This is a genomic window from Bradyrhizobium sp. SZCCHNR1015 (assembly GCF_032489875.1).
In the GTDB taxonomy this organism is placed as follows: Bacteria; Pseudomonadota; Alphaproteobacteria; order Rhizobiales; family Xanthobacteraceae; genus Bradyrhizobium.
Genome location: NZ_JAUEYW010000012.1, coordinates 1 through 55,968 on the forward strand (window position 1 = coordinate 1; position 55,968 = coordinate 55,968).

53 protein-coding genes and 1 riboswitch (1 of these 54 only partly in view) are annotated in these 55,968 nt (G+C 65.9%); of the genes, 22 read left to right on the forward strand and 31 right to left on the reverse strand.

From position 1 onward, the window contains the following. Positions 1-390 precede the first annotated feature (390 nt). Positions 391-1,983, reverse strand: coding sequence for an ATP-binding protein (locus QX128_RS20485; protein ID WP_316177810.1), 1,593 nt, complete (start codon positions 1,981-1,983; stop codon positions 391-393). 271 nt (positions 1,984-2,254) lie between these two features. Between QX128_RS20485 and QX128_RS20490 the strand changes: the two genes are divergently transcribed. Next, positions 2,255-4,384 (forward strand): phosphocholine-specific phospholipase C, encoded by a 2,130-nt coding sequence (locus QX128_RS20490; protein WP_316177812.1) that lies wholly within the window; start codon positions 2,255-2,257, stop codon positions 4,382-4,384. Between the two features lie 44 nt (positions 4,385-4,428). On the opposite strand, the gene QX128_RS20495 is transcribed toward QX128_RS20490, so the two are convergent. After that, a complete protein-coding gene (locus tag QX128_RS20495) occupies positions 4,429-5,943 on the reverse strand; it encodes an ATP-binding protein (protein ID WP_316177814.1) in 1,515 nt (504 codons plus the stop codon). Positions 5,944-6,264: 321 nt separating this feature from the next. On the opposite strand from QX128_RS20495, the gene QX128_RS20500 reads away from it, so the two are divergent. Both QX128_RS20500 and QX128_RS20505 read left to right on the forward strand, forming a co-directional pair. After that, positions 6,265-9,858: a PAS domain-containing protein gene (locus QX128_RS20500; RefSeq protein ID WP_316238352.1), complete on the forward strand. Its 3,594-nt coding sequence runs from the start codon at positions 6,265-6,267 to the stop codon at positions 9,856-9,858. Continuing rightward, positions 9,851-10,234 carry a response regulator gene (locus QX128_RS20505; RefSeq protein ID WP_315804509.1) on the forward strand — a complete coding sequence of 128 codons (384 nt, stop codon included), beginning with the start codon at positions 9,851-9,853 and terminating at the stop codon, positions 10,232-10,234. Before QX128_RS20500 ends, QX128_RS20505 begins: the two co-directional genes overlap by 8 nt. Positions 10,235-10,262: 28 nt before the next feature. Here QX128_RS20505 and QX128_RS20510 read toward each other — a convergent pair whose 3' ends face one another. Both QX128_RS20510 and QX128_RS20515 read right to left on the reverse strand, forming a co-directional pair. Next, positions 10,263-11,105, reverse strand: coding sequence for a MoxR family ATPase (locus QX128_RS20510; RefSeq protein ID WP_315717852.1), 843 nt, complete (start codon positions 11,103-11,105; stop codon positions 10,263-10,265). Positions 11,106-11,202: 97 nt separating this feature from the next. After that, positions 11,203-11,448: a GlsB/YeaQ/YmgE family stress response membrane protein gene (locus QX128_RS20515; protein ID WP_315717851.1), complete on the reverse strand. Its 246-nt coding sequence runs from the start codon at positions 11,446-11,448 to the stop codon at positions 11,203-11,205. Between the two features lie 115 nt (positions 11,449-11,563). Here QX128_RS20515 and QX128_RS20520 point away from each other — a divergent pair, with 115 nt between their 5' ends. The 3 genes from QX128_RS20520 to sseA all read left to right on the forward strand — a co-directional run bounded on the left by QX128_RS20520 (position 11,564) and on the right by sseA (position 14,305). Next, positions 11,564-12,739, forward strand: a complete 1,176-nt coding sequence (locus QX128_RS20520) for a VWA domain-containing protein (RefSeq protein ID WP_316238353.1) — start codon at positions 11,564-11,566, stop codon at positions 12,737-12,739. Between the two features lie 183 nt (positions 12,740-12,922). Next, positions 12,923-13,336, forward strand: a complete 414-nt coding sequence (locus tag QX128_RS20525) for a rhodanese-like domain-containing protein (RefSeq protein ID WP_315804511.1) — start codon at positions 12,923-12,925, stop codon at positions 13,334-13,336. 111 nt (positions 13,337-13,447) lie between these two features. Then, positions 13,448-14,305, forward strand: a complete 858-nt coding sequence (gene sseA / locus QX128_RS20530; RefSeq protein WP_316238354.1) for a 3-mercaptopyruvate sulfurtransferase — start codon at positions 13,448-13,450, stop codon at positions 14,303-14,305. 13 nt (positions 14,306-14,318) lie between these two features. On the opposite strand, the gene QX128_RS20535 is transcribed toward sseA, so the two are convergent. Next, positions 14,319-15,392 (reverse strand): hypothetical protein, encoded by a 1,074-nt coding sequence (locus tag QX128_RS20535; protein ID WP_315804513.1) that lies wholly within the window; start codon positions 15,390-15,392, stop codon positions 14,319-14,321. Positions 15,393-15,685: 293 nt separating this feature from the next. On the opposite strand from QX128_RS20535, the gene QX128_RS20540 reads away from it, so the two are divergent. Beyond that, positions 15,686-16,912, forward strand: a complete 1,227-nt coding sequence (locus QX128_RS20540) for a L,D-transpeptidase (protein WP_316238355.1) — start codon at positions 15,686-15,688, stop codon at positions 16,910-16,912. Between the two features lie 80 nt (positions 16,913-16,992). On the opposite strand, the gene QX128_RS20545 is transcribed toward QX128_RS20540, so the two are convergent. Then, positions 16,993-17,955, reverse strand: coding sequence for a D-2-hydroxyacid dehydrogenase family protein (locus tag QX128_RS20545; RefSeq protein ID WP_316238356.1), 963 nt, complete (start codon positions 17,953-17,955; stop codon positions 16,993-16,995). Between the two features lie 124 nt (positions 17,956-18,079). Further along, positions 18,080-18,298 (reverse strand): hypothetical protein, encoded by a 219-nt coding sequence (locus QX128_RS20550; protein ID WP_316238357.1) that lies wholly within the window; start codon positions 18,296-18,298, stop codon positions 18,080-18,082. Positions 18,299-18,602: 304 nt separating this feature from the next. Here QX128_RS20550 and ettA point away from each other — a divergent pair, with 304 nt between their 5' ends. From ettA to QX128_RS20565, 3 genes are all read left to right on the forward strand, one after another. Next, positions 18,603-20,252: an energy-dependent translational throttle protein EttA gene (gene ettA / locus QX128_RS20555; protein ID WP_315804535.1), complete on the forward strand. Its 1,650-nt coding sequence runs from the start codon at positions 18,603-18,605 to the stop codon at positions 20,250-20,252. A 145-nt stretch (positions 20,253-20,397) separates the two neighbouring features. Further along, complete coding sequence (locus tag QX128_RS20560; RefSeq protein WP_316238358.1) at positions 20,398-20,979, forward strand: TIGR00645 family protein; 582 nt, start codon at positions 20,398-20,400, stop codon at positions 20,977-20,979. A 72-nt stretch (positions 20,980-21,051) separates the two neighbouring features. Then, entirely contained in the window at positions 21,052-22,299 is a 1,248-nt protein-coding gene (locus QX128_RS20565; protein ID WP_316238359.1) for a lytic murein transglycosylase, read from the forward strand. A gap of 82 nt (positions 22,300-22,381) precedes the next feature. On the opposite strand, the gene QX128_RS20570 is transcribed toward QX128_RS20565, so the two are convergent. Together QX128_RS20570 and QX128_RS20575 are read right to left on the reverse strand one after the other, a co-directional pair. Next, positions 22,382-22,663 carry a hypothetical protein gene (locus tag QX128_RS20570; protein WP_315804519.1) on the reverse strand — a complete coding sequence of 94 codons (282 nt, stop codon included), beginning with the start codon at positions 22,661-22,663 and terminating at the stop codon, positions 22,382-22,384. Between the two features lie 214 nt (positions 22,664-22,877). After that, a complete protein-coding gene (locus tag QX128_RS20575; protein ID WP_315804520.1) occupies positions 22,878-23,198 on the reverse strand; it encodes a hypothetical protein in 321 nt (106 codons plus the stop codon). Positions 23,199-23,367: 169 nt separating this feature from the next. Here QX128_RS20575 and QX128_RS20580 point away from each other — a divergent pair, with 169 nt between their 5' ends. From QX128_RS20580 to bfr, 3 genes are all read left to right on the forward strand, one after another. Continuing rightward, complete coding sequence (locus QX128_RS20580) at positions 23,368-23,637, forward strand: hypothetical protein (RefSeq protein ID WP_316238360.1); 270 nt, start codon at positions 23,368-23,370, stop codon at positions 23,635-23,637. Positions 23,638-23,824: 187 nt separating this feature from the next. Further along, positions 23,825-24,109: a bacterioferritin-associated ferredoxin gene (locus QX128_RS20585; protein ID WP_315804522.1), complete on the forward strand. Its 285-nt coding sequence runs from the start codon at positions 23,825-23,827 to the stop codon at positions 24,107-24,109. 120 nt (positions 24,110-24,229) lie between these two features. Next, entirely contained in the window at positions 24,230-24,715 is a 486-nt protein-coding gene (gene bfr / locus QX128_RS20590; protein ID WP_315717837.1) for a bacterioferritin, read from the forward strand. 93 nt (positions 24,716-24,808) lie between these two features. On the opposite strand, the gene QX128_RS20595 is transcribed toward bfr, so the two are convergent. From QX128_RS20595 to QX128_RS20615, 5 genes are all read right to left on the reverse strand, one after another. Continuing rightward, the gene (locus tag QX128_RS20595) at positions 24,809-25,120 is read right to left on the reverse strand and encodes a DUF3240 family protein (RefSeq protein WP_315804523.1); all 312 of its coding nucleotides are present in this window, start codon (positions 25,118-25,120) and stop codon (positions 24,809-24,811) included. After that, complete coding sequence (locus tag QX128_RS20600; protein ID WP_316238361.1) at positions 25,117-28,191, reverse strand: CusA/CzcA family heavy metal efflux RND transporter; 3,075 nt, start codon at positions 28,189-28,191, stop codon at positions 25,117-25,119. Before QX128_RS20600 ends, QX128_RS20595 begins: the two co-directional genes overlap by 4 nt. Further along, complete coding sequence (locus tag QX128_RS20605) at positions 28,192-29,313, reverse strand: efflux RND transporter periplasmic adaptor subunit (RefSeq protein ID WP_315804357.1); 1,122 nt, start codon at positions 29,311-29,313, stop codon at positions 28,192-28,194. It lies immediately after the preceding gene. Between the two features lie 163 nt (positions 29,314-29,476). Further along, positions 29,477-29,830: a hypothetical protein gene (locus QX128_RS20610; protein ID WP_316238362.1), complete on the reverse strand. Its 354-nt coding sequence runs from the start codon at positions 29,828-29,830 to the stop codon at positions 29,477-29,479. A 20-nt stretch (positions 29,831-29,850) separates the two neighbouring features. Then, a complete protein-coding gene (locus QX128_RS20615) occupies positions 29,851-30,912 on the reverse strand; it encodes an alpha/beta fold hydrolase (protein ID WP_316238363.1) in 1,062 nt (353 codons plus the stop codon). A 96-nt stretch (positions 30,913-31,008) separates the two neighbouring features. Here QX128_RS20615 and QX128_RS20620 point away from each other — a divergent pair, with 96 nt between their 5' ends. Further along, a complete protein-coding gene (locus QX128_RS20620; RefSeq protein WP_315717862.1) occupies positions 31,009-31,281 on the forward strand; it encodes a DUF2277 domain-containing protein in 273 nt (90 codons plus the stop codon). Positions 31,282-31,311: 30 nt separating this feature from the next. On the opposite strand, the gene QX128_RS20625 is transcribed toward QX128_RS20620, so the two are convergent. Further along, positions 31,312-31,839 (reverse strand): collagen-like protein, encoded by a 528-nt coding sequence (locus tag QX128_RS20625; protein ID WP_316238364.1) that lies wholly within the window; start codon positions 31,837-31,839, stop codon positions 31,312-31,314. Positions 31,840-32,000: 161 nt separating this feature from the next. Then, positions 32,001-32,270 (reverse strand): helix-turn-helix domain-containing protein, encoded by a 270-nt coding sequence (locus QX128_RS20630; RefSeq protein WP_316217617.1) that lies wholly within the window; start codon positions 32,268-32,270, stop codon positions 32,001-32,003. A 426-nt stretch (positions 32,271-32,696) separates the two neighbouring features. Between QX128_RS20630 and QX128_RS20635 the strand changes: the two genes are divergently transcribed. Beyond that, the gene (locus QX128_RS20635) at positions 32,697-33,137 is read left to right on the forward strand and encodes a hypothetical protein (RefSeq protein ID WP_316177832.1); all 441 of its coding nucleotides are present in this window, start codon (positions 32,697-32,699) and stop codon (positions 33,135-33,137) included. 860 nt (positions 33,138-33,997) lie between these two features. Here the strand turns inward: QX128_RS20635 and QX128_RS20640 are convergent. Beyond that, the gene (locus QX128_RS20640; protein ID WP_316217616.1) at positions 33,998-34,540 is read right to left on the reverse strand and encodes a mismatch-specific DNA-glycosylase; all 543 of its coding nucleotides are present in this window, start codon (positions 34,538-34,540) and stop codon (positions 33,998-34,000) included. 108 nt (positions 34,541-34,648) lie between these two features. Here QX128_RS20640 and QX128_RS20645 point away from each other — a divergent pair, with 108 nt between their 5' ends. Next, positions 34,649-35,269, forward strand: coding sequence for a glutathione S-transferase (locus tag QX128_RS20645; protein ID WP_316217615.1), 621 nt, complete (start codon positions 34,649-34,651; stop codon positions 35,267-35,269). A 162-nt stretch (positions 35,270-35,431) separates the two neighbouring features. Here QX128_RS20645 and QX128_RS20650 read toward each other — a convergent pair whose 3' ends face one another. The 3 genes from QX128_RS20650 to QX128_RS20660 form a co-directional block, all read right to left on the reverse strand. Further along, complete coding sequence (locus tag QX128_RS20650; RefSeq protein ID WP_315827115.1) at positions 35,432-35,701, reverse strand: hypothetical protein; 270 nt, start codon at positions 35,699-35,701, stop codon at positions 35,432-35,434. Between the two features lie 194 nt (positions 35,702-35,895). Then, a complete protein-coding gene (locus QX128_RS20655) occupies positions 35,896-36,153 on the reverse strand; it encodes a hypothetical protein (RefSeq protein WP_316217614.1) in 258 nt (85 codons plus the stop codon). Between the two features lie 226 nt (positions 36,154-36,379). Next, on the reverse strand, positions 36,380-37,639 hold the full coding sequence (locus QX128_RS20660; protein WP_316238365.1) for an acyltransferase: 1,260 nt from the start codon (positions 37,637-37,639) through the stop codon (positions 36,380-36,382). 670 nt (positions 37,640-38,309) lie between these two features. Between QX128_RS20660 and QX128_RS20665 the strand changes: the two genes are divergently transcribed. Then, a complete protein-coding gene (locus tag QX128_RS20665; protein WP_316238366.1) occupies positions 38,310-38,654 on the forward strand; it encodes a hypothetical protein in 345 nt (114 codons plus the stop codon). A 159-nt stretch (positions 38,655-38,813) separates the two neighbouring features. Here QX128_RS20665 and QX128_RS20670 read toward each other — a convergent pair whose 3' ends face one another. Then, positions 38,814-39,209: a RidA family protein gene (locus QX128_RS20670; protein ID WP_316238367.1), complete on the reverse strand. Its 396-nt coding sequence runs from the start codon at positions 39,207-39,209 to the stop codon at positions 38,814-38,816. A 288-nt stretch (positions 39,210-39,497) separates the two neighbouring features. Here QX128_RS20670 and QX128_RS20675 point away from each other — a divergent pair, with 288 nt between their 5' ends. Continuing rightward, positions 39,498-40,568 (forward strand): hypothetical protein, encoded by a 1,071-nt coding sequence (locus QX128_RS20675; RefSeq protein WP_316238368.1) that lies wholly within the window; start codon positions 39,498-39,500, stop codon positions 40,566-40,568. A 132-nt stretch (positions 40,569-40,700) separates the two neighbouring features. On the opposite strand, the gene thiC is transcribed toward QX128_RS20675, so the two are convergent. From thiC to QX128_RS20705, 6 genes are all read right to left on the reverse strand, one after another. After that, entirely contained in the window at positions 40,701-42,599 is a 1,899-nt protein-coding gene (gene thiC, locus QX128_RS20680; protein WP_316238369.1) for a phosphomethylpyrimidine synthase ThiC, read from the reverse strand. A 380-nt stretch (positions 42,600-42,979) separates the two neighbouring features. Beyond that, complete coding sequence (locus tag QX128_RS20685) at positions 42,980-43,588, reverse strand: thiamine phosphate synthase (protein WP_316238370.1); 609 nt, start codon at positions 43,586-43,588, stop codon at positions 42,980-42,982. Beyond that, positions 43,575-44,357, reverse strand: coding sequence for a thiazole synthase (locus QX128_RS20690; protein WP_316238371.1), 783 nt, complete (start codon positions 44,355-44,357; stop codon positions 43,575-43,577). The genes QX128_RS20685 and QX128_RS20690 overlap by 14 nt, the downstream gene beginning before the upstream one ends. Positions 44,358-44,551: 194 nt before the next feature. After that, positions 44,552-44,749 (reverse strand): sulfur carrier protein ThiS, encoded by a 198-nt coding sequence (gene thiS, locus QX128_RS20695; protein WP_316238372.1) that lies wholly within the window; start codon positions 44,747-44,749, stop codon positions 44,552-44,554. After that, positions 44,740-45,753, reverse strand: a complete 1,014-nt coding sequence (locus QX128_RS20700) for an FAD-dependent oxidoreductase (protein WP_316238373.1) — start codon at positions 45,751-45,753, stop codon at positions 44,740-44,742. Before QX128_RS20700 ends, thiS begins: the two co-directional genes overlap by 10 nt. Then, positions 45,741-45,852, reverse strand: a riboswitch (TPP riboswitch). (Overlaps the previous gene by 13 nt.) A gap of 78 nt (positions 45,853-45,930) precedes the next feature. Next, positions 45,931-46,722: a lytic transglycosylase domain-containing protein gene (locus QX128_RS20705; protein WP_316238374.1), complete on the reverse strand. Its 792-nt coding sequence runs from the start codon at positions 46,720-46,722 to the stop codon at positions 45,931-45,933. 214 nt (positions 46,723-46,936) lie between these two features. Here QX128_RS20705 and QX128_RS20710 point away from each other — a divergent pair, with 214 nt between their 5' ends. The 4 genes from QX128_RS20710 to QX128_RS20725 all read left to right on the forward strand — a co-directional run bounded on the left by QX128_RS20710 (position 46,937) and on the right by QX128_RS20725 (position 51,429). Then, positions 46,937-48,424 (forward strand): hypothetical protein, encoded by a 1,488-nt coding sequence (locus QX128_RS20710; protein ID WP_316238375.1) that lies wholly within the window; start codon positions 46,937-46,939, stop codon positions 48,422-48,424. A 164-nt stretch (positions 48,425-48,588) separates the two neighbouring features. Continuing rightward, the gene (locus QX128_RS20715) at positions 48,589-48,855 is read left to right on the forward strand and encodes a hypothetical protein (RefSeq protein ID WP_316238376.1); all 267 of its coding nucleotides are present in this window, start codon (positions 48,589-48,591) and stop codon (positions 48,853-48,855) included. A 452-nt stretch (positions 48,856-49,307) separates the two neighbouring features. Beyond that, positions 49,308-50,420: an IS4 family transposase gene (locus QX128_RS20720; protein WP_316216447.1), complete on the forward strand. Its 1,113-nt coding sequence runs from the start codon at positions 49,308-49,310 to the stop codon at positions 50,418-50,420. 472 nt (positions 50,421-50,892) lie between these two features. Further along, positions 50,893-51,429, forward strand: coding sequence for a PRC-barrel domain-containing protein (locus QX128_RS20725; protein ID WP_316238377.1), 537 nt, complete (start codon positions 50,893-50,895; stop codon positions 51,427-51,429). 70 nt (positions 51,430-51,499) lie between these two features. Here the strand turns inward: QX128_RS20725 and QX128_RS20730 are convergent, their stop codons facing one another. The 4 genes from QX128_RS20730 to QX128_RS20745 form a co-directional block, all read right to left on the reverse strand. Beyond that, positions 51,500-52,906 (reverse strand): ATP-binding protein, encoded by a 1,407-nt coding sequence (locus QX128_RS20730; RefSeq protein ID WP_316177860.1) that lies wholly within the window; start codon positions 52,904-52,906, stop codon positions 51,500-51,502. Between the two features lie 24 nt (positions 52,907-52,930). Then, complete coding sequence (locus tag QX128_RS20735; RefSeq protein WP_316177862.1) at positions 52,931-53,671, reverse strand: response regulator; 741 nt, start codon at positions 53,669-53,671, stop codon at positions 52,931-52,933. A 316-nt stretch (positions 53,672-53,987) separates the two neighbouring features. Continuing rightward, positions 53,988-55,625 carry a DUF4403 family protein gene (locus QX128_RS20740; protein WP_316238378.1) on the reverse strand — a complete coding sequence of 546 codons (1,638 nt, stop codon included), beginning with the start codon at positions 55,623-55,625 and terminating at the stop codon, positions 53,988-53,990. Positions 55,626-55,869: 244 nt separating this feature from the next. Further along, on the reverse strand, positions 55,870-55,968 hold the 3' end of the coding sequence (locus tag QX128_RS20745) for a L,D-transpeptidase (protein ID WP_316238379.1). Its footprint extends 600 nt past the window's final position; 99 of the gene's 699 nt are visible here — the last part of the coding sequence; its start codon lies off the right edge, out of view — the gene reads right to left on this strand; it ends in the stop codon at positions 55,870-55,872.

Here is a 55,968-nt window from a genome sequence, read left to right on the forward strand (position 1 = left end):
GTACCTGCCGCCTGCATTCTTTTGAGCAGGCGGGCCACGGGCCTCAGCCGAGGTCCGGCCTTCCTCGCGCCCTCTCGATTTTCAGGAGGGACATGATTGCCGCATCACCTGCGCCTCATGGGCGGCGGGAAGGCGGCGTCGCGTCTTTATGGGTTGTCTCGGGCACAGTGTGATGGAAGGCGCCAACCGCGATCTCAGCCGTCGTCCCGGCCTTGCACAGGGACCCATAACCCCAGGAAGATGTGTGAGGCACGCTGGTGGATCGATCTCGCTTCACCACCATGGCCGGTGGCTATGGGTCCCGGCGCAGGGCCGGGACGACACCGGTTGTGACGCGCGAGCTCTGGCAAGCGAGACATCGACCGACCGGCGCCACCATCGCGGTTCGCCTCACGCTTCCAGCGCCGTCCTGATCATGCGCGCGAGATCGGCGCTCATATACGGCTTCGCCAGCAGCAGCACGTCGGCATCGAGCCGGCCATGATGCACGATCGCGTTCTCCGTGTAGCCCGATGTGTAGAGCACCTTCAGTCCGGGACGGCGCTTCTCGGCCTCGATCGCGAGCTGGCGGCCGTTCATGCCGCCTGGAATGATGACGTCGGTGAACAGCAGGTCGATGCGTTCCGGATTGTCGATCAGCGCCAGGCCCTCGGCGGCGTTGCTGGCGGCGAGCGTGCGATAGCCGAGCCGCCGCACCTGCGCGACCACGTAGTCCCGCACCAGCGCATCGTCCTCGACGATCAGAATGGTCTCGCCGCCGCGCGCCACCGCCGGACGTGCCGTGTCGGCGGCAGGCAGCTCCGGCGCGCCCGCGGCCCGCGGCAGATAGAGCTTCACGGTGGTGCCGTGGCCTTCCTCGCTGTAGATCTTGACGTGGCCGTTCGACTGCTTGACGAAGCCATAGACCATGCTGAGCCCGAGGCCCGAGCCCTTGCCGACGTCCTTGGTGGTGAAGAACGGCTCGAACACCTTGTCGAGCAGCGGGCCGGGAATGCCCTGGCCGGTGTCGCTGACCGCGATCATGACGTAGCTGCCGGGCTTGGCGTCGCGGTTCAACTGCGCATAGTGCTCGTCGAGCGTGACGTTCTTGGTCTCCAGGGTCAGCTTGCCGCCGTCCGGCATCGCGTCGCGGGCGTTGAGCGCGAGGTTGAGGATCGCGGTCGAGAGCTGGCTCGGATCGATCAGCGCCGGCGCGCTGTCATGGGCCAGCATCGATTCGATCTCGATCTGCTCGCCGAGGGTCGGCCGCAGCAGGCGGCCGGCCTCGACGATGAGTGCATTGATGTCGGTGGCGCGCGGCTGCAGCGGCTGGCGGCGCGAGAAGGCGAGCAGATGCCGGGTCAGATCGGCGCCGCGCTCGGCGGCGGCGCTGATCATGCCGGCGATGCCGGCGAGCTGGGGCTTGTCCTTGACGGCGTCGGCAAGGATCTCGATCGTCCCGGTGATGACGGTCAGGATGTTGTTGAAGTCGTGCGCGACGCCGCCGGTGAGCTGGCCGATCGCCTCCATCTTCTGCGCCTGACGGACCTGGGCCTCGTTGGCCTCGATTTCCTGGAATCGCCGCACCATCGCTTCCGCGGCGCGGCGCTGCCGGATCTCCTCCTCGAGCTGCGCATAGGCTTTCTGCAAGGTGATGCGCGTCGGCAGGACCAGAAGCTGAGGCAGCATCTTGATCATGATGACGATGATTCCGATCGAGGTGACGCCGAGAAAGACGTTGATGATGTCCGTGATGGTCGAGGTCGGCACCCAGAGATCGACGATCGCGAGCAGGCGGGTGACCCCGACGACGGCCACGAAGGTCGCAAGCGCCCCGACGATGCCGCGGAACATGACGTCGCGCCAGCGCCGCCGCAGGAACGTGCCGACGACGAAGGCGATGGTGAAGAAGGCGCTGGCGATCAGTCCGTTGGACACGACCTGCAGCCATGTCCATGCCACCGCGCCCTCCAGACCCGCCGCTTGCACCGTCAACGTCGGCATATGCAAACCATCCTCAACAACGCAACCCGCCAAATCCGGGCTCGCCCGGTCTGTCGTCGTCGCAACCCGAACGGATCATTCAGCTTTTCGTCTCGGGTGCAAGGGCAATGGCGGCTTCGACGTGCATCGCGGCAGGGCGCCCTCGCCGCGAATGCCGCTCCGCCGCGCGGCGTCAAAAGCCTGCCACACATCCTTTACCGCCCGGTCACGCGGTTGTTAACGCGCCGACCTAAGCCGCTCGACACCGTCATCACCATGGGGAATGAACGAGATGTCGAACACGATCGCGCACAACCGGCGCGAGTTCCTGCGGCTGCTCGGAGCGTCGGCTGCGACCGCCGCCCTCGGCCAGAGCATCGAGCGCGCGCATGCCATTCCGGCGTTCAATCGCCACGGCAGCATCGAGGACGTCAAGCACATCGTGGTGCTGATGCAGGAGAACCGCGCCTTCGACCATTATTTCGGTGCGATGCGCGGCGTGCGCGGCTTCAACGATCCCCGCGCGGTGAAGCTGCCGAACGGCAACCCGGTGTGGCAGCAGCCGAACGGCGCGGGGGCGGTGATGCCGTTCCGCGTCGACAATGCCGGCCAGGTCTATGTCGAGGACGTCGCCCATGGCTGGAACGACGGTCAGAAGGCCTGGAACAACGGCAACTACGACAAGTGGATCGCCAACAAGGGCACCACGACCATGACCTGCATGAACCGGCAGGATCTGCCCTGGCACTATGCGCTGGCCGACGCCTTCACGGTGTGCGATCAGTATTTCTGCTCGGTGATGGGACCGACCGATCCGAATCGCTACTACCTGTGGACCGGCTGGGACGGCAACGATGGCAAGGGCGGCGGACCGGTCATCACCAATGCGGAAGCCGGCTACGACTGGACCACGTTCCCGGAGCGGCTGGAGAAGGCGGGCATCTCCTGGAAGGTCTATCAGGACATCGGCACCGGGCTGAATGCAGCCGGCTCCTGGGGCTGGACCCAGAATCCGTGGATCGGCAATTACGGCGACAACTCGCTGCTGTATTTCCACCAGTACCAGAATTCGCAAGCAGGCAGTCCGCTGTACGAGAAGGCGCTGCGCGGCAGCAACATCGCCAATGGCGGCACGTTCGAGAACCTGTTCGACGGGCTGCGCAACGACGTCCGTAACGGCACCCTGCCGCAGGTCTCGTGGATCGCAGCTCCCGAGGCGTTCAGCGAGCATCCGAACTGGCTGCCGGGGCCGGGCGCCTGGTACATCTCCAAGGTGCTCGACATCCTGACGTCGAATCCGGAGCTGTGGAGCAAGACCGCGCTGATCATCAACTACGACGAAGGCGGCGGCTTCTTCGACCATGTCGTCGGTCCGTATCCGGCGATGTCGCAGGCCTGGGGACAGTCGACCGTCGATGTGAGCACGGACCTCTTCGCCGGCGATGGCAGCCACATGGCCGGTCCCTACGGCCTCGGCGTCCGCGTGCCGATGCTGGTGGTGTCGCCGTGGTCGCGCGGCGGCTTCGTGTGCTCGGAAGTGTTCGACCACACTTCTGTGATCCGCTTCATCGAGCGCCGCTTCCACCACAAGGCGCCCGATCTGTTCGAGAGCAACATCCCGGCATGGCGGCGCGCGGTGTGCGGCGATCTCACCTCGGCGTTCAACTTCACATCGCCCAACGAAGGCATGGCGCCGCTGCCGAGCACGGCCGGCTACAAGCCGCCGGTCGCCGACATCACCTCGGGCGCGCGCTTCGACGACTATCATCCGGTGCCGCCCGCCAAGCAGGTCCTGCCGCAGCAGGAGCCGGGCATCCGTCCGGCGCGCGCGCTGCCCTACGATCTGCGTGTCGACGGCGATGCCGATGCCGCGCACAAGACGTTCGGAATCCGCTTCGTCAATCCGGGGCAGGCCGGCGTCTGCTTCCACGTTCGTTCCGGCAACACCGCGGCCGGCCCGTGGAGCTACACCGTCGAAGCCGGGAAATCGCTGCACGGCGTGTGGGACCTCGCGGCCAGCGCCGGCCAGTACGATCTGTCGGTGTACGGGCCGAACGGCTTCTTCCGCCACTTCAAGGGCGGCGTCGCCACCACCGCGGCGCTCGTCGATGTCGATACCGTCCATCTCTGCGATTGGGACGACGGCGACGATGCCCGCAGCCTTGCGATCGCGCTCACCAACAAGGGCGCGAGCTGCGTGGTGACTCTGGCCGACAACTACACCGGACGCAGCGAGCGGCACCGGCTGCAGCGCGGCCAGCGGCTGGAGACGCGGGTTCGCCTGCAGCAGACCCATGGCTGGTACGACCTGACGGTCACGACGGACGGCGACGCCAACTTCAACTGGCAGCTTGCAGGCCACGTCGAGAACGGTCGGCCCAGCATCAGCGATCCGGCGATGGGCAGGATCGCCGCGACCTGATCGCAGACGACGGCGGGAGGCGCCCGGAGCAAACCGGGCACCTCTCACGACGACGAAGCGACGAGGCCTTCGTTGGTCGCATCGTCGGCATTGGGATCGCCTGGCGCGGTGGCCCAGGCGAGCTCGACCAGGGTGACGATGCGGCGGCCGGCGCCGTCGAGCTGGCAGACGATGAGGCCCTGGTCCTCGATATAGGTCAGCAGGCGCTGCGCCCGGCGCAGCGAGTGCGAGCCGTAGGCGCGGGCGATCGCGGCATCGCTCGGGCAGGGGCGGCCGTCCTTGGCGGCGCGGGCGATCATCATGAACACGCCCTGCATGTCCTCGGGCAGCAGCGAGGCGCGCAAGGTGACGTCCTGCCAGCCGGCGTCGTCGGCCGCGTCATCGCCGCCGAGGCCGGCACGGGCGCGGGTCAGCATGCGGCGGAACTCGTTGAGGTCGGGCACGGCCGTGCCGAGCCCCTCGATGCGGCAGCGGACGACGAACTCCTGGTAGAGCACGCCGACGGCGCGGAAGCCCGCGTCGGGCTCGGCCAGCACCGCGCGCAAGACGCGCTCGACGCGGGCTTTGCGCTCGGCGAGCTCCTCCTCGCTGACGGCGGGCGCCGGCGGCTCGGGGCGCAGCTCGAGCGCAGCAGACTTCGCCGCCATCAGCTGGTCGAGCAGCTCGGGCTGCGGCTTGCGCTGCGGCCGCGCGTTGGTCTCGGGCGGCGGTGCGGCGAGAATCACCGCGCGGGCGTCTTCGAGCGACGCTTCCGGCAGCGGCATCAGCCGCGGCGTCGCGTTGCGCGGCTTGGTGTCGGTCGGGCCGATGCGCAGGCCCAACGGCCGGCGCGACAGCGCGGGGCCCAGCGCCATGAACTGGCCGCGCTCGAGGTCGCGGAACGCCTCGGCCTGGCGCCGCTCCATGCCGAGCAGGTCGGCAGCGCGGGCCATGTCGATGTCGAGGAAGGTGCGGCCCATGAGGAAGTTCGAGGCCTCGGCCGCGACGTTCTTGGCGAGCTTCGCCAGCCGCTGCGTCGCGATCACGCCCGCCAGCCCGCGCTTGCGGCCGCGGCACATCAGGTTGGTCATCGCGCCCAGCGACGCCTTGCGGGCCTCGTCGGAGACTTCGCCCGCGACGGCCGGTGCGAACAATTGGGCTTCGTCGACCACGACCAGCATCGGGTACCAATGGTCGCGGGAGATCTCGAACAGGCCGTTGAGAAAGGCGGCCGCGCGCCGCATCTGATTCTCGGCATCGAGGCCTTCGAGGTTGAGCACCGTCGAGACGCGATGCATCCGGGCCCGCTCGCCGGCGACCTGCAGGGCGCGCTCGGTGTGGTCCTCGGCCTCGATCACGAGATGGCCGAATCGCTCGGCCAAGGTGACGAAGTCACCCTCGGGGTCGATGATCGTCTGCTGCACCCAGGGCGCGCTCTGCTCCAGCAGGCGGCGCAGGAGATGCGACTTGCCGGAGCCGGAATTGCCCTGCACCAGGAGCCGGGTCGCCAGCAGTTCCTCGAGGTCCAGGGCGGCAGGCGATCCCGCCGCCGTCTGCCCCATCTCGATCGCAACCGTCATGTGCCCCGACTCAACCCCGCTTCACGCAGAGGCTGGCGCTTAACAAGCGCAGCCGCGCACGTCGAGCGTTTGCGTTGGACTGTCCCAAGTTGCGAGATCGGCTGTGGATGGACGGATGGATCCCGCCGCGCCGCCGAGTTCCTCGTTGATGCGCTCGTTGCCCGTTCGGGCCAGTGCTTGGCGCCCGCGCGCATTTCACGATATTGTGCGATGAAAAAGGGGCCAGGAGTGAACGAGCATTCGGATGCCGGTCGCGCGACGTTTCAGGCGTTCGCGCGCGCGGCCGACTTCCTGCAGGGAGGCGGGGAGATGGGAGCGCTCATGCGCATCCATGATTGGTCACGGACGCCGTTGGGGCCGCCCGAGAGCTGGCCTCAGTCGTTGCGCACGTCGATCAGCACCTGCCTGGACTGCGCGTTCCCGATCCTGATCTGGTGGGGCCCGGAGCTCGTCATGCTCTACAATGACGAATATCGCCCGATCCTCGGCTCGCAGAAGCATCCGGCCGCGCTCGGGGCGCCGGGGCACGCGGTATGGTCCGAGATCTGGGAGGTCATCGGCCCGATGTTGCGGCACGTCATTGGGCTTGGCGAAGCGACCCGTTCGCGCGACATGCCGCTGTTCATCGACCGCCATGGCTACCTCGAAGAGACCTATTTTTCGTTCTCCTATTCGCCGATTCGCGACGAGACCGGCGGTGTCGGCGGTGTCTTCACCCCCGTCATCGAGACGACGGCCCGGGTCGTGGGCGAACGCCGCATGCGGACCTTGCGCGATCTCGCCGCGCGCGGCCGTGCCGACAGTCTGGCGGATGCTTGTCGCGAAGCCACCGACGTCCTCGCCGAGAATCCGCATGATGTCCCGTTTGCGCTGATCTACCAACTCGGCGAGGACCAGCGATCGGCACGGTTGCTGAGCGCCGCGGGGGTACACCCGGACAGTGCAATCGCGCCGGCGCAGATTGCCCTCGACAGCGATGGGGACAGGCTGTGGCCGGTCCGGGCGGCGGCGCGCGCGGTGGCGCCGATTCGCGTCGTGCTGGATCGTGCGAAATTTGCCGGCGTCCCGACCGGCGCATGGCCCGAGCCGCCGCAGCTGGCACTGGCGCTGCCGGTTGCGACGGGGCGGGAGCAGGCGACGGCGATCCTGATCTGTGGCGTCAATCCGCGCCGCGCCCTCGACGCCGAGCATCAGGGCTTCTTCGATCTGATGGCCGCTCAGCTCGGCAGCGCCTTCGCCGAGACGCTCGCCTATGAGCAGGAGCGGCGCCGCGCTGAGACGCTCGCCGAGATCGATCGCGCCAAGACCGCGTTCTTCGCCAATGTGAGCCACGAGTTCCGTACGCCGCTGACGCTGATGCTCGGTCCGCTCGAAGATGTGCTGCGGTCGCAGAGCTTGCCGCCGGCAGATCGCGACCGGTTGGAGATCGCCCAGCGCAATGCCTTGCGGCTGCTCAAGCTGGTCAACACGCTGCTGGATTTCTCGCGGATCGAGGCCGGCAGGATGCAGGCGGTCTACGCGCCGGTTGACCTCGCGAGCCTGACCGCGGAGATCGCCAGCACCTTCCGCTCGGCGATCGAAGCCGCCGGCCTCAGGCTGATCGTGGATTGCCCGACGCTGCCGGAGCCGGCCTATGTCGATTGCGAAATGTGGGAGAAGATCGTCCTCAACCTGCTCTCCAACGCGTTCAAATTCACCTTCACGGGCGACATCGAGGTCCGGCTCGTCACCTGCGATCGTCATTTCGAGCTGAGCGTGAAGGACACCGGGACCGGCATCCCGCAGCACGAGCTGCCGCGGCTCTTCGAGCGTTTCCATCGCGTCGCCGGCGCGTTCGGCCGCACCCATGAAGGCTCGGGCATCGGGCTCGCACTGGTGCATGAGCTCGCCAAGCTGCACGGCGGATCCGTCGCGGCGACCAGCGAAGCCGGGCAGGGGAGCACGTTCGCGGTCAGAATCCCCAGGGGACGAAGTCATCTCCCGTCCGATGCGGCGCCGGCGCAGGAACCGATGCTTCGCGGTGCGCGGCCGTTCATCGCGGAGGCATTGCGCTGGCTGCCGGATCCGCCGTCGCTCGACGCGCATGCCGTTCCGGACATCGACATCACCACCACGTCAGCCGACAGGGCCGGGCCGCGCCCCCGCATCCTCCTGGCCGACGACAATGCCGACATGCGCGACTATGTCCGCCGCCTGCTCGCCGCGCGCTACGATGTCGAGACCGTCGCCGATGGTGAAGCCGCGCTCGCGGCCATCGCCCGCGACAAGCCCGACCTCGTTCTGTCCGATGTGATGATGCCGCGCATCGACGGCATGCAGTTGCTGGCACGGCTGCGCGCCGATGAACGGGTCGGTACCATCCCGGTGATCCTGCTGTCGGCCCGGGCCGGAGAAGAGAGCCGCGTCGAAGGCATGGAGGCCGGTGCGGATGATTATCTGATCAAGCCGTTCAGTGCGCGTGAACTGCTGGCGCGTGTCGAGGCGCATCTCAAGATGGCCCGTCTGCGTGCCGAAGCGACGGAGCGACTGCGCGCCAGCGAGGAGCGCTATCGCGCTTTCGTAACCGCGAGCTCCGACGTCGTCTATCGCATGAGCCCGGACTGGCGGGAGATGCGCCAGTTGCAGGGCAAGGACTTCATCGCCGATACGATGAAACCGAGCCAGGGCTGGCTCGCCAAATACATTCATCCGGACGATCAGGCGCAGGTGACTGCGGCGATCAGCAGGGCCGTCGCGACGAAGGGCATGTTCGAGCTGGAGCACCGCGTGATCAGGATCGATGGCAGCCTCGGCTGGATCGATTCGCGCGCCATCCCCATTCTCGGGCGTGACGGCGAGATCATCGAGTGGTTCGGGACGGCGCGCGACATCTCCGAGCAGAACAAGGCCGAACGGGAATTGCGCAAGAGCGAGGAGCGCCTGCGCAGCGCGGTCGAGGTCGGGCGGCTCGGCCTGTGGGACTGGAACGTCGCAACCGGCGAGGTCTATTGGTCGGACGAGCACTTTCGCATGGAAGGCTATGCTGTTGGCGAGCTGACCCCGAGCTACGAGGCCTGGGCGGCGCGCATCCATCCCGACGATCGTCCCGCAGCCGAAGCCGCGCTTCACCGCGCGATGGAGGCGCACCAGGAATATGTCAGCGAGTTTCGCGTGGTGCATCCGGGCGGCGCAATTCGCTGCCTGTACGGCCGTGGGCGCTTCTTCTATGACGACGCGGGACGACCGATCCGCATGACCGGCGCCATGGTCGACGTGACCGAGCGGCGTGAATGGGAGGAGCGGCAGAAGGTGCTGGTGGCCGAACTGCAGCATCGCACCCGCAACCTGCTGGGCGTGGTCCGCTCGATGGCCGACAAGACGGCGCGTGCCAGCGCCGATCTCGGCGATTTTCGCGCCCGCTTCCGTGATCGGCTGGATACGCTGTCCCGAGCCCAGGGCCTGCTGTCCCGCCTCAAGGAGAATGATCGCGTCACCTTCGACGATCTGATCCGTAGCGAGCTGTCGGCTGTCGCCGGCGGTTCGGAGCGCATCGGGCTGTCGGGACCGTCCGGCGTCAGGCTGCGGTCGTCGACCGTTCAGACCCTTGCCATGGCCCTGCACGAGCTCGCCACCAACGCGGTCAAGTATGGCGCGCTGGCGCAGCCCTCGGGCCGGCTCTGCGTGGTCTGGTCGCTCGAGCGCGAAGGCGCGGAAGGCGAGCCCTGGCTGCATGTCGAGTGGCGCGAGAGCGGCGTCGACATGCCGCCGCCAGCCACGATGCCCGTCGGCACGGGGCAAGGGCGCGAGCTGATCGAACAGGCCTTGCCCTATCAGCTCAGCGCGAGGACCTCGTACGCTTTCGCATCCGACGGTGTCCGTTGCACGATATCGATTCCCGTTTCGCTCACCACACTGGAGCTTGAGGATCATGCCTGAACGCTCGCTTCGCGACCGTCATATCCTCATCGTCGAGGACGAGTATATGCTTGCCGACGAGCTGCGCTGCGCCTTCGGTAGTGCCGGCGGCACGATCCTGGGCCCGGTCGGAACCGTCCCTGACGCGCTCGCCTTGATCAAACGCGAGGGGCGGATCGAAGGCGCCGTTCTCGACGTGAACCTGCGCGGCGACATGGCGTTTCCGGTCGCCGATCTGCTGGTCGAACGCGGCGTGCCCTTCGTTTTCACCACCGGCTATGACGAATCGGTGATCCCGGACCGCTTCTCGAAGATCCTCCGCTGCGAGAAGCCGATTGCCGTCGATGGGATCATGCGTGCGCTCGGACGCCTGATCAAGAGGACGGCGCCGCAATGACGCGCCGGTCGGATTGAGCCGGGCGCCCTCACACCTCGCGCCGGCTGAGGAAGGCGAGCCGCTCGAACAGGTGGACGTCCTGCTCGTTCTTGAGCAGCGCACCGTGCAGCGGCGGGATCAGCTTGCGCGGATCGCGCTCGCGCAGCTGCTCGGGACCGATGTCCTCGTTGAGCAGCAGCTTGAGCCAGTCGAGCAGCTCGGAGGTCGACGGCTTCTTCTTCAGGCCGGGCACGTCGCGGACCTCGAAGAAGATGCGCAGCGCTTCCTCGACCAGCCGCTTTTTGATGTTCGGGAAGTGCACGTCGACGATCCGGCCCATCGTATCCGGATCGGGGAACTTGATGTAGTGGAAGAAGCAGCGGCGCAGGAACGCATCCGGCAGCTCCTTCTCGTTGTTGGACGTGATGATGACGATCGGGCGCAGCTTCGCCTTGATGGTCTCGTTGGTCTCGTAGACGTGGAATTCCATCCGGTCGAGCTCGAGCAGCAGGTCGTTCGGAAACTCGATGTCGGCCTTGTCGATCTCGTCGATCAGGAGCACCGGCCGCTGCTCGGCCGTGAAGGCCTCCCACAGCTTGCCGCGCTTGATGTAGTTCTTGATGTCGGACACCCTGGAGTCGCCGAGCTGGCTGTCGCGCAGTCGCGAGACGGCGTCGTATTCGTAAAGGCCCTGCTGCGCCTTGGTGGTCGACTTGATGTGCCAGGTGAGCAGCGGCGCGTTGACGGCCTTGGCGACTTCCTCGGCCAGCACGGTCTTGCCGGTCCCCGGCTCGCCCTTCACCAGCAGCGGGCGCTCGAGCACGATCGCCGCATTGACGGCCACTTTGAGGTCGTCGGTGGCGACGTAGTCCTGGGTGCCGGTAAATTTCATCGCGTCTCGCTCATCGTTCGAACTTGTGTTGAGTGGCTACGCAGCGGCAACGCCGCTGCGGCTTTGAGATGATGGCTGCCATCGGAAGCAGAAATAATCAAGCGCGCCTGATCAATGAGAGGATCACGAGCACGATGACGGCGCCGATCGTGGCGTCCAGGATCGCCCCCAGCGTGCCGCTGGCAAGCGCAATGTGCAGCGCCGGCAGCACGTAGCTTGCGACCAGCGCGCCGATGATGCCGATGACCATGTTGCCGATCAGGCCGAAACCTGCGCCGCGCACGATCAGCCCCGCCAGCCAGCCCGCGACGGCGCCGATGATCAGTGCTGCAATGATACCCATGAAAGCCCCCATTCCGCCTGTTGTTCCAGGGATTGTAGAGCAAAATGCCGGCGGGTCCAGCGTGGGGCGTGGAGCGGCCCTTGACGCGCCCTCCGGGCCGCGCGATCTAATGGGCATGTTCCTGCAATTCTTCACAGCACTGCGCGACGCGCAGGTCCCGGTCTCCTTGCGTGAATATCTCACGCTGATGGAGGCTGTCGACGCCGACCTCGCCGAGCATTCGGTCGAGAATTTCTACTATCTGTCGCGCACCGCGCTGGTGAAGGACGAACGCAATCTCGACAAGTTCGATCGCGTGTTCGGCTCCGTGTTCAAGGGGCTGGAGAGCCTGCTCGACGCGATGGAGAAGGCCGAAATCCCCGAGGAATGGCTGAGGAAGCTGGCCGAGAAATACCTCACCGAGGAAGAGAAGAAAGAGATCGAGGCCATGGGCTGGGACAAGCTCATGGAGACCTTGAAGAAGCGCCTGGAAGAGCAGAAGGGCCGTCACCAGGGCGGCAGCAAGTGGATCGGCACGGCGGGCACGTCGCCGTTCGGCGCCTATGGCTACAACCCCGAAGGCGTCCGCATCGGCCAGGAGAAGAACCGCAACAACCGCGCCGTGAAGGTGTGGGACCGGCGCGAGTTCAAGGATCTCGACGGCAATGTCGAGCTCGGCATCCGCAACATCAAGGTGGCGCTGCGCCGCTTGCGCAAGTTCGCCCGCACCGGCGCGCCGGACGAGCTCGATCTGGACACCACGATCCGCGAGACCGCCAATCACGGCTATCTCGACGTGCACATGCGGCCCGAGCGGCGCAATGCGGTGAAGGTGCTGGTGTTCTTCGACATCGGCGGCTCGATGGATACGCACATCGCCCAGGTCGAGGAGCTGTTCTCGGCCGCCAAGAGCGAATTCAAGCACATGGAATATTTCTACTTCCACAACTGCCTCTATGAGGGCGTGTGGAAGCAGAACAAGCGCCGCTTCACCGACCGCACGCCGACCTGGGACGTGCTGCACAAGTACCCGCACGACTACAAGGTCGTGTTCGTCGGCGACGCCTCGATGTCGCCTTATGAGATCATGGTGCCCGGCGGCTCGGTCGAGCACGTCAACGAGGAGCCGGGCTCGGTGTGGCTCGACCGCGTCATCCGCACCTATCCCCACGCGGTGTGGCTCAATCCGGTGGCGCAGAAGCATTGGGACTATTCGGAGTCCACCACCCTCATTCGCCGCATCTTCTCCGAGCGCATGTATCCGATCACGATCGAGGGATTGGAAGCGGCGATGAAGGAGCTGGTGAGGTAAGGCGCTCGTTCTGCGGCGCGCGATGCAAGGCCGTCGTTGCGGGCGGTCGCGATAGCGACCAAATCCGGAATATCGAGCTTGTGCGATCGGCTCTGGATTCCGGGTTCGGTCCTGACGGACGCCCCCGGAATGTAGACGCGAAACGACGCCGCTCGGCGGCTGGAAAAGACGAAGGAAGAAGACATGCCCCAGACCATCACGCGCGGGATCAAGGCGCTGCTCGATGAAGCCAATGCCGAGATCGAGACGCTCTCGGCGGCTGAGGCGATCGCGGCGGCGAAGCGCGACGATGTCGTGATCGTCGATATCAGGGATCCCCGAGAGATCGAGCGTGAGGGCAGGATTCCCGGCGCGTTCTCGTGCACCCGCGGCATGCTGGAGTTCTGGATCGACCCGCAGAGCCCCTATGCCAAGCCGGTCTTTCAGCAGGACAAGACGTTCATCTTTCATTGCGCCGGCGGCCTGCGCTCGGCGCTCGCGGCCAAGACCGCGCAGGACATGGGCCTGAAGCCGGTCGCCCATATCGGTGGCGGTTTCGCGGCGTGGCGCGACTGCGGCGGGCCGGTCGAGGCCTGGGCGCCGAAGAAGAAGGATTGATCGCTGCCCGTCGCACGCGGGCTTGACCCGCGTGTCCATCGCTTCGACAAGGTGGATCGCCGGATCAAGTCCGGCGATGACGATCGAATGTGAAGCCCGGAGCTTTTGCGCATGACCATCCACGACGACCCTCTCGTCTCCACCGACTGGCTCGCTGCGCATCTGGGCGATCCCAAGGTGAAGGTGCTCGACGCGACCTTCAAGATGCCGGGTGTGCTGCCGCTGCCGAAGGACGATTACCTGAAGGCGCACATCCCCGGCGCCGTGTTTTTCGACGTCGACGAGGTCTCCGACCATTCCAATCCGCTGCCGCACATGTATCCGAGCGCCGCGCAGTTCGGCCGCGACGCCGGCCGGCTCGGCGTCAGCAATGGCGATACGGTGGTGGTCTATGATTCCGGCGGCTGGGTCGCCGCGCCGCGCGCCTGGTGGATGTTCCTGTCGTTCGGCCACACGGATGTGCACGTGCTCGACGGCGGGCTGAAGAAGTGGATGGCGGAGGGGCGCCGGGTCGAGAGCGGGCAGGTCACGCCGGCGCTTGGCACGTTCAGCGCGACGTTCGATGCCGCGCGCGTGCGCCGGATCGAGCAGATGGTCGCCAATCTCGCCGGCAATGCCGAGCAGGTGATCGATGCGCGGCAGGCGCCGCGCTTCGCGGGCGAGGTCGCCGAGCCGCGGCCCGGTCTCCGATCCGGCCATATCCCCGGCAGCCGCAATCTGCCCTATGCGGAGCTGTTCGACGCGGCGACCGGCGTGATGAAGCCGCTAGACGAGCTACGTAAGGCGTTCGGCGCCGCTGGCGTCGATCTCGCCAGGCCGATCGTCACCTCCTGCGGCTCCGGGGTGTCGGCGGCGGTGCTGACGCTGGCGCTCTATCGTCTCGGCATCCGCGACACCGCGCTCTACGACGGCTCGTGGTCGGAATGGGGCGTCGAGAACGGTCCGCCGGTTGCGACCGGGCCGGCCTGATCGCTAGCTCCGCCTACCGCGTGCGCGGCCCGGCAGCCTGCTGGACGGCCGCCTGCGGTTGACCAAATGGCTGCTGTCCGAATGGATCGGGGAACGCGGTCTGTTGCTGCAGTTGGGCCGCTGCCTGCCGCGCCGCCCTGACGCGCTGGGCGATGCGCCGCTGCTTGGCGCGGCGCGCCGCAACCTGCTTCTCCCGGGCCTGGCGCTTCTTGAGGATGCTCCGGCGCAACTGAACGCTCGCGACCTTCACCGAGGCACGATGCTCGCCGGCCGCGGGCCGCTCCTGGTGCGCCGGCTGCTCGGCCAGCGCGGCGAGCTTGGCCGCGATCGGGTCGAGCACCGCCGGAACGGGCGCGGCGGCGGCTGCGGTCGTCATCATCGGATCGGCGCTGGCGAGAATCTGAGGAGCCGGCGGCGGCGGTGAGACCACGGCGGCCGCAGCTTCGGTCGACGCCGGCGGCGGGGGCGGCGCTGCAGTCGCGGGCGAACTGTCCATGCTCGGCCTGTCGGAGACTTTTTCGACCGGAACGACGATCGAAGCGGACGTGTCCGGAATGGGGCGCTCCGGTTTGGTGCTCTCGATCCGGTCGTTCGTCACGGACGCGGTCTCGACGATGGCGGAGGTGCGGGACGTGTCGACCGTTTCCGCCGGCAGCGAGGGCGTAGGCACATCGGTGGCCACCGCAACGGGCGTCGCCTCGGGCGTCTCGGCGGCCGGCGCCGCCGTCGACGGCGCGCTCGGCGGCTCGGACGCTGCCGGGGGAGCATCGGCCACGACCGGCGGCGGCGTCACCGGCGGTGTCGGAATCGAATCCACCCGCAGCACCGCGAGCACCGGCGTGGGTTCGGCCGGCGGCAGGAACGTGGTGAAGCCGGAGGCCTGAGTCGTGCGCCAGGACGCGTTGCTGACGAACTGCTCGTGGGCCGCGCGCAACAGGGCCGCAGCGCCCATGCCGAAGATGGTGAGAGAGATGGAACAGACGATCGCGGCGACCAGAAAACGAAAGCCGGGAAGCATTGACGGTAACTCTCGCCACGGCAGCGTGACTGCCGAGACCTTAGAGCCAGTAGGGAACGCGGTGATCACAGGGAATGCCGCGTTCGCGACGAGGCCGGCTTCTGCCGTGCATCGCGAATCAGGCTCAGCTCAGAATACCGGAAGTGTTCCCGCCCGCTCGGCAAATCACGGCATCCATGGGGCCTGCGGGGGCTCCGCCGCACTTTTTCAGCGGCGTGAGACTTCCGTGCAACGACGGAGACATGATCACAAATTGCCGAAGTCGGGCCGCTCAGGCCGGAATTGTCTTGAATGCGCCGCTATCTTCGGCCATCTGGCACAGCAAAGGTCCCAATCGGCGGCTTGGGGATACTGCAAGGGCGATGATGATCAGACAAATCCTGACGGTTTGCGCGGTCGCGGCAGCGGGCGTGACGGCAACTTCGTTTGCCGAGGCACAGCAGGTCTATCAGACCGCGCCTGGAGCGTACTCACCGGCGCCGACGCCTTACCCGGCCGATGCGCGCGGGCAGGGGCAGGATTTTGACGCGCTCGACGATGAGAATGCGCCTGGCAATTCCGCGGCGTTGCCGCCGCCCGGCCCGGTGATCTCGCCGGACGATCCGCGCTACGGTCGTCCAGCCAATGCGCCGGTTTATGGTGCTGCGGCTCCGACCGGTCCCATCCTTTCTCCCGACGATCCTCGTTATGGACGTCCGGCCGGTGCGACGGTCTACGGAGCCGCTCCGACCGGCCCGGTGATGTCCCCGGATGATCCGCGCTATGGCCGCCCGGCTGGTCCGCCCCCGGTAATCTACGGTGATCGTCCTGCCTCCAGCCAGCAGGCCTATGGTGGCGCCAGCGCGCCCGGTGGCGACGCAGGCGCGCCGCGGCCGCCCGGCGCCGTCGGTGGCGCTCCGGCCGTCGCAGGCGCGGCACAGGCCCCGGCCGCCGGAGATCGGCCGATGACGGTGGCAGCTCTGCCGCCCGAGGAACAACCCGATGCGGCGCCGGCGCCGCTGCCGCCGAACCTGCGCCGCCAGGAGGTCGACTTCGTCACCAAGGAGCCGCCGGGAACGATCGTCGTCGATACGCCCAACACCTACCTCTATCTGGTGCTCGGCAATGGCCGGGCGATGCGCTACGGCGTCCGTGTCGGCCGCGAAGGCTTCACCTGGACCGGCGTGCAGAAGATCACCAAGAAGACCGAGTGGCCGGACTGGTATCCGCCGAGCGAGATGATCGAGCGGCAGCCCTATCTGCCGCGCTTCATGGCCGGCGGTCCCGGCAATCCGCTCGGTGCCCGCGCGATGTATCTCGGCTCGACCGTGTACCGCATCCACGGCACCAACCAGCCGTCGACGATTGGCAAGTTCGTGTCGTCGGGCTGCATCGGCATGCTGAACGACGACGTCGCCGACCTGTTCGACCGGGTCAAGGTCGGCACCCGTGTGGTCGTGATGCCGGGCGGTGCGCCTCCAGGTTCCAGCAAGAACATGGCTGCTGCCGCGGCCCCGGCCCCGGCACCCGTCCAGGCCCAGGCGACCGTGCCGGCGGCTGGCCAGCCCGCCAACATGCAGCCGCTGCCGCCGCCGGTGACGATCCGCTGAGGCGGGCGCGTGCGAGCTGATCACGTTGAAAACACCCTCCTCGGAGGGTGTTTTGCTGTGAGGGCCGCTCTCGTCTGCTTTTAAGCCAGCCGGCGCGGCGGCTCGGATCCGACCAGCCAGGCGGCAATGCAATCGACCATCTGGCCGTAATGGGCGCGAAAACTCTCCTCGGTGACGTAGCCGAGATGCGGTGTGAGCACGACGTTGCCGAGCCCGCGCAGCGGATGGGTGACCGGCAGCGGTTCCACCGAGAACACGTCGAGCCCGGCACCGGCGATGCGCTGGTCGCGCAGCGCCTGCAGCAGCGCGGCCTCGTCGACGATCGGCGCGCGCGAGGTGTTGACGAGATAGGCGGTCGGCTTCATGCGCGCGATGTCGGCCGCGCCCACCAGCCCGCGTGAGCGATCGCTGAGCACGACGTGGACGGTGATGACATCGGCGGCGGTGAACAGCTTCTCCTTGGTCGCGTAGCCTACTCCCGCCGCCTCGCAGCGTTCGGGCGTCAAATTGGGACTCCAGGCGATCACGTTCATGCCGAACGCCTTGCCGAGCTCTGCGACCTTGGTGCCGAGCTTGCCCAGCCCGATTACGCCCAGCGTCTTGCCCTCGATCTCCACGCCGCCCAGCGCCTGCCAGGGCTCCCCGGCGTGCATGCGCGCGTTCTCCTGGCCGATCCTGCGCGTCAGCTCCAGGATCAGGCCCATGGTGAGCGGTGCGGTGGGGTCACGGCCATATTGCGTGCCGCAGACGACGACGCTGCGTGCCTTGGCGGCCTCCATGTCGATGGCGGCGTTGCGCATGCCCGAGGTGATCAGGAGCTTCAGCTTCGGCAACCGCTCGATCAGGGAGCGGGGCAATGGCGTCCGCTCGCGCATCGCGCAGATGATGTCGGCATCGGTGAGCGCGCTGGCGGCCGCTTCCTCGTTGCCGAACGGCTGTGTGAAAGCCGTCACATCCACCCTGTCGGCCAGCCGGGGCCAGTCGGCCAATGAGAGGGCTGTATCGTAATAGTCGTCGAGGATCGCACAGCGCAGCCGTGTCATCGGCAGGGTCCATTCATCGGGGGACGGCGGCAATGGTGAATGCCGTCAGGAATGGAGCCATGCTTGCGCGCAACGGGCTGGTTGCGCAAGGCATCGTGACGCTCTTACGCGGACCCAGGCGACGTCAATCGAGGCGGGACTTCAGCCGGAACGCGGCGTCATCGCCGTACTTGGCGCGCCAGGCGGGGCCGGGGCCGCGCATGTAGTGCAATTCTGGCCGGTACGGGTTGAAGGCGCGCGCGACGAATTCGCGCCAGAAGCCGCGGATGTCGTCCGCGATCCCGGATCGGTCTTTGCGGTGTGCCGCCGAAGCGGGCAGGGAGGCTGACGTGAAGGCTGCCATGACGGGCTCTCGCTGTTGTCGGTCGCGGCTTTTGCCGCTTGGGCACGCGGGTCTTGCGGGCCGGGACCGAGTGTCCCGCCGAATTAATTAAAAGATGGTTGCAATTGTCGTGATCGGCCGCACACAAGGTGCCGGACCCGTAATCGTCCGTGGACGGCAGGCCGGGCCGGCGCGAAGTTTGACCGGGATTCTCCCGGCATTTGTTCCGGCCGAGACCGGCTCGCCGGTTGCCCTTTGGGGACCGCGCGGTTACATCAGCGGCAACCATTTTCCGAAAATTCCGGCAGGCTTCAAGGGACACGCGATGGCGCGCCAGTTCGTCTACTTCATGCAGGGTCTGTCCAAGACCTACCCGACCCGCAAGGTGCTCGATAACATTCACCTGTCGTTCTATCCGGACGCCAAGATCGGTGTGCTCGGCGTCAACGGCTCGGGCAAATCGACCCTGCTCAAGATCATGGCCGGCATCGACAAGGACTATACCGGCGAGGCCTGGGTGGCCGAGGGTGCCCGCGTCGGCTATCTCGAGCAGGAGCCGCAGCTCGATCCGAAGCTCACGGTGCGCGAGAACGTCATGCTCGGCGTCGGCAAGCAGAAGGCGATCCTCGATCGGTACAACGAGCTGGCGATGAACTACTCGGAAGAGACCGCCGACGAGATGACCAAGCTGCAGGACGAGATCGAGGCGCAGGGCCTTTGGGATCTCGACAGCAAGGTCGACCAGGCGATGGATGCGCTGCGCTGTCCGCCCGACGATGCCGACGTCACCAAGCTGTCCGGCGGCGAGCGTCGCCGCGTCGCCTTGTGCAAGCTGCTGCTCGACCAGCCCGAGCTGCTGCTGCTCGACGAACCGACCAACCATCTCGACGCTGAATCGGTGTCCTGGCTCGAAGGTCACCTGCGCAATTATCCGGGCGCGATCCTGATCGTGACCCACGATCGCTACTTCCTCGACAACGTCACCAGCTGGATCCTGGAGCTCGATCGCGGCAGGGGCATCCCCTACGAGGGCAACTATTCGTCCTGGCTGCAGCAGAAGCAGAAGCGGCTGGAGCAGGAGGGCCGCGAGGATGCCGCGCATCAGCGCACTTTGGCGCGTGAGCAGGAGTGGATCGCGGCGTCGCCGAAGGCCCGCCAGGCGAAGTCCAAGGCGCGCTACCAGCGCTATGAGGAGCTGCTCAAGAAGGCCAGCGAGAAGCAGACCCAGACCGCGCAGATCATCATTCCCGTCGCCGAGCGGCTCGGACAGAATGTGGTCGATTTCGACGGGCTGTCCAAGAGCTTCGGCGATCGCGTGCTGATCGACAACCTCACCTTCAAACTGCCGCCGGGCGGCATCGTCGGCGTGATCGGTCCGAACGGCGCCGGCAAGACCACGTTGTTCCGCATGATCACGGGACAAGAGAAGCCGGATGCCGGCACCATCACCATCGGTGAGACCGTGCATCTCGGCTATGTCGACCAGTCGCGCGACGCTCTCGACGGCAACAAGACGGTATGGGAGGAGATCTCCGGCGGCAACGAGCTGATCCTGCTCGGCAAGAAGGAAGTCAACTCGCGCGGCTATTGCTCGGCGTTCAACTTCAAGGGCGCCGACCAGCAGAAGAAGGTCGGGGCACTCTCGGGCGGTGAGCGCAATCGCGTGCATCTCGCCAAGATGCTGAAGTCGGGCGCCAACGTGCTGCTGCTCGACGAGCCGACCAACGATCTCGACGTCGACACCTTGCGCGCCCTCGAAGAGGCCTTGGAGGATTTCGCCGGCTGCGCCGTCATCATCAGCCACGACCGCTGGTTCCTCGACCGTATCGCGACCCACATGCTGGCCTTCGAGGGCGACAGCCACGTCGAATGGTTCGAAGGCAACTTCCAGGACTACGAGAAGGACAAGATGCGCCGGCTCGGCCAGGACAGCGTGATCCCGCACCGGGTCAAGTACAAGAAGCTGACGCGCTGATCTCAGGACATCGCGAGGCGTGACGCTGTCTTCGTTCCGGGACAAAGCGTCGCGCCCAGGCTGCGGCCAGTTGTCGCTTCCATGTGCGACGTGATTGCGTAGATAGTCGTTCCGCAATCCCATCCAGCCGCGAGAAAATCCCATCATGTCTTCCCCCGACGCGATCCTGTCCTCCAAGGGCGGAGCGCTGCGCCCCATACCCATGCTGATCTTCGGCTCGCGCTGGCTGCAGCTGCCGCTCTATGTCGGGCTGATCATCGCGCAGGGCGTCTATGTCGTGCTCTTCCTCAAAGAGCTCTGGCACCTGTTCGCCCACGCCTTCGATTTCTCAGAGCAGCAGATCATGCTCGCGGTGCTCGGCCTGATCGATGTGGTCATGATCTCGAACCTGCTCGTGATGGTGATCGTCGGCGGCTACGAGACCTTCGTGTCGCGGCTCAATCTGCAGGGCCATCCGGACGAGCCGGAATGGCTCAGCCACGTCAATGCCAGCGTGCTGAAGATCAAGCTCGCCATGGCGATCATCGGCATCTCGTCGATCCATCTGCTGCGCACCTTCATCGAAGCCGGCGCGCTGTCGTCAGGCAAGTCGAACTACACCGAGACCGGCGTGATGTGGCAGACCATCATTCACACGGTCTTCATTCTCTCCGCCATCGGAATCGCCGTCGTCGACAAATTGTCGAATGCCGCGATCGAGGAGGCGAAGCAGGCGGCGGGGCATTGAGCGGAAGAGTCGGGTTCCGGCGCATGGCCTGCTGACGTTCACAAGCGCCGCGAGCCATGCTAACCCTATTGCATGGCTCGGCAGTTGCTCTTCGGTTTGCGCAGGCTCGTCCTGATTGGTGTGGCGCTCTGCATCCTCGGCGATGGCCAGGCGAGCGCCGCCGACGGCGACTTCACCCAATTCGTGGCTTCGCTCTGGCCCGAGGCCAAGGAGCAGGGCGTTTCGCGCGTGACGTTCGATGCCGAGACGCGCGAGCTCGAGCCCGACTACAAGCTTCCCGACCTGCTGCTGCCAGGCCGTCCGGCAACAGGCGCTCCGGCGCAGGCCGAGTTCGTGCAGGTGCCGGCCGACTACATCAAGGAAGCCTCGATCGCGCGGCTCGCCGCGTATGGCCAGAAGCTGATCCAGCAATATCGTCCCGCGCTCGCCGAGATCGAGCGCCGCTTCGGCGTTCCGGGACCTGTCGTGCTCGCCATCTGGGGCCGCGAGACCGATTTCGGCCGCTACGCGCTGCCCTACGATGCGCTGCGCGTGCTGGCGACCCAGGCCTATGTCGGTCGCCGCAAGGACCAGTACCGCACCGAATTCATCATGGCGCTGAAGATGCTGAGCGACGGCGTGGTGTCGCGCCGCGATCTCAGGGCGTCATGGGGCGGGGCGGTCGGGCTCACACAGTTCCTGCCGTCGGAGTACTACAAGCACGGTGTCGATCTCGATGGCGACGGCAAGGTCGATCTCTGGCATTCGGTGCCGGACGCGCTGGGCTCGGCGGCGCTGCAGCTTGCGAACAAGGGCTGGCAGCGCGGCGTGCGCTGGGCCTACGAGGTCAAGCCGCCGGCAAATGTGGACTGCGCGATCGGCGTGCCGGAGGTGAAGAAGCCGATCGGCGAATGGCTGCGCGCGGGCTTCGTGCCGGTGCGCGGCCAGCGGTTGAGTGCTGCCGAGCAGCAGCAGCCGGCGTCGCTGCTGCAGCCCGAGGGCATCTATGGTCCGGCGTTCCTGACGACGGCGAACTACTTCGTCATCAAGGAATACAATTTCTCCGATCTCTACGTGCTGTTCGTCGGTCACCTCGCGGATCGCATGACGAGCCCGGCCCCGTTCGCGACACCATGGTCGGCGTCGAAGCAGCTTCGGAGCAAGGACGTCGAGGCGATGCAGAAGGGCCTGATGCGGCTCGGTCTCTACGGCGATAAGCTGGACGGCAAGGCCGGCATGCAGACCCGTGCCGCACTCGGCGTATTTCAGAAGAAGGCGGGCCTGAAGGTCGACTGCTGGCCGAGCGAATCAGTGCTGCAGGCGATCGACGCCGCGCGCTGATCGAGTGAAATCAGCCGAGCAGGCGGGCAGCAAAAAGCCCGGCCGCAGGGCCGGGCTTGTTGCGAGCTATGCGTCGTCGGGATCAGTAGCAGACGCGAACCGGGCGGGACACCCAGCCATAACCGTCCCAATAGCGCTCACGACGCCACACGCACGGCGGCGGGCCCGGCGGAGGGGCTTCGACGTAGACCGGACCGCCATAGGCCGGACGGCTGGACGCGATCGCGCCGCCGAGCAGGGCGCCGCCGATCAGGCCGGCAGCCACGCCGGCACCGACGTCGCCGGCCTTGGCGGCCGGTGCCGTCATGCTCAGCGAACCGGCGATGGTCGCAACCGCAAGCACTGCGGTCAGGATCTTCTTCATGTTCCGAGATCTCCTGGAAGGCGCCCTCGCGAGCGCCGGGTTGGTGATTCACGCACGATCAGGGCCGTCAGCGTCGCGAGAAAACACGACAATCCGTCAACCCTTCGTAAACTCTGTCCGACCTGATGCGACGGAAAAACGGTTTTTTCTGGCCGTGTCAGCCGCCGTTCTCGAAATTCCGGTGCAAGGTCATGGAATTAATGAAGGTGAACGATCACTCGCAAACCCGGACGCGGCGAATCCGCCAGCCGTAGCCGTCCCAGAAGCGCTGGCGCTGCCAATAGCAGGCGTAGCCAGGATCGGCGATGTAGGCAGGCCCGCCGTAATAGGAGTAGCCCGGCCCGTAAGAATATCCGGGCCCATAATAATAGGGATTGCTGCCCGCAGCGATGGCGCCACCGATGAGGGCGCCGCCGAGCAGGCCGGCAGCGACACCAGCGGCGACACGACCATTGCGCGCTTCAGCAGGAGCAGGGGCCAGCGCTGCGGTCGACAGCGTCGCGACGGCGGCCAGAGCCGCAAGAGTCTTCTTCATGACCTTAACCTCTCTCACTCCAGGTCGGCGGATCGCGCATCAGGCGATACGGCAGGTTCACACATCCCGCTTGAATGATCAATGAACGGGCGCGTCCCATTGGACGACCCATCTCCGGGATACGTTCAATGCTGCATTGCACAAAAATCGCCGCCGGTCAGGAGCAGGCATGACCCCCGTGATGACGATCGTCGTGGCCATCGGATTGACCTCGGCCGCCTGCTACGCGCTGCTGGTTCGCGCCGGCCGCCGGCCCCACCACCGCCGCTCGTCCGCGGACAGCACCGGCGTCGATTCCGATGGGGCGTCCAGCTCCAGTCAGGGGAGCGGTGTCGCAAGTTGGTTTTCCAATACCTCGTCGGACGTGATGGGAAACCCGATCGACGGCGGAGGTGACAGTGGCGACGGTGGTGGAGGGGACGGTGGTGGGGGCGACTGAGTTGCAGCGGCTTGATCGCCGCCCGCCCATATTCGGCGGCAACTTTGATCTGCGGCAAGCTCGTATAGTTGGAGGCATTCTAGATTGATCGGGAAATTGGAATAGCTTCAAAAGCGCCGTTTTCCCTTTGCGCGGGTAGCTGCGGATGACTATCGATACCTGACCAAGGACGATTGGCCGGTTTCTCATGATTGTTTGTTCCTGCAACGTCATCAGCGATCACGACATCCGCAACGCGGTAAAGTCCGCGGACGAACTGCCGCGGAACCCGAAGCAGGTCTACGGTTGCCTGGGGTGCAGCGCGGAATGCGGCCGCTGTGCGCGCACGATCAAGACGATCATCGACGAGGCGCTGGGTCCCTGTGCCCGCGCCTGCCAGGCCGGCTGTCAGCACGGCCACCATCATGGGACGACGCCGGCGAAGGCGATCGATGACGACCTTCAGAGCCGTTTCGCGCTTGCTGCCTGCTGACAGGCATTGCACTCGGTCGCGTCGTTCTCCGCCCGAAAAATGCACATGAACGGGGGTCGTCTCCGCACTTCGAACCTGTTATTGAGCGCCTGCGGCCTCTAACTTTTTCGGAGCTTATCCATGCAGGGCGACCCCAAGGTCATCGAATATCTCAACAAGGGATTGCGCAGCGAGCTGACTGCCATCAACCAATATTGGCTGCACTATCGCCTGTTGAACAATTGGGGCCTTCTCGACATGGCGAAGGTCTGGCGCAAGGAATCCATCGAGGAGATGGAGCACGCCGACAAGTTCACCGACCGCATTCTCTTCCTCGACGGCTTCCCCAACATGCAGGTGCTCGATCCGCTGCGCATCGGCCAGAACGTCAAGGAGATCATCGAATGCGATCTCGCCGCCGAGATCGGTGCGCGGACGCTGTATCAGGAGGCCGCCACCTATTGCCACGGCGTCAAGGACTACGTGTCGCGCGACCTTTTCGAGCAACTGATGAAGGACGAGGAGCATCACATCGATTTCCTCGAGACCCAGCTCGACCTCATCAACCGCATCGGGCTCGAGCTCTACACGCAGAAGCACGTCGGCGGCCTCGAGAGCGAGCACTGACGGCGGCGGCGAGGGGGCAGTCTGCTTCGGAACGGGGCGATTCAGGGCTGGTGTTTCAAGCCTTGAATCGACCGCCTTCGACCTCGGGCGTGCCTACTGGATGATGCCGAAGGCGGTGACGGGCACGACCCAATAGACGAGCTGCGTTCCCGCAAACGCGCTCCTGAGCCGCTCCAGTAGCCGCTCGAGATCCTCTTCCGGCAACACGATCCGCACGACGACCTCGTCGGCATGTCCTTTCACCCGCTCTGCGGCGCTCCGCAGCCGGACGCGCGCGCCGTGTCCGGCCGCTTCCGAGGCGGTGAAGCCCGTCACGAGATCGGTCTGCTCGCTCAGATGGTCGAGCACCTCGCTGTGAAGCGCATCCGGCACGATCAGGGTCAGGCAGACGGCTTGGCTGCTCATGTCGCTTCCTTCGCAGCGGCGCCGTAGCGGCGATACAGGATCGGCAACAGGATCAGCGTCAGCAGCGTGGACGACAGCAGGCCGCCGATCACGACGATCGCGAGCGGACGCTGGACCTCCGATCCGGGCCCCGATGCAAACAGCAGCGGGATCAATCCCAGCGCCGTGATGCTCGCCGTCATCAGCACAGGCCGCAGCCTGCGCTTGGCGCCTTCGACCACGATGCGCTGCTCGGGGACCCCGTGAGCGCGCAACTGGTTGAAGTGAGACACCAACACGACACCGTTGAGCACGGCGATTCCGAGCAGGGCGATGAAGCCGACCGAGGCCGGGACGGACAGGTACTCGCCACTCAAGACCAGCGCGAACACGCCGCCGATCAGCGCAAAGGGAATGTTGACGAGGACGAGCAGGGCCTGGCGCACCGAGCCGAACGTGGTGAAGAGCAGCACGAAGATCAAGCCGATCGCGACCGGCACCACGACGGACAGACGCGCGGCCGCACGCTGCTGGTTCTCGAACTGCCCGCCCCATGTCAGCCGATAGCCGGACGGCAGCGGCAGCTCGGTTGCGACCCTTTGCTGGGCCGCCTGGACGAAGCCGACCATGTCGCGGCCGCGGACATTGCTGCGAACCACGCTCATGCGGTTGCCGTCCTCCCGGTCGATCTTCACCGGGCCGTCGACGCGCTGGATGCGTGCGACCTGAGAGAGTGCGACATGCTGGCCGGACGCAAGCGTCAGCGGCAATGCCGCCAGCATCGTGGGCGCCTGCCGCGTGGCCTCGCTGCCGCGGACCAGGATCGGCGTCCGGCGTCCCTCCTCGAGCGCGGTGCCGATCGTCCGGCCTTCGATCTGCGTGCGCAGGGAGGCCGAGATCGAGTCCACCGTGAGCCCGAGGCGGCCCGCCTCCATGCGGTTGACGGCGATCGTGTAGTACTGCGCGCCTTCGTTGAGCGTCGTGTAGACGTCCTGGGCGCCGTCGATGTCGGACATGATCGCCGACAGCTTGGCTGCGATCTCGTTGAGCTTGGTGATGTCCGGGCCGAAGATCTTCACCGCGACGTCGCCGCGCACGCCGCTGATCATCTCCTGCACGCGCATGTCGATCGGCTGCGTGAAGCTGAGCGAGACGCCGGGAAAGCCGGTCAGGACCTCGCGAAGCTTCTCGAGCAGGGCATCCCGATCGCTGGTCTGCCTCTGGTCCGCCGGCTTGAGCACCAGGAACGTGTCGGTCTGATTGGGGCCCATCGGATCGAGCCCGAGCTCGTCGGAGCCGGTGCGCGCGATGATGCCGGCGACGTCGGGCACCTTCATCAGGGCCGCCTGCAGCCGGGCATTGATGGCGAGGGACTCGTCGAGATTGACGGACGGCAGCGTCTCCACGCTGACGATGACGTCGCCTTCGTCCATCGTCGGCATGAAGGTCTTGCCCAGCTGGGTGTAGCCATATCCTGCGGCAACGAGGCCGACCAGCGCCGCTATGATCACCTTGCGCTCGTTCCCGAGCGCCCAGTCGAGCGCGGGTGCATAGACGCGCTGCGCTGCGCGGATCAGCAATGGATCGTCATGCGACGCGGATGTGAGCACGAAGGATGTTGCGACCGGAAGCACCGTCAGCGCCAGCAGCAGCGACGCGGCCAGGGCGAAGATGATCGCCAGCGCGACCGGAATGAAGAGCTTGCCCTCCAGCCCCTGCAAGGTCAGCAGCGGAACGAACACGATGATGATGATCAGGACGCCCGAGGCGACCGGCTGCAGGACCTCGCAGACGGAGCGGTAGACGATGTGGATCAGCGGCGTGGTGCTTGCGTGATCGTGCTTGGCGAGATTGCCGACGATGTTCTCGACCACCACGACCAGCGCGTCGATCAGCATGCCGATTGCGATCGCAAGGCCGCCGAGACTCATCAGGTTGGCGGACATGCCGACAGCCCGCATCACGATCAGCGCCATTACGATCGCGAGCGGCAGGCTGAGCGCAATCACCAGCGAGGCGCGCCAATTGCCGAGGAACAGCAGCAGCAGCACGACGACGAGCACCGTGGCTTCGCCGAGCGCCCGGACCACCGTGCCGACGGCGCGGTTGACCAGCCGGCTGCGGTCGTAGAACACGTTGATGGTGACGCTGCTCGGCAGCGACGGCTTCAGCTCATCCAGCCGGGCCCGAACGTCGCGCACCAATTGTCCGGCGTTGGCGCCGCGCAAGCCGAGCACGAGCCCCTCGACCGTCTCGCCCTTGCCGTCTTTCGTGACGGCGCCATAGCGGGTGAGGGCGCCGATCTTGACCCGCGCGACGTCGCTGACCCGGATCGGGATTCCGTCGCGGGTGTCGACGATGATCGCGCGGATGTCGTCGATGCCGCGGATGCTGCCCTCGATGCGGACCAGCGCGCTGTCCTCGCCCTGGTTGACCCGCCCGGCACCGTCGTTGCGGCTGTTGGCCTCGATGGCCTTGCGAAACAGCTCGGACGAGATGCCGCGCGCCGCCAGCGCATCGTTCCGCGGCACGATTTCGAAGGCGCGAACATAGCCGCCGAGCGCGTTGACGTCGGCAACCCCGGGCACCGTGCGCAGGGCCGGGCGGATGACCCAGTCGAGCAAGGTCCGGCGCTCGGCCAGCGACAGATCCGGACTGTCGATCGTGAACATGAACATCTCGCCCAGCGGACTGGTGATCGGCGCAAGGCCGCCGCTCACGCCCTCGGGGAAGTCGCGCGAAATGTTGGAGAGCCGCTCCGACACCTGATTGCGGGCCCAGTAGATGTCGGTGCCGTCCTCGAAGTCGACGGTGATGTCGGCCAGCGCATATTTGGTCGCCGAGCGCAGGATCTTCTTGTTCGGCAATCCGAGCAGCTCCAGCTCGATCGGAACCGTGATGCGCTGCTCGACCTCTTCCGGCGTCAGGCCGGGGGCCTTCATGATGATCTTCACCTGGACCGGCGAGACGTCCGGAAAGGCATCGATCGGCAGGCTCGGCAGGACGACAGCGCCCGCGCCGATCACCAGCAGCGTGCTCAGGATGACGAAGAGCCGCTGCGACAGCGCGAATGCGACCAGCCGCTGCAGCATCTACTGCCCCAGTCGCGAGAGGATGCCGCGCAGCGCCGAGATGCCGCCGATGGCGATCTCGTCCTTGTCCGTGAGGGGGCCGGCGATGACGACGTGATCCTGATCCTCCGCGAGCAGCGTCACGGGGACGAGCCGGAAACCGCCTTCCGTGGCGACGAACACCGAGGTCTGCTCGCCGCGACGGACGAGGCCGCTATAGGGAATCTCCCATGCGCTTTCGCCTGCCGAGATGAAGCCGATGCGAGCGGCCGCCATCTGTCCGGAATGCAGCTCGCCATTGTTGGGAATCTCGGCGCGGACGAGAATGGTCTGCGTGGCGGCATCCGTGGTCTCGGACACCAGGATGACCTGGCCCGGTGTCGCATAGCCTTCGATGTCGACCTTGGCGCCCGTCTTGATCGCGCCGATGTTGGTCGCGGGAATCGCGATCTCGGCCCAGAGCGGCGACAGCCGCGCGAGCTTCACCAGGGACGCGGCCTGCTCCAGGCGCTGGCCCGGCGATACCGCGATCTCGACCACCGACGCAGCACGCGGCGCGGTGACGGTAAGCGTGGCGCTGATCGCCGCATCGCTGCTAAGCCGGGAGATCGCCTCGTCGGACAGACCGCTGATGTGCAGCATCTGCCGGCGTTCGGCGACGACGATGCTGGCCTGGCGCGCTTCCGCCTGGCTCGACTCCAGCACGCGTTGCGGGATGGCCTTGCCTTCGAACAGGTCGGCGTTGCGCTTCAGCTGCTGAGCCGCGAGGCCCTCCTGGGCCAGCGCATGCAGGTAGTCGCGCTGCAGTGAGACGAAGCTCGGACTTTCCAACGTAAGCAGCGGCTGTCCGACGGCCACGCGATCGCCGCGGGCGACGGCGAGGTTGGTGATCATCCCCGCGACCGGCGCGCTGACGACCCACAGCTGAGGCGTGGGAATGACGATCTGCGCGGGATAAGGCAGCGTCCTGTCCATCCGGCTGGAGATCGGATGCGTCACGCGCACGCCGAGGTTCTGCGCCTGGCTCGGCGTGAGCTTCAGCTCATCATCGCCTGACGCGGCGCAAGGCCCGACGACGAGAGCCAGCGCGAGAGCTGCGCGGCACAGACGGGCCGCAGACCGGTGGAGGAATCGCTTGGGCATCTCGACTAGGAATCTTCAGGTGCATGCATGACACATTCTCTACACTATTTCGGCCGATTTCCGCGACTGTTGACCTGGGTCAATCGGAGCTGGTCACGAACCCGGGAGGTTACTTCTCGTACCGCCAACGAGTCGCATTGGTGGCATCGCACGCGCCAGCGTCTCACACGGCATCGGCTGGAACGAAACAGCTGATGATGATGTCGCCGCGGTGATGGGCGTACCACACCACGGCTTCGCCGATCGGGTTGCCGCGGTCGCGGATGATGGCGCGCTCCGGTACCGCCATCCATCGGCCCTCGATCGGTACCCAATAGGTGCCGTCGCGCACGTCATAGGTCGTGCGGTGGCCGTCGGAGATATCGCAGCACGGCACGCCGTTGGGGGCGATCACGCTCTTGAACCACGCACGAATGTCCGGCGGGACGTTGTCGAACTGCCCGTTGTCGAAGGCGGCCGCGACGGTCGCGCAGGCGAGCGAGCCGATCATGACGGCAGCCAGCACCATCCTGCGCATGCACTGCTCCCTCCGCCGACCTACATGCCGCGCTGCGGCGCCGTCGCCAGCAGGTCGCGCAGCGCCTCGCTGTAGAACTTCGCATTCCCCGTGGTCAGGTGGCCGCGCGTCTCGGCCGAGGTCGGGATGAGGAAGAGCTTGCCGTTGGCGACGCGCTTCATCGCGTCCACGGTCACGCCGGTCTCCGGCGGGTTGCGCTCGTCGTCGGCCGAATTGATCAGCATCACGGTCGCCTTGATCTTGTCGAGATCGGCGGACGGATTGTAGTCGTGCGAGGAATCCCACTGATAGATGAAGTCGTTGGCGTCGGCGGGGATCGGCGTGGCGAGCCGCTCCTCGACGAGCTTGTCGGCCTTGGCGGCGGTCGGCGCCGCGAGCTGATAGGCGACGGTGCCGCCGGCCGAGGCGGTGGCGTAGGCCGTGACGGCGTATTTCATCATGCGCGGCTGTGCGGTGTAGTTGCCGCCGTTGTAGTCGGGATCGTTGCGGATCGTCTCCAGCATCAGCCGGCGCAGCATCCAGTTGCGGGCCGCCATTTCGGTCGGCTGCGAGGCCATCGGCACCGCCACGTCCATGAACTCCGGATAGCGCGTGGCCCACACCCAGCTATGCATGCCGCCCATCGAATTGCCGATCACGAGCCGCAGGTGCTTGATGCCGAGCCCCTCGGTCAGCAGGCGGTGCTGCGCGTCGACCATGTCGGCATAGTCATAGGCGGGAAATTTCGTCTTCAGCCCGTCGGAGGGCTTTGACGATTTGCCGTGGCCGATGCTGTCGGGGATGATGATGTAGTACTTGCTCGCGTCGAGCGGCTGGTCCTTGCCGAACAATTCGCCGGCGAAGGTCGGCACCAGCATGCTTGCGCCGGAGCCGCCGGTGCCATGCAGCACCAGCACCGGCTGTCCGCTCGGCTCGCCGACCGTCGTATAGTGCAGCCTCAGCTCCGGCAGCGTTTCGCCGGTGTGAAACTTGAAATCCTTGACGACGAAGTCGCCCTGCTTCGGGGCGGGATAGTCGGCGGCGCGGGCCGGCGCGCAAAAAACGATGACGGCGGCAAAAACGGCGGCAAGCGGTCGAAACATGGACTCCCCCTGATCAAGCGCAGCTCTTCCGGCTGCGTCGGGGGCATGATAGCACGGTCCGCGACCTGGTTCAGTACCGGATTGATGGGACCCATCATGTGCCGCAACATCAAGACGCTGTTCAATTTCGAGCCGCCGGCGACCGAGGCTGAAATCCAGGCCTCGGCCCTGCAGTTCGTGCGCAAGCTGTCCGGCTTCAACGCGCCGTCGCAGGCCAACGAGGCCGCCTTCGCCCGCGCGGTCGAGGAGGTAGCCGACGCCGCGCGACGGCTGCTGACCTCGCTGCAGACCCAGGCGCCGCCGCGCGACCGCGAGATCGAGGCGGCCAAGGCGCGAGAGCGCTCGGCGGCCAGGTTCGGTCCGCGCTGAGGCTCGCCGCACCCGGACGCAAACCGGAGCTCAGAAGCCGTCGTCGTCGTGGTCGTCGCGGCCCTCGGCGTGCTTCTCGTGCTTCTTCTTTTTCTTGCCCTTCTTCTTTTTCTTCTTCTTCGGGAGGTCGATCTCGTGCGGATCGTCGTCCTCGAAGGCCTCGTCCAGCGCATCGTCATGCGTGGTGGCGGCGAAGATGTCGCGCACCGCGACCAGCTCGGCCTCGCGCTCATGCGCCTCGCGATCCCGCGCGCGCTTGTAGTCGTCATAGGCGGCGAAGATCTGCTCCAGCCAGGGCATCAGCTGATCGATCGTCGGCAAGGTGCCCGGCGGCCCCGGCTCGCCCTGCGGGCCTTGCGGTCCGGCAGGTCCCGGCTTGCCGGGCGGACCGGCCTCGCCGCGCGGCCCCTGCGGGCCGGGCCTGCCTTGCGGACCCGCCTTGCCGTCGGGACCCGGCTTGCCGCGCTGACCATCCGGTCCGCGCCGCCCGGGCTGCCCTTGCGGGCCACGTGGACCCACCGGGCCCTGCAGGCCGCGTCCGGCCGGATTCTTTGCCACCACCGCAACTCCGCTACACGTCTTTGATTCGCAGCGAAGCCTAACAGAGCGGCGACGACGGCAGCAATTGCAGCAGGGCTGCGAGGCCGATTGATCAACATCAATCGGCGCCGCATCCTGATGAGTTCCACGCGATGGGATATCGCGTGGCCGCCGTCGGATCAGGCCGAGTAGGCCGGCACCGCGATGCCGTCGGCCGTGTAGCTGCGGATCTTGTTGCGCAAGGTGCGCACGGGCATGCCGAGCAGCCTTGCGGCGTGGGTACGGTTGCCGTTGCAGCGCGCCAGGGTCTGCACGATCAGCTCGCGCTCGATCTCTGACAGGGGCGTGCCGATCAACAGCGGCAGGATTTCCGCCGCGGAGCGCGACGGTGGCATGGCAAGCGGCACGAGTGACGGACTTGCGGCTTCGGATGACAACTCTTGCGACATAACACCTCCCGATCAACGCCCGCGCCGACAGAAACGACGCGCAAACATCGAGACCAACTAAACATCCAGCCCGTAAATCACCGTGGTCGGACAAGGTTAATGGGGCCTTAACGCCGGCGCCCGGCGGCCTTGCACGCGCCAAATACCCCGAAATCGCCTTGGTTCTGCGCGGGTCTCGACCCATTTCGCCAGCGCCCGCGGCACATCCCGGTCGGCTGGCCTTCGTCCCACGCCATGCGGGCGGCTGACATTCGCGCCGCCACAGTTCCTGCACTGCGAGCGCGTCATTTCGAACACACCGGCGGCGGCGCATGCGCGGTGCCGCGCAAAGGGCTAAATTCGGCCGGATCGATTCGCTTGATGGGGCGCGATCGTCACACGTGGCCATCGAATTACCTCAAGTTCACTTCGCTGGAGACTTCATCCATGAGAATTGCATCCTTCGTCCGTGGTCTGCTGGTGGCACTGACGGCTGCTTGCGGCGCCGTCATTCCGGCTACGGCGCATGCGGATGGCGGCTTCATCACGCTGACCATCTACAAGGCGGGGTGGATCATCGGCGGCTCCGGCGGCAGCGGCGTGTTGAACTTCCACGGCCGCGCCTATCCGCTGTCGACCGGCGGCCTCGATTGGGGCCTGGTGTTCGGCGGCTCGCGCACGGTGCTGCGCGGCCGCGTCAGCAACATCTGGCGTCCGTCCGACGTCGAGGGCGTCTACGGTGCCGCCGGCGCGGGCCTCGCCGTCGGCCGCGGCGTGCGCGGCATCGTGCTGACCAACCAAAAGGGCGCGGTGCTGGAGCTGTCGGGTGAGCAGATCGGGCTGCTGGCGAACGTCGACCTGTCGGGTCTCGCGATCACGATCAGGTAGTTGTCGCGTCGCCCGGTTAGTACCACGCAACGAGCTGTCGTCGCCCGCCTGCGCCGACGATGACAGCGTTTTCCGTGCTGAGCGCGACGCCAACATCTATCTCTCCGGACTCATGACTCCGCGTTCTCGCCGCACCGCGTGCGCGAGGAATGCATCGTGCGAGCCCCGTCTGATATCGAGAGGGGCAGGGAAGGCCGGGAGCTCGCCGCTCCCATGGTCCGCGTGCAACAAAAAGCACGCGGCAGAACCACAGGTTCGGCGGAGACATCCCGGCCTTCCCTGCGCGCATGGTCTGACGGCTTATACGTGGTCTCCCTGGCGCGCCGGCTTGTTGGCCGCCATTGCACGCGCCACGCTTCCGCATGAGCACGCACGTGATACCAGCGTCGGGGTATCAGGACATCACGACTTCGCCGTACGTGACCGCCGGCGCTCGTCCGGCGCAGCGATCACGTCCACCGCGGCCCACCTCCACGTATCGTGACGACGCGTACGTCCCTCTGCATGAGGCGGGTTGAGCGAAAGCATCGTCCTGATTTGCCCGACGAGGCAAGTGTGCAGACCTGCGGCAAACTAACACGACGGGCAGTTGGTGCATGGGGCGCATGCGCGGATTGCCCGTCGGGCGAACGATGCTTGTTTGGCCCTTGGTCATGCCTGAACCGCACCGTCGCTGGCGCAGGGATGAGTTACAAGCTGCTCGTCATGCACCGCGCAGAGGTGTGTCGGGTGGGCAAAGGCGCGCCACGTCGCTGGTGGAGTGACGGGCTCTATCACGCGCTGTGCCCACCATCCTGCTGTCGCGTGTGCTGATCGACGGTGGGCACGCGACCGCCCTGCGGGCGGCTGCTTTGCCCACCCTACCGATTCTCATCGACTGCGGTGACAGGCGCTGCGTTAGACGCGATCCCGGTGACATGCGCCGCGAGCTCGCGCCACGGCTGCAACGTCCACGCACCCGAGGCCGCGCCGGAGGGCGAGGCGAGCACGAACACGACCGGGAAATCATCCTGCTCCGGCTGTCGCCCGAGCGCGATCGCGCCGGTCGGCCGGCCGTAGAACAGGCTCGCGGCCTTCTTGCTGGTGAAGGCGACCGTCGCCGGCCGATGGCGCCGGATCTTCGCGGCAAAGCCGGCGACGTCGACGCCGGCCTTCAGCGCGACATGGTCCATGCCCGCGCCCTGCTTGCACAGATCGGTGAAGCCGATGCCGAGCGACAGCAGCGCCGGAAACTCCTGCGGTTGGTACAGCCGCGGCGTCAGGCCGATTGCCTGCAGCGTGCGCCAGAAGCGGTTGCCGGGATGAGCGTAGTAGTGTCCGGTCGCGGCTGACCGTTCGCTCGCGGCGGTGCCGACGAAGACGAGGCGCAGGCCGGGCTGGAGCTGATCGGGCAGGCGGTCCATGGCGTCGTTGTCGCATTGTTGCGGTCGCCGCAACAGCCTGTTGCCGGCGGGCTGCATTGTTGCCGCGATGCCCCTGGTCTATGTGACAGGAAGCCACGGGAGCACCTGATGTCACAACGTCGTCTGTATCATTTCGCCCTCTCCGGCCACGCGCATCGCGCGCGGCTGATGCTGAGCCTGCTCGGCCTGCCTTGCGAGCTCATCGAGGTCGACCTCAAGGGCGGCGCGCACAAGCGGCCGGACTTTCTTGCGCTCAATCCGTTCGGCCAGGTGCCGGTGCTGGTCGACGGCGATGCCGTGATCCCCGATTCCAACGCGATCCTGGTCTATCTCGCCGGCCGCTATGACGGCGCGGCCAAATGGCTGCCGCACGATCCGTTCGGCCAGGCCCAGGTGCAGCGCTGGCTGTCGGCCGCGGCCGGTCCGCTCGCGTTCGGCCCGGCGGCGGCGCGGGTTGCGACCCTGTTCGGCGCGCCGCTGGACATGGCGAGGGCGCACCAGCTCGCCCACGGCCTGTTCACGGTGATGGAAGGCGAGCTCTCTGCGCGGCCATATCTCGCCGGCGCGGCGCCGACCATCGCCGACGTCGCGCTGTTCAGCTACACCGCGCACGCGCCCGAAGGCGGCGTGTCGCTGACGCCGTTCCCGAACGTGCAGGCGTGGCTGGCGCGGATCAGGGATCTGCCAGGCTTCGTGCCGATGCCGGCGAGCGCGGTCAGCGCAGCCTGACCGGCGCTAGATCATGATGCGATTCCACGGAATCGCATCATGATCTCATCTCCTTGTTTGAGCATGATCTCCGCGCAAACGCCTTCGGCGTTTGTCGCGAGGGAAAACCGGCTTCCACTTTTCCGGATCATGCTCTCATGCACGACGGTGTGCGAACGCCGCTTACAGGAAGCAGCGGCGCTCGTCGCGCAGCTTGAGCTGGATGTTGGTCGCCTCGACGAAGGTCGGCACCGGCTTGGACACGATCTTGTAGGTCGACGGCCACTCCACCGGCTTGGACTGCAGCTCGGTGTTCCAGATCTGGCAGATGCCGGTGTTGTCCCAGCGGATCACGTAGTAGCCGGACTTGGGCGCAGGCGCGGCGAAGGCGGTGGGCACGATGGAGGCGGCAGCAATGGCCGCGGCGGCGGCGAGCGTGGTCAGGCGACGCATCATCAATCTCCTCAAACGAAACAACGACAATCGCCCGCCCGCGCGGGCCACCGGCCGTGCGGCCGGACCAAGGCGAAAGTGGTGCGACAAAAGCGCGCGCAACGCAAGCTTGCGCGTGCCGTCATTCACAGCGATGTCCGGGATGTGAACGACGACATGCCGCCGTCACATGATGCCATCAGGCGGGCGCGGGCTCAGAGCGTGCAGCGGCCCTGCTGACGCAGCCTGATCTGCCGGGTCACGGCGTCGTTGAACGTCGGCACAGGCGGACTGATGACCTGATAGCTCGACGGCCATGCGACCGGCTTGAATGCGAAGGCCTCGCTCCAGACCTGGCAGATGCCGGTATTGTCCCAGCGGATGATGTAGTAGCCGGCCTGCGCCGGCGCGGCGGCCAGCAGGGTGGCCGCGGCGAGGCCTGCGGCCAAACAGACTGTGGTGAAACGAGGCATCGTGAAAACTCCGGCAACAAACTGGCCCCAGCCCGCGGCCGGCCCTATGTCGGAGCGGTCTCGTTCATTTTGAAGGCAGCCGCGCAGGAATCATGCGGCAAAAGCGCGCGATCACGGCTGACGAGGCGGATGGCAGCGAACGGAGCCTCACCGGATGCGCGGCGCGCCGCATGGATTGCGGCCGCCGCCATCCGACGCCGTCACGTCGGCGACGTCGGCGCGAGCGTCAGGGGCGGACGGTCTCGGTGCCTTGGCGGGAGGAGAACCTGAGATCCGCCGCGAAGCCCGCTGTCGGGACGAAAGCCGGGACCACGCCGATGGGGGGCGGCTGCGAGGCCACCGGCCGCGCGCGGCGGCGCAGGAAGTGGCGCTCGAGATAGGCGTAGGACAGCGTGGCCGCCAGGACCGACAGCGGCAGCCCGATCGCGAGCCGCAGCGGCCACCACACGCCGTAGCTGTCGAGGAAATTCAGGATCGGCAGGTGCCAGAGATAGATGCCGTAGAAGATCCGGCCGAGGAAGAGCGCGACCGGCCATTCGAAGATGCGGTGGAGAATCGTGCCGTGGCTGCGCGCCAGCATGGTCAGCGCGAGGATGCCGGGAAGCACGCCGCACACCATGCTGCCGAACAGATAGTAGTTCATGCTCGGTCCGTCCGCCGGCCAGAACAGGAAGGTGACCGTGCCCCAATAGATCAGCAGCGGCCACGCCAGCTTCGGCCAGAGCCGGTCGAGCGCGGGTGAGGCGCCGTGCGGCACCAGCCTGAGCACGACGGCCATCGCGCAGCCCGCCATCAGGGCGTCGGCGCGGGTGTCGAACGCGGTGTAGAGCCGCCGCCACTCCGCGCCATCGAGCACCAGCGCCACGCGCCAGGCCCAGATCGCGGCCGCAATGGCGCAGATGGCGCCGACCAGCCGCCAGGTGACGCCGAAGCGCTTCACCAGGAAGACGAAGGTCAGCGGCCACAGCAGATAGAACTGCTCCTCGGTCGACAAGGTCCAGGTGTGGCCGATGTCCTCGATCGTCTTCGGATCGAACACGTACCAATAGTTGGACATGTAGGAGAGCGCGATCGCGGCGCGCTCCAGCGCCGGCAGGAATGGCGGCCGCAGCAGCCAGGTGAACAGCAGGTAGGCGGCGAGCATCAGCAGCAGCGGCGGCACGATGCGGGCGAAGCGCCGCGCATAGAACTGCCGGAACCTGATGTGGCCGTGCTTGTCGATGTCCCGCAGCAGCAGGCCGGTGATGTAATAGGCGCTGGCGACGAAGAACAGGTCGATATAGAGCACCGCGCCCGGCACGAGCGTATGCGAGACATGCGCCGTGACGACGCCCAGGGTCATCAGCCCGCGCATGCCGTCATGCGAGGGAACGTAGCCGAGCGGATAGACCTGGGCCTGGAAGGCCTCCCGGATCGCCTCCCGCAACGGCGCCGTGGCGGCGGCCGCGAGGCGGAACAGGGCATGAAACGGCCATGGATAAAACATTTATCGTCAGATTTTCGGAGATAATGTTTCGGACTATTAAATCCTATTTAAAAATTAAATAATCCGCAAGTAGCGAAATAGCAGGGCGGCTGTCATGACGACGCAGGGTTGCGGCGGAATGAGGCAAGTCGCCTGCGGTGGCGGCAGACGGCGGACGTCAGTGCAGGTGATGCGAAGGGAACTCGCGATGCTGACCGCGGAGCGCAACGGCGTGTTGCTCGGTCGGCATATTCCGCGCGTCGCGTCCTGTCGGCTACACGGCAAAGCGTGTCGGCCGATCAGCAGCACGATCGCTGGACAGTCACTTAGTCATCGGCTGTCGCCTCATCGGAAGAATCGTAGGGTGGGCAAAGCGACGTCTTGCTCGCTGCATCACCACGCGCCGGCGGGAGCGTGCCCACCATGCCCACCGCGGTGGGCACGCCTCCGCCGCCGCTTTGCGAGCGCCGCCGGACGCTTTGCCCACCCTACGGTGTCGCGACCGCCGCGACGCCCTCGATCAGCATCTTCTGGAGTGCGGGCAGCACACGAACGAATGCGCGCCCACGACGATGTAGGTGTCGCCAACATGGTCATGCAATTATTGGCTGTAAGCAATGAAGTTGAAGTTTAAAGTCCGCGGTTGTTTGAGCGAGGCCGATTTTTCAGTGTCATTTCAACGGAGCTTGTCATGGAAGAAGCCCATCTCAAGGCATTCGAGGCTCTGCCTCAGTCCACCTCGTGCAGGATCATCACGTTCGACAGCGCGACCGTGGTGCCTGGCATCGTTCCGGACACCTACTTCCTGATCGTCACCGGCACCAAGCCCTGGGTCACGATGAAGGTCGAATTGCATCCGCTGATCTATATCCGGCAACCCGAATATTGGGGCATCGAGGTGGTCGGCTGCCAGAGCGGCATCGGCCTGCCGCAGCCGGCGCCGTATCACGTGGTCCTCGACATCACGCATGTGCGCGGCAAAAAGGGGATCGAGGTGATCGGCGCCACCAGCAGGAAGCAGATCAACGTGCCGTAGGAAGGTTGAGGGCCGGGTGGCCACTCGTCCACAGCCACGCCTGGACGTAACGGGGCCGAGCATGGCGCCGCGAGATACAGCGCCCTCGCCCCTTGTGGGAGAGGGCGCATTCATGCGCGCCGCGCGAAGATCTTCAGAGCTTTATCCCGGAACGGCGCGTTATTCGTCGGCAGGTGTCGGGATCGCCGCGACGCCCTCGATCTCGATCAGCATCTTCGGATCGGGCAGCGCCACCACCACGCACGTCGTCCGCGCCGGATACGGCGCCGGCCCGAACGCCGCGGCATAGAGCCGGTTCATCGTCGCGACATCGGCCGCGCGCGTCAGCAGCACGTTGACCTTGACGAGATGGCGCAAGGTGACACCGCCCTCGATCAACACGCGCGTGAAGTTGGTCACGACGTTGGCGAACTGCGCCTCGAACTCGTCGGGCAGATTGCCGTCCGCGTCGAAGCCGGGAATGCCGGAGATGAAGAGGAGGTCGCCGATCCGCGTGCCGAACGACAGCGGCGGGGCTTTGATGTGGGGTGGGGCGGGGATGTGGTGGATGGGCATTGGAATTGCTCAACCCGGTAAGATCGTGTCGGCCACGTTTGCGAAGGGAGGTCTCCCATTTTGCGTCTGTATAGTCGACTATCATTGGCGATGCGAGGCCGTTCCTTGGCTCGCACGACCGGTCGCCTCCCTTTTCAGTATTAAGAGCGGATCAGAAATCTAGCTGAGGTTGGGTCTCTTGTGCTAATCAACCTCTCGCCAAGACTGCGGCGCTCCGCACTGGAGGGTCATCGGGCATTGAGGCTCGGATCGCGGAGACCAAGCGCGGAAACGAGGGGATAATTGCAGATGGTCAAATCTAACGAGCCTGCGTTTAGCGATCAGGGGCGTGAACTAATAATTCCACTAGAGCCCGCATTGCTTGGTGAATTTATTCTGGGATTGCTCGGACAGCGTAGATCTATCGATCAGCAGTTCCGAGATCGCATATTTTTGATCGACATTAAGTGGCTCCTGAATCTTGATGATATTGTGGAGCAGAGAATTTCCTCTCAGAACGCCGGATCGTTAGTTTCATTTTCGGCAAAGATCTACTATGACGATGGACGAATTACGAATTTGACTTCACGAAGTGCATTCCGGTCGTTTCACGATATTTCGACCCGGATTGCGATTGGTGTGGAGTTGGGGTGGGCCTATCTGATAAAATTTCCGAACGCAAAAACTCCTGAAAAACAGGAAATAAAGTTTCGGGCGTTTACGGACCGTCGAGCTATGGATCTCAAGCCAATTACTAAAAAGGGCAGCTCTCTGTTTTTGGCTTCAGGCGAGTCTGATCAAGAACTTTCCTTTTCTGTCTCTTTTACAGATCTGACTTGGGGGGAAGATCTGGCGAATCATATGTCTTCTTTTGTGAATTCGAAGACAGCAAGATTCGGTCGGATCACCCGCGTTGCTAAGTCTATCGATCATCGGACAGTGGTTCCGATAGTGTTTTCGTTTGGTATGCTTGGAAGCATTTTTTTCTCGGAGAAGGATAACCACTCCTCGAAAGTTTTGGAGAACTATAAGATAGTACTTCCGAGCGATGCCCTGAATTTTGATTTTGACCGAAAGTTAAATTTCTTGTCGGAATCTCAGGCAGTCCTTCTGTTGAAGGGCGTACGAGTGTTTGCGCCGCTATTTCAGTTGATGCTGGTGTTTACGGCCTTGTATGTAATTTCGCTGGCTCTTGCGGCTAGAAAAGCAAGCTTCATATCTGTGAACGAACACTCCGAAGCGTACTACAATCGCGTGAGTCATAGATTTGAGATTTTTAAGTATGGAGTTATTCTTGCTTCCATCGTTGGCGTTGTGGCGGGTGTGTTTTCGAGCTCAATATATGAGTATCTCAAGAGTGTTCACCTTTTTGTTCCTTAGCTTGATTGAGCAGGCGTTGCCTATTCGAGTTTCTGGACCGCCGGAGTTTTCGAGTAGATGAGCGGCTGTGCACTAAATGGCGCTTAGCTTAATCCAAGCGCCATCTATGCTTGTTTTCGTGTTTGGTGTGCCTCACAACGCCTTGTTGCTCTCCTTCACCTTCTCCGCATCGAGATACACGCTCCCGCCCATTTCCTTGAACTTGGCGCTCATCTGGGCCATGCCGTCCGCGATGGTGCCGCTGATGGTCATGCCGACCGTCGTCGGATCGTTCAAGGTCGCCGCGTAGTCGCGGACGTCCTGGGTGATCTTCATCGAGCAGAATTTCGGGCCGCACATCGAGCAGAAATGCGCGACCTTGTGGGCTTCCTTCGGCAGCGTCTCGTCGTGGAAGCTCTTGGCGGTGTCCGGGTCGAGGCCGAGGTTGAACTGGTCGGTCCAGCGGAACTCGAAGCGGGCGCGGGACAGCGCGTCGTCGCGCAGCTGCGCGGCGGGGTGGCCCTTGGCGAGGTCGGCGGCGTGGGCGGCGATCTTGTAGGTGATGACGCCAGTCTTGACGTCGTTGCGGTCGGGCAGGCCGAGATGTTCCTTCGGCGTCACGTAGCACAGCATGGCGCAGCCGAACCAGCCGATCATGGCGGCGCCAATCCCTGAGGTGATGTGGTCGTAGCCCGGCGCGATGTCGGTGGTCAGCGGCCCCAACGTGTAGAACGGCGCCTCGCCGCATTCCTTGAGCTGCTTGTCCATGTTGATCTTGATCTTGTGCATCGGCACGTGGCCGGGGCCCTCGATCATGACCTGGCAGCCCTTGTCCCAGGCGATCTTGGTGAGCTCGCCCAAGGTCTCCAGCTCGGCGAACTGCGCGCGGTCGTTGGCGTCCGCGATCGAGCCGGGGCGCAGGCCGTCGCCGAGGGAGAACGAGACGTCATACTTGCGCATGATGTCGCAGATCTCCTCGAAATGCGTATAGAGGAAGCTCTCCTTGTGATGCGCGAGGCACCACTTGGCCATGATCGAGCCGCCGCGCGAGACGATGCCGGTGACGCGGCTCGCGGTGAGATGGATGTAGGCGAGGCGCACGCCGGCATGGATGGTGAAGTAGTCGACGCCCTGCTCGCACTGCTCGATCAGGGTGTCCTTGTAGAGCTCCCAGGTCAGCGCCACCGGATCGCCGTTGCACTTCTCCAGCGCCTGGTAGATCGGCACGGTGCCGATCGGCACCGGCGAGTTGCGCAGGATCCATTCCCGCGTCGTGTGGATGTTGCGACCCGTCGAGAGGTCCATCACGGTGTCCGCCCCCCAGCGGATCGCCCACACCATCTTGTCCACCTCCTCCTCGACCGAGGAGGTCACCGCCGAGTTGCCGATGTTGGCGTTGATCTTGGTGAGGAAGTTGCGGCCGATGATCATCGGCTCCAGCTCGGCGTGGTTGATGTTGCAGGGGATGATGGCGCGGCCGCGCGCGATCTCGTCGCGGACGAATTCCGGGGTGATGAAGGCGGGCACGGAGGCGCCGAAGCTCTCGCCGTCGGCGAGCGCGGCCTCGGCGCGCGCGAGCTGGGTCTTGCGGCCGAGATTCTCGCGCTCGGCGACGTAGATCATCTCCTTGGTGACGATGCCGGCGCGGGCGAATTCGAGCTGGGTGATCTTGTGGCCGTCGAGGCCGCGCAGCGGCTTGTGATGCGCGGTGAACGCCTTCGCCGCCTTGTCGGCGCCGACATTGCCGTTGTCCTCGGGCTTGATGTCGCGGCCGACATATTCCTCGACGCCGCCGCGCTCGCGCACCCAGGCGGAGCGGGCGCGCGCCAGGCCGGCATTGACGTCGATGGTGACGGAGGGATCGGTGTAGGGACCGGAGGTGTCGTAGACCGGCAGGTTGGGCTCGGAGGCGGCTTCGGAGAGAATGATCTCGCGCAGCGGCACGCGCAGATCGGGCGCGGAGTCCGGCACAGCATAGATCTTGCGCGAGGACGGCAGCGGGCCGGTGGTGACGGCGGGCAGGGTGGTGTCGGGATTGGAGCGGATGTTCATGGGGTCCTCCTTCTCAATTGTTGTTGTCGGAGTGAATGGGGGCCGTCATTGCGAGGAGCGGGAGCGACGAAGCAATCCAGGGCGGCACGCGCGGCCCTGGATTGCTTCGCTCCGCTCGCAATGACGATGGAGAGAGTTGCGGTTCATATTGGCTCGCCGCGTATGCCGAGCGGAGATGATTTGGCGCTGTGAGGGGGGCACGCTGCTCAGGCTCCCTCCCCCCTTGTGGGGGAGGGTTGGGGAGGGGGGTGAGCCGCACCCAGCGCCCCCGGGGCTACCCCCCTCCCTAGCCCTCCCCCACAAGGGGGGAGGGAACGACGGAGAGCGGGGCGACGTCAGGGCCCAATCACTGTCAGAGGCATTCGCAAATGCTGCGCGCATCAGGCCGGCTCCCTGGTCGCATCGAGCCAGGCGCGGACGCGGGCGTCGGGGTCGGGGTTCTGGGTGACGTCGCTGACGACGGCGATCGAATCGGCGCCGGCGGCGAAGATCTCCGCGGCCTGCTCCAGCTTGATGCCGCCGATCGCGACCAGCGGGATGTTGCCGACGCGCTTCTTCCATTCGCCGATCTTCGCAACGCCCTGCGGCGCGAAGCGCATCGCCTTCAGCGTGGTCGGGAAGATCGGCCCGAGCGCGACATAGTCGGGCTCGGCGGCGAGCGCGGTCTCCAGCTCGGCATCATCATGCGTGGAGAGGCCGAGCGTCAGGCCGGCCTGCTTGATCGCGACGACGTCGGCCTCCGCCAGATCCTCCTGGCCGAGATGGACGTGCTGCGCACCGGCGACAACGGCGGCGCGCCAGTAGTCGTTGACGATCAGCTTCGTCGCGGTGCCCCTGGTGATCGCCAGCGCATCGGTGACGATCTGCAGCGCCTCGCCGTCGTTCAGGTCTTTCGCGCGCAACTGCACGGTGCCGACGCCGAGCTTGGTCAGGCGCTCGACCCAGGCGAGGCTGTCGACGACGGGATAGAAGCGATCAGGATACGGCATGCCAGAACGGGGTCCCAACGACAGGGGTGGAGGGCGAGGCGAAATCGCGGGCGTCCATCAGTCCGGCCTCGTAGGCGGTGCGGCCGGCCTCGACCCCGAGCCGGAAGGCGCGGGCCATCGCGACGGGATCGGCGGCTTTTGCCACCGCGGTGTTGAGCAGCACGGCGTCGTAGCCGAGCTCGAGCGCCTCCGCGGCGTGGCTCGGCGCGCCCAGGCCGGCGTCGACCACGAGGGTGATGTCGGGCAGGCGGTCGCGTAAAAGCTTCAGCGCATCGCGATTGGTGATGCCCTTGGCCGAGCCGATCGGCGCCGCCCAGGGCATCACGACCTTGCAGCCGGCATCGACCAGCCGCATCGCGACCGTGAGATCCTCGGTGCAGTAGGGGAAGACCTCGAAACCGTCCTTGATCAGGATATCAGCGGCTTCGACGAGACCGACCACGTCGGGCTGCAGAGTGTCGTTGTCGCCGATGACTTCGAGCTTGATCCAGCTCGTGCCGAACAATTCGCGCGCGAGCTTCGCCGTCGTCACCGCCTCGCGCACGCTGCGGCAGCCGGCGGTGTTCGGCAGCACGGTGACGTCGAGCGCGTTGATCAGCTTCCAGAACGCGTCGCCGGTCTTGCCGCCGGCGGCCTCGCGCCGCAGCGACACGGTGACGATCTGGGCGCCCGAGGCGCGGATCGCGTCCTGCATGATCGCGGGCGAGGGGTACAGCGCGGTGCCGATGAGGAGGCGGGAATGGAAGGTCTTGTCGTAGAATTTCACCATCGATGATCTCCGTCATGTCGGACGGTGTCGCTCCGAGTACCGCTGTCGTCCCGGCGAACGCCGGGACCCATGCCGTGTGATCTCACATTGAGGCATGCGGGGTAAGACCGAGCGCTATCACCGCAGCCGGTGGCCATGGGTCCCCGCTTTCGCGGGGACGACGGCTGTGAGTGCCGCGTGAGCCGGGCCATCACTCACCCTCCCTGCCGGGGGGTGATGATCTCGATCTCGTCGCCTGCCTTCAAGGCCGTCTCTGACCAGCGGCTCTTCGGCACGACGTCGTAGTTCAGCGCGATGGCGAAATGGGTGCCCTCGTAGTCCAGCTCGGACAACAGCGCAGTAACGCTGGTCGCGCTGATGTCGCGGGCCTCGCCATTGACGGTCACGCGCATCGCATCACCTCGTTGTCGATCTGGCCGTGCGCGAGATAGTTCAAGGTCGCCTGCGCCAGCGCCGGCGCGATCAGGAAGCCGTGGCGGTAGAGACCGTTGACGCGGATCTCGCGCTCGCCCTTGATGGTGATGCGCGGCAGATTGTCGGGATAGGCTGGCCTGAGCCCCGAGCCGAATTCGAGGATGCGCGCCTCGCCGAACGCCGGATGCACCGAGTAGGCGGCGCCGAGCAATTCCAGCGCCGAGCGCAGGCTGACGCCGGTGTCCTCGGCCTCGAGCGAGGTCGCCCCCAGCATGAACAAATTGTCCTCGCGCGGGATCAGATAGAGCGGGAAGCGCGGATGCATCAGCCGCACCGGCCGCGCGAGCTGCACCTCGGCGGTCTCGATCAGGATCATCTCGCCCTTGACGCCGCGCAGCTCGGGCTCGGCGTCGCGCGCCTCCAGCCCGCGGCAGTCGATCACGAGGCCGTCGAGATCATCGGCCGTGACGTCGCTGTTGAACAGCACCCGGCCGCCGGCCTCGACGATGCGCTGATGCAGCTTCGGCAGCACGCGGCGCGGCTCGACATGGCCCTCGGTCGGGTAGAACAGGCCTTCGCGGAAGCGGCCCTCCAGCGACGGCTCCAGCGCGGAAAGCTGCTGCGCGTCGAGCCGCTGATAGCCGGAGGTGCGGCGGGCGAAGCGGTCGTAATCGGCGCGGTCGCGGGCATGCGCGATCACCAGCGAGCCGTTGAACGGCGTGTCCGGCAGCTCGCGCCGCCAGATGTCGAGCGCGGCGAGGCCGAGGCGGCTGATGATCGGCTCGGCGACCTCGCTCTCGCAATAGGGCGCCAGCATGCCGCCGGCCCAATGGCTGGTGGAGAGCATCAGGTCGGAATCGCTGCGCTCGTGCAGGGTGACCTCGCGGCCCGCGCGCGCGAGCAGCAAGGCCTGCCAGGCACCTGCGATGCCTGCACCGATGATGGATACGGGGACATCCCCGCGCGTGGTTGTCTGCTGCATCCCTGTCCCTTCGCCGGCATGACCCGGATCAGGTTCAAAGGGTCACCGCATCACGCTGCGGTATCTCAGCTCCCCCTCGGAGCTCCCCTCGGAACGCGCTTAAAATAGACCGATACGGCCCCGTGTCAACGGAGTGTCACGGAAAGACAGTTTGGGGCGGTGAGGAACCAAGCGCAATCAGTGCGCGCGGGCGCGGCGGCCGGTCGCGATTTTCGGGGTGATGTCGAGCGGGCCGCTCGTCCGCTCGGAGCGGCCGGCGGGCTGCGCGTCAGCCAGGCGCTGCCGCTTGGCCTCCTCGTAGTAGCCCCTGGCGAAGTAGAGCACGGCGCGGTCGTGGTCGCCGCGGGCGGCGCGGTAGGCGCCGGCGAGATAGCGCACGCCATAGGTGAGATTGGTGTTCGGATCGTGCAGGCCCTGCGCGTCGCCGGTGTAGCCGAGGCCGCGCGCGGTGCCGAGCTTGATCTGCATCAGGCCGATGCAGCCGCAGCGGCCGACCAGGTCCTTCTGGTATTTGCTCTCGCGCACGATGACGCGGTGGATCAGCGATTCCGGAATGTTGTTGGCGGCGGCGTGCACCGCCACCAGCGCGTCGATGTGCGGATGGCCGGTGTCGATGTGGCGCGGCTTGGTCTCGGCCGCCCTGCGCTCGGCGTCGCGGGGCTCGGCCGCAGCGGCCGGGATGGCGTCGGTGTCGGCGGGCGCTGAGGCATTGGCGTCCATCGGCGGCGAGGTGTCGGCGCTGCTGACGGCCTCGATCGCCTCGACCTCGCGCGCGGCCTTGGTCACCGCGCTGCGTGCGGCCAGCTCCCTGGTGCCGTCGGAGCGGACATGGGCGAGCTTGACCTTGCCGGCCTTCGGCTTGGCTGCATTGTCCGATGCGGTGCTCGCATCATCGGCAGCCATTGCGAACGGCACGGGACCAGCCATCGCGAAGCCTGCAATGCAGGCCGTCAGCACAAGACGTCTCATGTGTCAGGATCCCCCGGGAACCACACGCATGCCGAGCAGCCCCCCAGCACGCGCTTTACACTTTGCACACCGTAATTGGCGCGAACGCCGGGCGATAATGTGGCAATAATGGGGCGACGGCGCCGGGCGAGTGCGGATGCGCCGGCGGTTTACCGCGAATTATGCCGTGCATGCTTGGCTGGCGGAGCAATTCCGCCAACGGGGCCCTGCCGCGATGACGCTGTCTGTCACCCACACCGAAGCGACCGCCGGGCGCACGCAGGCGCTGCTGCCACTATGGGTCGGCGCCGGCGTCTATGCGCTGCTGCTGATCTCCGGCAACCGGCTGCTCAACGATCCCGACACGCTGTGGCAGATCACGGTGGGGCAGTGGATCATCGACCACCGCGCGGTGCCCGAGGTCGACGTCTATTCCTTCACCATGCGCGGCGCGCCCTGGATCTCCACGCAGTGGCTGGCGCAGGTCGCCTATGCCGCCGCTTACAGGTTCGCCGGCTGGACCGGGCCGGTGGTGCTGGCGGCCTCGGCGACCGCGCTGTCCTTCGCGCTGTTGGCGCGCGCCCTCAGCCGGCATCTGCGCGACGCCACGACATTGGTGTTCGTGGTCGCGGCGTTCCTGCTCTGCCTGCCGCATCTGCTGGCGCGGCCGCATGTGCTGGCGTTTCCGATCCTGGTGGCCTGGATCGCCGGACTTGTCGATGCCGCCGATCGCAAGGCCGCGCCGCCATGGCTGCTGGTGCTGCTGATTGCGCTGTGGGCCAATCTGCATGGCGGATTCGTGTTCGGCCTGTTTTTCATCGCGCCCGCCGCGCTCGACGCGCTGGTCAATGCCGATGCCTCGGCCCGCCGTAGCCTCGCGCTGCGCTGGGCCGGGTTTGCAGCGCTCGCGCTGGTGGCGAGCTGCTGCACGCCCTATGGCTGGAATGCGCTGCTGGCGTCGCAGAAGATCCTCTCGCTGGGTCAGGCGCTGCCGCTGATCGTGGAATGGAAGGCGACCGATTTCCAGGGGCTCGGTCCGTTCGAGATCTGCCTGCTGATCGCCATCGGGTTCGCGCTGTTCCATGGCCTCAAGTTGCCGCCCGTGCGCATCATGATGCTGCTCGGCCTGCTGCACATGGCGCTGGCGCAGGCGCGCGCGGCGGAGATCCTGGCGCTGGTGGGCCCGCTGGTGCTCGCCGCGCCGCTGGCGCGGCAGGCGGGTGCGTCGCCCGTGCTGCCGCAGGCGCGCGCGCCGGGCGCGGCGCTGACGGCGGCAGTGATGCTCGCGCTCGGCGCCGGCACCATCGCGTCGGCCGCGATCCTGAACTACGCGCCGAACATGCGCGGCACCCCCGTCGCGGCCGTGACCGAGCTGAAGAAGCTCAACCTCACGCGGGTCCTCAACGACTATGATTTCGGCGGCTACCTGATCTCGGCCGGTGTCGCGCCGTTCATCGACGGCCGCACCGAGCTCTACGGCGAAAAATTCTTCGTCGACCACAATGCCGCCTCCGGCCTGATGGAGCCGGATAATCTGTTCCGCCTGCTCAAGGACTACGACATCGAGGCGACCCTGCTGCGCACCCAGAGTGCTGCGACCAAGCTGCTCGATCACGTCGACGGCTGGCAGAAGGTCTATGCCGACGACATCGCCACCATCCATCTGCGCAAGGCGGGCGCCCGCCATGTCGCGGAACCGGCGGTCACCTCCGACGGCAATTGAATCAAAGACGTCGATCCCATCCGCGTGAGGTTGGATGTCGCGCGGCATCCCGGCGCGTGCAAATCCGCCGCCGCGCGGGTAAGATCGCGGCCGTCAGTTCGACAGCATGCCTGACTCATTCAACCTGACTCATTCAAGAAGACTGAACAGAGAGGGAGCGCGTCATGGCCGTGAAGGCAGCCGACGATCATTCACCCCGCATTGACCGTTCATTCGACATCGACGCGACGCCATCCACGGTTCGCGTCGTGGATCTGCCGCGAAACAATCCCTGCGCCCAATGTGGCGAGGCGATCGCATTGCCGTCCTGGGTCGAAAAGGACGGCCGCCGCACCGCCTATCTCTGGCACTGCCGCCTCTGCGACTATCGGTACGAAACCATCGCCTTCTATGCCGAGTCCGTCGATCAGGACGGCGCGATGGCGGCGTAGGGGCAGGCGTCCCGCAGCCGAGCAATTCAATTGGCTTGGACGGAATGCTGAACAGATGGTCTATCGGTTGATGCCGATGTGAGCACGGCGATTGCGGCTTGCTCCGCTCGACCTCTCCCCGCTTGCGGCTGGGCGATCGCATATGGTTTTCCTGGGCGGAACCTTCATGGCCTCATGGTTCGAGACGCGTCGCAAGAGCGACGCTCCTCACCATGAGGTTCAACAGCTTTGCGGCGGAGAAAGGCCCTCATCCTGAGGAGCCCGCCGAAGGCGGGCGTCTCGAAGGATGGTCGCGAAAAGACGGCGCGCCCAGCCTCTTTCACCATATGCGATCGCCCTGCCGCAAGCGGGGAGAGGTCGGATTGCATCGAAGATGCAATCCGGGTGAGGGGGGACAGGCATTGGCGCTAACTTACCATTTTGCTGCCGGAAATGGATGATTCCTCGGTCGAGTGACTGACGAATCGCTTTCGAACGCCGAATGGCTGCGCACTATCGCTCGGTTGGGCGGCGCTGACCTGCTTGAGCATGAGGCTCGGGAATTTGGGGCTTTCAAACGAGCCCGCAAGGTCGAATGTGCCGTGGATCAGCTGCGGCTGGTGCTCGCGTATTGTTGGGGGACGCGCGGGCTGCGATTGACCGCCGCATGGGCTGAGGCGATGGGACTTGCTTCATTGTCGAATGTCGCGCTTCTCAAGCGGCTACGCAACTCGGCGGATTGGCTCGAACAACTGGTCAGCCGGCTGCTCGTTGGGAGCGCAGGTGAGACCTGCCTGGCCGCGGCGAAAGGCCGACCGGTCCGTCTTGTGGATGCCACGGCGGTGGCAAAAGCCGGCCGCAATGATCGCGAATCCGGCGGCGTATGGCGGATACATTCAGCTTTCGATCTGGCGAGCGAACGCTTTACCGCCTTCGAACTGACGGATGAGAGCGAGGGCGAGGTCATCGATCGCGCCGGTGTCGTGCCGGGCGAAATTCGCGTCGGCGATCGTGCCTATCTGCAGCCCGATCGGGTCGCCAAGGTGCTTGCTGAAAGCGCTGATATCGTAGTGCGCGCCAAATGGAATGGCGCTCGTTGGCTCGACGCCGACGCGAACCGTCTCGATCTCATTGCTCTGCTAAAAAAGTCGCGTGGCAAGGGACTGGTTGATCGGCCCGTCTGGATCAAGGCTTCGGCGAAAGAGCCTATCGCATTACGTCTGGTGGCGATCCGAAAGCCGAAGCAGGCGCGCGATGCCACGATCGAAAAGATCACGCGCCGGGCACGAGACATGGGCCGCAAGCTGCAGCCCGAGACGTTGGTCGCGGCCGAATGGGTCATCATCATCACCTCGCTCGATCGCGATGAATATCCACTTCCAGCAATCAGCAGCCTCTATCGATTGCGGTGGCGCATCGAGATCGCCTTCAAGCATCTCAAGAGCAGTATCGGCCTCGCGCGACCACCGGGCGAGGATCCCAGGAGTGCGAGAGCGCACATCCTCTGTCATCTTCTGCTGGCGCTGCTGACCGAGCCGCTCATCGCGGAACATCTCGGTGACTCTCCCCGCCGGGAGGCCGCGTGAAGAACGGCGTCTGGCGCCTATTGCGCTTGATCGTCGAGGCCCTCGTCGACGCCGTCATCCCCAAACCCGACGTGCAAACGTTGCGGGCCGCTGCGCGGAACATTCAACGCCATCTCCGAGAGCCGCCAAGAAAACGAGAATACCAAGCGTTAATTTGGTAAGTTAGCGCCAATGGGGGGGACAGGTCTCACCATGCCCACCACCGGTGCGGCTGCCCCTCACCCCAACCCTCTCCCCGTAAGAACAGGGAGAGGGAGCCGACCGTCACCGCGGTCAGCAGCTAACAAGCTCCACGCACCTGCGTCATACCGTACTGACGACGTCAGCCATGTCCACCCGAACCGTCACAAACTAACACTTCCGCGTCGCAGTGAGACCGCTTGTCGCGCAGCGTGACGAAATCGTGGTTCCCTGGGAACGCCGACTGTCCATTGCCGTTCTCTCGTCACCATTCACTGAGAGGAGACACCACATGGTGATGAAGACTGTTGCGGCCGGCCTCGCCGGTTCCCTGCTGCTCGCGACCGCCGCCTTCGCTGCGGAGAGCACCACCACCACGACCAGCACCACGATCAAGAGCAACACCACCGCTGCGTCCTATCAGGGCGACTGGCGCAGCTCGAAGCTCGTCGGCGTCAAGGTCTACAACAACAACAACGAGAACGTCGGCTCGATCGACGACCTGCTGGTCGACAAGAGCGGCGCGGTCAAGGGCGTCGTGATCGGCGTCGGCGGCTTCCTCGGCATGGGCGAGCACCTCGTCGCGGTCTCTTTCGACCAGGTGAAGTTCTCGGATCAGCCGGTGCAGTCGACCACGGCTTCCAACGCTCCGGCTTCTGGCACGACCTCGTCGACCAACCCGCCGGCTTCGACCACGACGACCGGTGCCGCCACCGGCACGTCGTCCTCGTCGATGAGCTCGAAGAACCGCTGGTATCCCGACCATGCGATGATCAACGCGACCAAGGACCAGCTCAAGGCGATGCCCGAGTTCAAGTACTCGGAGTAACGGCGTCACAGACGATTAGTCGATCGTCTCGATCGCGGCGCGCCCGGATCCGTCCGGGCGCGTTCGCGCGTCATGCTGCGGGGCGCAAGGTGGTCTGGCCGAGCGGCAGCTCGATGCGGGCGATCAGCCCGCGCGGCTTGCGATCGTGCAATGACAGCTCGCCGCCATGCGCCTGGACGATCGCCTTCGCGATCGAGAGGCCCAGGCCGAACCCGGTGGCCTCGTCCATGTTGCGGGCATCGTCGCCGCGCACGAACGGCTCCAGCATGTCGGGCTTGCGCGCATCGGCGATCCCCGGTCCGTCATCCTCCACGTCGATCGTCAGGCACTTCCCAGACGCCGACAGTCTGATCACGGTTTCCTTGCCGTACTTCACGGCGTTCTCGACCAGGTTGGTGACCGAACGCATCAGGTCGTCGGGCCGCACCGTTGCCATCGCGTGCGCCGGGCCGACATAGGTGACGCTGTGGCCGACATCGGCGAACTGGTCGGCGACGAGCTGCAGGATGCTCGCGATATCGACCAGCGTCATCGGCTCGAGCTTGCGGCCGTTGCGCAGGAATGACAGCACCGAGCCCAGCATCGCATGCATCTGATCGAGATCGGCCAGCATGCGATTGCGCTGCAGTTCGTCCTCGACGAACTCACAGCGCAGCCGCATGCGGGTCAGCGGTGTCCGCAGATCGTGGCTGATGGCCGCCAGCATCTTGGTCCGGTCGTTCATCAGCGCCGTGATGCGTTGGCGCATCCGGTTCAGGGCGCGCGCCAGCGACCGGATCTCTTCCGGTCCGCGCTCGGGCAGGGCAGTGGCATCGCCATCGAGGCTGAAGCTCTCGGCAGCCTTCGCGAAGCTCGACAGCGGTGAGGTCAGCGCACGGGCCGCCCACAGGCCGAGCAGTGTCGTGCTGATCAGCGCGAACATGATCGTCGTCAGCCATGGGGCGCCCCAGAACGGTGGCCGGTGTGGCCGGTCGGCCATCCGCGCAGAGACCATGTTGCCGTCGGGAAGGGCGAAGACGACGGTGCGCGTCTGGGAGCCGGGCGGCGGCATGAAGATGCGATAGCCGGGGCCAAGGCCGCGAAAGCCGCCTGGACCGTGAGGCCGTCCGTCGGCCATCTCCTGAGGCGCCGGGTGGCGCTCGTCGCCACCGGTCCCGGCCTCGACGTCGGGGCCGGCCGGCTCGCGCCGGCGGCCATCCGGCAGAGGTCCCGCGTGAGGCTTGAGCTCGAACTCGGGATAGGCGCGGGCAATGTCGGAGATCAGTCGCGGCCGTTCGGCAGCGGGCGCGCGTCCAAGAATGCGGATGGCGGTCGCGAGCTGAAACGGCCCGACTTCGTTTTCGGGGTCGGGCTGCTCGGCGCGATAGATCAGGAACGTCGCCGTGATAATGGCATGGAGCGCCACGATCGAAATGGCCACCAGCGCCGTGATCTGGCCGCGGATTCCCTTGAGGTTGAGAAAGCCGAACGACATCATGACATCGCCATTCGATCCGGCCGGTCAATGGCTTTGCGGGCCGGTCACCACCTCGACGACGGGCGTGAACATGTAGCCGCCGGAGCGCACGGTCTTGATCATGGTGGCCTCCTGCGGGTCCGGCTCGATCTTGCGGCGGATGCGGCTGACCAGCACGTCGATCGAGCGCTCGAACGAGCCGGCGTTGCGGCCCTGCGTCAGGTCGAGCAGGCTGTCGCGCGACAGCACGCGGCCCGGCCGCTCGCAGAAGGTGCGGAGCAGATCGAATTCCGCGCTCGTCATCGCGACGCGCGCGCCTTCGGGATTGCGTAGTTCGCGGAGCCGGAAGTCGATCGTCCAGCCGAGGAAGCTCAGCGCGGTCGCGCCTTCGGTTGCGCTCGCCGTCATCGCGGCCGCCTGCCGGCGCAGCACCGCGTTGATGCGGGCGAGCAGCTCGCGCGGATTGAACGGCTTTGGCAGATAGTCGTCGGCGCCCATCTCCAGTCCGAGGATGCGGTCGACGTCCTCGCCGCGCGCGGTGAGCATGATGATCGGCACTTGCGATTCCGCGCGCAGCTTGCGGCACAAGGTCAGGCCGTCCTCGCCGGGCAGCATGACGTCGAGGATCAGGAGATCGACACGGTGGTCGCCCATGATGCGGGTCATCTCGCGGCCGTCGGTCGCGGTGGTCACGTTGCAGGCATTGTTGCGCAGATATTTCGCGATCAGCGTCCGCGTCTCGCGGTCGTCCTCGACGACAAGAATGTGTGGTTGTGTCTGGGCCATACCGACAAGTGACCTAGAATCGCGGCGTTTTGCGAAGAATTTTGTTACGGAATGTTTCCTGCGACGGGCGCGCGGACAAGGCCCGACAATCTCTTCCTGCGCCGTGTTGCGGCTTCCGTGAGGGCGCGTCAAGCCTCGCGAAACGTATGGCCTCGAGGCCGCAGCACGCTCGCGCGATGCGGCTGCATCGGGTTACCGGAAACGGTACGGACGTTCGTGAGTGGCCGCAGACGAGGTCAGGCCCGATTGAATCGTTGCGGTCGTTGCACGGTCCGAAGGCGCGCAGCGCCGGGATGCGGCGTTCCGAAACGGCCCGTCACAGTCCCGGCAACGTATTGACTCGGACCGACATCGTGCCCTCCGCCGAGGCGATCACGCGCAGCACGGTGGCGTCGAAGGCGATGTCGGTCAAAGCGAGGTTGTTGATGTCGGTATCGACGCGGATGCCGTTCTCGTTCTTCTGCAGCTCGGCGACCGCGGTCGCGATCTTGTCGCGGACGTTGTCGGCGAAAGGCTTGAGATCGACCACCGAACGTTCCAGCAGCGCGCGCTGCAGATGCGGCACCACGGCGCGCGCGGCGGCGCCGAGCAGGCCGAACGCCGCGTCGGATTCGACGGCGAGCTGCAGGTCCGACAGCCGCAGGATCTGCTGCGCCTGATCGACCATGGGGCGTCCCCAGATGTGCACGGTCGCGTCGGCGCCGAGGCCGAAGAAGCTCTCCTTCTCCTTGCCCTTCACCTGCAGCGAGATCAGCAGCCGGTTGCCCGAGGGCACGACGGTCGCGTGCTTCACCGTGACGGCGACCGGGCCGGAGCCGTCCTCGGGGAACGTCCGCCCGGCGAGCTGCGAGTCGACGAGCTTGCTGAGCTCGGTGAACGGGACGTCGATCGGAACCGCGACGTTGATGGCGCCGGCGGTGGGTGGAATGATCGTGATCTTGTCCGGGAACGGACACTCCGGCTTGGTCTCGGCGGCCGTGACCCGGGTCTCCGCTTCGATTCCCATGGTGACGCTGACGGCGTTGGCATCGATCGCGGGCTGCGCGGCCAGCGCCCGTGTCGGCTTGATCTCGAGCCAGACCGCGGGCAGTCCCGGCGTGGTGCCCTGAAGCGGCACCGAGCGGCAGGCGCGGGCCCACTGCGCCTGCGCCACGCGCCGCACGGTCGGGTCCTTGCGCAGCCTGTCGCTGAGCGCGCTGAGCTGGTCGTTGACGGTCTTGTCGATGACCGGCTTCATCTGCGCGGGCACGTTGACGCGGGCGCCGGCGACGGTCAGCGCGGTGTCGCCGAGATTGACCTGGGCGGTGAAGTTCGGCTCGACATACCAGGCGGCGGCCAGCCGCGGCCGCATCGCGATCAGCACGTTGCCCTTGATGTCGGCGGTGGCGTTCAGATTCTTGATGTTGATGCCGCCGATCTGCTTGGCCGCATCCGAGCCGAGCAGGCCGCCGATGGCGTCGCCGAGCGCGCCGGTTGCTTTGGCAGACAGCGATCCGGTGACGTTCAGCCGGCCCGAGAGCGGCGTCGCCAGCGACAGAGTGTCCTGGGTACCGGTGGCGGCGATGGGGCCGCGGGTGACGGTCCAGCCGATGTCGGCATTCTGCAGGATCTGGTTGACGGGATTGTCGGCCTTGCCGGAGAAATTGCGCGGCGTGGCCTTTTCGGCGGCGTCGCGAATCGCGCCGAGCGAGATCGAGACCGGCGTCATGATGATCGAATTGCGCGTGGCCGGCGGCAGCGGCGGCAGTTGGGTCAGCTGCGGCGCCGGCGTGCTGCCCGAGAACAGAAACACCTCCACGATGATGATGCCGACCAGCACGATGGCGGCAAGGCCGGCGGCGCCGATCAGGATCAGCCGCAGCCGGGGCGGCGAGCGCCGCGGCGGAGGCTGCGTTCTCGGGGCGAGCGGATGCGGCCTGCTCTGCCAATCCGGTCGCGGTGTCGGAAGGTTCATGTCGGATCCACGGACTCCAGCTGCCACGCCGGCCCATGCCGGAAGCGGCGAGATCGCGGTTAATACAAGATTGCCGAGCTTACAGGGCCGGACGGAGGCGCGCCAGGGCAGCCCGTGACGCGGATCATCATCAATCGGCCGTGATGGTGAACGCCGACATGCGCGCAAAGAAATGACCGCCGCGGCTTTCGGGCCTCGGCGGTCCAGTCAGGGAGGATCCGGAGGAAGGAACGAGCGGCGCGGGCTAGCGTGTCATGCGGCCGAGATCGGCGCGGCGCTCCATCGGCAGCACGATCACCTTGGCGCCGACGCTGACGCGGGAATAGAGGTCGATCACGTCCTG

Coding starts and splice junctions, on each gene's coding strand:
- QX128_RS20585 (WP_315804522.1), top strand. CDS start 23,825: ATGATTGTTTGTTCCTGCAACGTCATCAGCGATCACGACATCCGCAAC.
- bfr (WP_315717837.1), top strand. CDS start 24,230: ATGCAGGGCGACCCCAAGGTCATCGAATATCTCAACAAGGGATTGCGC.
- QX128_RS20580 (WP_316238360.1), top strand. CDS start 23,368: ATGACCCCCGTGATGACGATCGTCGTGGCCATCGGATTGACCTCGGCC.
- QX128_RS20595 (WP_315804523.1), bottom strand. CDS start 25,120: ATGAGCAGCCAAGCCGTCTGCCTGACCCTGATCGTGCCGGATGCGCTT.
- QX128_RS20670 (WP_316238367.1), bottom strand. CDS start 39,209: ATGCCCATCCACCACATCCCCGCCCCACCCCACATCAAAGCCCCGCCG.
- QX128_RS20725 (WP_316238377.1), top strand. CDS start 50,893: ATGGTGATGAAGACTGTTGCGGCCGGCCTCGCCGGTTCCCTGCTGCTC.
- QX128_RS20660 (WP_316238365.1), bottom strand. CDS start 37,639: ATGTTTTATCCATGGCCGTTTCATGCCCTGTTCCGCCTCGCGGCCGCC.
- QX128_RS20655 (WP_316217614.1), bottom strand. CDS start 36,153: ATGCCTCGTTTCACCACAGTCTGTTTGGCCGCAGGCCTCGCCGCGGCC.
- QX128_RS20605 (WP_315804357.1), bottom strand. CDS start 29,313: ATGCCCAAGCGATTCCTCCACCGGTCTGCGGCCCGTCTGTGCCGCGCA.
- QX128_RS20520 (WP_316238353.1), top strand. CDS start 11,564: ATGTTCCTGCAATTCTTCACAGCACTGCGCGACGCGCAGGTCCCGGTC.
- QX128_RS20485 (WP_316177810.1), bottom strand. CDS start 1,983: ATGCCGACGTTGACGGTGCAAGCGGCGGGTCTGGAGGGCGCGGTGGCA.
- QX128_RS20675 (WP_316238368.1), top strand. CDS start 39,498: ATGGTCAAATCTAACGAGCCTGCGTTTAGCGATCAGGGGCGTGAACTA.
- QX128_RS20710 (WP_316238375.1), top strand. CDS start 46,937: ATGACGCTGTCTGTCACCCACACCGAAGCGACCGCCGGGCGCACGCAG.
- QX128_RS20560 (WP_316238358.1), top strand. CDS start 20,398: ATGTCTTCCCCCGACGCGATCCTGTCCTCCAAGGGCGGAGCGCTGCGC.
- QX128_RS20635 (WP_316177832.1), top strand. CDS start 32,697: ATGAGAATTGCATCCTTCGTCCGTGGTCTGCTGGTGGCACTGACGGCT.
- QX128_RS20690 (WP_316238371.1), bottom strand. CDS start 44,357: ATGGTGAAATTCTACGACAAGACCTTCCATTCCCGCCTCCTCATCGGC.
- QX128_RS20510 (WP_315717852.1), bottom strand. CDS start 11,105: ATGAAATTTACCGGCACCCAGGACTACGTCGCCACCGACGACCTCAAA.
- ettA (WP_315804535.1), top strand. CDS start 18,603: ATGGCGCGCCAGTTCGTCTACTTCATGCAGGGTCTGTCCAAGACCTAC.
- thiS (WP_316238372.1), bottom strand. CDS start 44,749: ATGCGCGTGACCGTCAATGGCGAGGCCCGCGACATCAGCGCGACCAGC.
- QX128_RS20640 (WP_316217616.1), bottom strand. CDS start 34,540: ATGGACCGCCTGCCCGATCAGCTCCAGCCCGGCCTGCGCCTCGTCTTC.
- QX128_RS20550 (WP_316238357.1), bottom strand. CDS start 18,298: ATGGCAGCCTTCACGTCAGCCTCCCTGCCCGCTTCGGCGGCACACCGC.
- QX128_RS20715 (WP_316238376.1), top strand. CDS start 48,589: ATGGCCGTGAAGGCAGCCGACGATCATTCACCCCGCATTGACCGTTCA.
- QX128_RS20700 (WP_316238373.1), bottom strand. CDS start 45,753: ATGCAGCAGACAACCACGCGCGGGGATGTCCCCGTATCCATCATCGGT.
- QX128_RS20620 (WP_315717862.1), top strand. CDS start 31,009: ATGTGCCGCAACATCAAGACGCTGTTCAATTTCGAGCCGCCGGCGACC.
- QX128_RS20615 (WP_316238363.1), bottom strand. CDS start 30,912: ATGTTTCGACCGCTTGCCGCCGTTTTTGCCGCCGTCATCGTTTTTTGC.
- QX128_RS20490 (WP_316177812.1), top strand. CDS start 2,255: ATGTCGAACACGATCGCGCACAACCGGCGCGAGTTCCTGCGGCTGCTC.
- QX128_RS20495 (WP_316177814.1), bottom strand. CDS start 5,943: ATGACGGTTGCGATCGAGATGGGGCAGACGGCGGCGGGATCGCCTGCC.
- QX128_RS20610 (WP_316238362.1), bottom strand. CDS start 29,830: ATGCGCAGGATGGTGCTGGCTGCCGTCATGATCGGCTCGCTCGCCTGC.
- QX128_RS20650 (WP_315827115.1), bottom strand. CDS start 35,701: ATGCGTCGCCTGACCACGCTCGCCGCCGCCGCGGCCATTGCTGCCGCC.
- QX128_RS20540 (WP_316238355.1), top strand. CDS start 15,686: ATGATGATCAGACAAATCCTGACGGTTTGCGCGGTCGCGGCAGCGGGC.
- QX128_RS20685 (WP_316238370.1), bottom strand. CDS start 43,588: ATGCCGTATCCTGATCGCTTCTATCCCGTCGTCGACAGCCTCGCCTGG.
- sseA (WP_316238354.1), top strand. CDS start 13,448: ATGACCATCCACGACGACCCTCTCGTCTCCACCGACTGGCTCGCTGCG.
- QX128_RS20665 (WP_316238366.1), top strand. CDS start 38,310: ATGGAAGAAGCCCATCTCAAGGCATTCGAGGCTCTGCCTCAGTCCACC.
- QX128_RS20730 (WP_316177860.1), bottom strand. CDS start 52,906: ATGATGTCGTTCGGCTTTCTCAACCTCAAGGGAATCCGCGGCCAGATC.
- QX128_RS20515 (WP_315717851.1), bottom strand. CDS start 11,448: ATGGGTATCATTGCAGCACTGATCATCGGCGCCGTCGCGGGCTGGCTG.
- QX128_RS20500 (WP_316238352.1), top strand. CDS start 6,265: ATGCGCATCCATGATTGGTCACGGACGCCGTTGGGGCCGCCCGAGAGC.
- QX128_RS20565 (WP_316238359.1), top strand. CDS start 21,052: ATGGCTCGGCAGTTGCTCTTCGGTTTGCGCAGGCTCGTCCTGATTGGT.
- QX128_RS20545 (WP_316238356.1), bottom strand. CDS start 17,955: ATGACACGGCTGCGCTGTGCGATCCTCGACGACTATTACGATACAGCC.
- QX128_RS20645 (WP_316217615.1), top strand. CDS start 34,649: ATGTCACAACGTCGTCTGTATCATTTCGCCCTCTCCGGCCACGCGCAT.
- QX128_RS20600 (WP_316238361.1), bottom strand. CDS start 28,191: ATGCTGCAGCGGCTGGTCGCATTCGCGCTGTCGCAGCGGCTCTTCGTC.
- QX128_RS20575 (WP_315804520.1), bottom strand. CDS start 23,198: ATGAAGAAGACTCTTGCGGCTCTGGCCGCCGTCGCGACGCTGTCGACC.
- QX128_RS20735 (WP_316177862.1), bottom strand. CDS start 53,671: ATGGCCCAGACACAACCACACATTCTTGTCGTCGAGGACGACCGCGAG.
- QX128_RS20705 (WP_316238374.1), bottom strand. CDS start 46,722: ATGAGACGTCTTGTGCTGACGGCCTGCATTGCAGGCTTCGCGATGGCT.
- QX128_RS20740 (WP_316238378.1), bottom strand. CDS start 55,625: ATGAACCTTCCGACACCGCGACCGGATTGGCAGAGCAGGCCGCATCCG.
- thiC (WP_316238369.1), bottom strand. CDS start 42,599: ATGAACATCCGCTCCAATCCCGACACCACCCTGCCCGCCGTCACCACC.
- QX128_RS20570 (WP_315804519.1), bottom strand. CDS start 22,663: ATGAAGAAGATCCTGACCGCAGTGCTTGCGGTTGCGACCATCGCCGGT.
- QX128_RS20505 (WP_315804509.1), top strand. CDS start 9,851: ATGCCTGAACGCTCGCTTCGCGACCGTCATATCCTCATCGTCGAGGAC.
- QX128_RS20525 (WP_315804511.1), top strand. CDS start 12,923: ATGCCCCAGACCATCACGCGCGGGATCAAGGCGCTGCTCGATGAAGCC.
- QX128_RS20630 (WP_316217617.1), bottom strand. CDS start 32,270: ATGTCGCAAGAGTTGTCATCCGAAGCCGCAAGTCCGTCACTCGTGCCG.